Below are 48,351 nucleotides of genomic sequence, written 5' to 3'. Positions count from 1 at the left end.
CTCGACTTGCATGTATTAGGCACGCCGCCAGCGTTCGTCCTGAGCCAGGATCAAACTCTCCATAAAAGAAATTTGATTAGCTCAAATTGTTTTGCTGGCATCAATTTTGATGTCCAAAATTTTGTTTTGTTCACTAGCTAGGCTAGCTACTAAAAACTTTATTGATTACGTTTTGCTTGTTCAGTTTTCAAGGTTCATGTTGTTTATTTCAGCGTCACCTCTTGGCGACTCACTAATAATATCAAGATTCGACAACTATGTCAACATATTATCTAAAAATATTTCAATAGATTAAATTTATCAATTCAAACACTTGATACTAAGCAAAAATAGTATATTGCCTAGTAGAAGAGAAAGTTGGAAATTGAAGGTACTATACTTTATATAACCGTATACCTCTCCACATTATGATCCTTACTATAAATGAAAAAAGGCAGCCATAATTATGGCTTGCCTTTCTACAAATTAGTAATGATTCGAGAAATATAAAAACTGCGGTTTTTTCCTAAATCAAAAATTTCGCCTGTATGAACTAATTTAATGAGAGGACGTGTGGGTGCAAACTTATTTACAAACATGACTTCTCCACGCTCTAGGTTAGAAAGTTCAACAATCGTACCTATAGGGAGATCCGCAACAATATCGATTAATGCACGTACCACTTTAATATCAAACTTACCGAACTCAGATTCATTAATCATTTCTATTACTTTAAACGACGATTGCTTTGACCTATATACACGTTCACAAGTCATGGCATGGAATACATCTGCCACGGCAATGATTTGCGCAAAGATAGAAATATTAGCGATCTTTTCGCCTTTCGGATACCCGCTTCCATTTAAACGTTCATGGTGTTGAAATATTGCCTCTTTCATAGTTTCTTTTAAAATGGTTAAATCCTTCACCATGTTATAGCTATAAATTGGATGTTTATAAATTTCATCAAACTCCTGCTCAGTAAGAGGTGTCTTTTTATCTCGAATACGGGGGTGTACTTTAGCCATTCCACAATCAGCTAATAGGCCACCTATGGCAATTTGAATTGTTGTCCCTCTATCATAGCCTAACTTTTGAGCAACGACAGAGGAAATCAAAGCTGTTGCTACACTATGGTGATATAAATAGTCTTTAGGGTTAGAAAACTCATTTAAATCAAAAATAATTGTTCGATCTTCCAAGACCATTTCTACCAAAGGCAATATAATGGTTCTTGCTTTGGCGATATCTACTTTAGCACCCGCTTCCCAATTTTTAAATTCCTTTTTAAATTGTTCAATAGAATGATTATAAGACTTCCTAAAAGTCGGAATGTCCTCTACTACTACTTCTACATCAATTTCTTTCTTTTCCGACCGAATATCGTTTTGATTTTTATAAACAGGGACGTTAAAAATATTAAATGCCTGGAAAACTTGTAAATGTACATGGGAAATCATTGTATCTTTAAAGATGATAGGATACTGTGTATTAGCAAAAATATCTTCAGAAATTACTCTACCAACGCCTAACTCTGAAATTGGAACATGTATTGTTTCCATGAAATGAACACCTCTCCACTTTAACTTGCTTCAAATAAGGGTACTTTTATTTTATCATGTAATTCAAAATAATTACTTATTTTTCATTATTTATAATAAAAAACCGATGATCGACATGAACGCTGTCGTCATCGGTTTAAATTATTCCTCTATTTCCTCTTCGTCTTCAGGCAATTCTTCTGCTTTTTCAACCTTAGCCACAGTTGCAACCAATTCTTCATCACCTAAGCGAATTAAACGAACACCCTGTGTGCTGCGCCCAATTAATGAAATATCATTAACATCCATACGAATAAGCATACCGTTAATAGTTATAAGCATAAGATCCTCTGAACCATCAACTGTTTTCACAGCCACCATCGGACCATTTTTATCAGTAATTTGCATTGTTTTTAATCCAACGCCACCACGGCTTTGTAAACGATAATCATCTTCAGAAGTACGTTTACCATAACCTTTTTCAGTAACTACTAAAATTTCTTGTCCTGGTTCAACAATCTCCATACCTACTACTTCGTCACCATCACGAAGTTTAATACCTCGTACACCACCAGCTGTACGTCCCATAGAACGAATATCATCTTCCTGGAAACGAACAAGCATACCATCACGTGTACCGATGATAATTTGCTTATCCCCATCTGTTAAACGAACAGAAATAAGATCATCATCTTCTCGTAAACTGATAGCTATTAAACCATTCGTACGAATGTTGGCAAATTGTGATACAGGTGTACGTTTCGTAATACCCGTTTTAGTTGTAAAGATAAAGTACGCATCTTCATCAAATGATCCAACACGAATCATCGCTGTTACTTTCTCACCTTTATCGATATTGAGCAAGTTAACAATCGGTAGCCCTTTAGCTGTACGACCATACTCTGGAATTTCGTAACCTTTCGCTCTAAATACTTTACCTTTGGAAGTAAAGAATAGAATTGTATCATGCGTAGAGGTATTCATAAGATGCTCTACAAAGTCATCTTCATTTGTACCCATTCCCTGAACTCCACGACCACCGCGTTTCTGACTACGATATGTATTCGCAGCTAAACGTTTAATATAGCCGTTATGCGTTAAAGTAACGACTGAATTTTCAACAGGAATTAGATCCTCATCTTCAATCATTTCAATACCGCCAGAAGTAATTTCAGTACGGCGTATATCACTATAGCGGTCTTTCAGCTCTAAAATTTCAGTACGAATGATATCAACAATTTTAGCTTCGTCCGCTAAAATTGCCTTTAATTCAGCTATTAGAACCTGAAGCTCTTGATATTCAGCTTCTATTTTTTCACGCTCTAAGCCACTTAAACGAACTAAACGCATATCTAAAATTGCTTGAGCTTGTCGTTCTGATAAATTAAAACGCTCCATTAATTGAGGCTTCGCTTCTTCACCACTACGTGAACCACGAATAATCGCAATTATTTCATCAATATGATCTAATGCAATTCGTAAGCCTTCTAAAATATGTGCACGGTCTTCTGCTTTTCGAAGATCGAATTCAGTACGACGACGAATAATAACTTTTTGGTGCTCTAAATAATGGTATAGCATTTCTTTTAAGCCCAATACCTTTGGCTGACCATTTACTAATGACAGCATATTGATACCAAAGCTTGATTGCATAGCTGTTTGTTTGTATAGATTATTTAACACTACATTTGCATTTGCATCTTTTCGTACCTCGATAACTACCCGCATACCACGACGGTCTGACTCATCACGTAAATTCGTAATACCATCGATTTTTTTATCACGCACAAGCTCTGCTATTTTTTCAATCAGCTTAGCCTTATTTACTTGGTATGGTAATTCATGAACAAGGATAGTTTCCTTACCATTCGCCTTTTGCTCAATTTCCACCTTCGCACGAATAATAATAGAACCACGGCCAGATTCATAGGCTCTACGAATCCCACTACGGCCTAAAATTAATCCGCCAGTAGGGAAATCTGGGCCAGGGATGATTTCCATCAATTCTTCTGTAGTAATGGCTGGGTTTTCAGAAAGTGCTATAACCGCATCAATCGTTTCTCCCAAATGGTGAGGAGGAATATTTGTGGCCATACCAACGGCAATCCCTGCAGCACCGTTTACTAATAAGTTTGGATAACGACTTGGTAAAACAATCGGTTCTTTTTCGGAGCCATCATAGTTATCTGTATAATCAATTGTGTCTTTATTGATATCACGTAGCATTTCCATCGCAATTTTAGACATACGTGATTCTGTATAACGCATAGCTGCCGCTCCATCACCATCAACAGAACCAAAGTTCCCATGACCGTCAACAAGCATATAACGATAGCTAAAATCTTGTGCCATACGTACCATAGCATCATAAATGGAAGAGTCACCATGTGGATGGTACTTACCCATAACATCCCCAACAATACGTGCTGATTTTTTGTAAGGTTTATCTGCTGTATTTCCTAACTCCTGCATCCCATATAAAATACGACGATGTACTGGTTTTAATCCATCACGTACATCAGGTAATGCACGTGAAACAATTACACTCATTGCATAATCAAGAAAGGATGTTTCAATTTCTTCTGTAATATTAATTCCTTTAACACCGGAGCGTTCTTGTTCTGACAAAGTGTAGACCTCCTCTCAAGAAAAATTAGATATCTAAATTAGCGTAAACGGCATTTTCCTCAATAAATTGACGACGAGGTTCAACTTCATCGCCCATTAAACGCTCAAATGCTTGGTTAGCCTTAATTGCATCATCTAATTCTACTTGTAATAATGTACGGTGCTCTGGATCCATTGTAGTATCCCAAAGTTGTTCAGCATTCATTTCACCAAGACCTTTATAACGTTGTACATTCGGTTTTGGCATTTTTGGTAGTCGTTCTAAAATTTCTTTTAATGTTTCATCATCATAGCAATATTCAACATGCTTACCTTGTTTCACTTGATAAAGTGGTGGCTGCGCAATGTAAATATAGCCTGCCTCTATAAGTGGACGAAGGAAACGGAAGAAGAATGTTAAAAGCAATGTACGAATATGTGCACCATCAACATCGGCATCTGTCATAATAATAATTTTATGATAACGGGCCTTTTCTAAATTGAACTCTTCTCCAATACCAGTACCGAATGCTGTAATCATGGCACGGATTTCTGCGTTCGATAAAATCTTATCTAAGCGTGCCTTTTCAACATTGAGAATTTTCCCACGTAAAGGCAATATTGCTTGGAAGTGACGATCACGTCCTGATTTAGCTGATCCTCCCGCAGAATCACCCTCAACAATATAGATTTCACAATCAGCTGGATTTGTTGAAGAACAGTCAGCCAATTTACCAGGCAAACTTGACACTTCAAGTGCATTTTTACGACGAGTAAATTCACGGGCCTTTTTGGCTGCGACACGAGCACGAGCTGCCATTAAACCTTTTTCCACAACTTTGCGAGCAACAGTTGGATTTTCCAACATAAAACGTTCAAAGCCATCCGAGAATAAAGCGTTAGTAATTTGACTTACTTCCGAGTTCCCTAACTTTGTTTTTGTTTGCCCCTCAAATTGAGGATCTGGATGTTTAATAGAAACAATAGCTGTTAAGCCTTCGCGCACATCCTCACCTGTCAAATTGGCATCAGCTTCTTTCAATAATCCACCTTTTCGTGCGTAATCATTAATGACGCGTGTAAGAGCTGTTTTAAAACCAGACTCATGTGTACCACCTTCATACGTATTAATGTTATTAGCAAATGAAAATATATTAGAAGAGAATCCGGCATTATATTGCATAGCAATCTCAACCGAGATACCATCTTTTTCTCCAAGTACATCAATCGGATCATGAATCGGCTCTTTAGATTGATTTAGGTGCTCAACATATGAACGAATACCACCTTCATAGTGATATGTAGTTGAACGCTCCTCACCTTCACGTTCATCGGCAATGGTAATCTTGATTCCACGATTTAAATAAGCCAATTCACGAATACGATGAGCTAAAATATCATACTCATAAACAGTAGTTTCTTTAAAAATTTCTGGGTCCGCTTTAAAACGTGTTGTTGTTCCATTACGGTCTGTATCACCAATAATTTTTAGCTCTTGTATCGTTTTTCCACGTTGGAATTTGATTTCATGAATATGACCTTCGCGGTGAACTTGCACAATTGTTTCAGCAGAAAGAGCATTAACAACGGATGCCCCTACTCCATGTAGACCACCTGAAACTTTGTAGCCTCCACCGCCAAATTTACCACCAGCATGTAAAACTGTCATGATAACTTCAACAGCAGGCTTACCCATCTTTTCTTGAATGCTGACCGGAATACCACGACCGTTATCTTCTACGCGAATCCAGTTTTCTTTTTCAATTGTTACTTGTATATCAGTACAAAATCCTGCTAGAGCTTCATCGATACTATTATCAACGATTTCCCATACTAAGTGGTGTAACCCTTTTGAGCTTGTTGAACCGATATACATCCCTGGTCTTTTACGTACTGCCTCTAAACCTTCTAATACCTGTATCTGATCGGCCTCATAAGCTTGGTTTTGTAAACCTTCGTTCTCTATAGCCACGGCTTTCATCTACTCCTTCATAACATCATTGTGTGTAAATGAATGAACAGTCAACCGAGCTGACTATTACCATTCTTTTGTAATCTAAAAAACTACCCTGGCTAACTTTTTTCTATCGCACCTTGTTTCACGTGGAACAGTTGAGCCTGCTCCATTGTTTCATGATGAATTCCTTCAACACTTGTAGTTGTGACAAAGGTTTGCACTTCACCTTGAATGGTATTTAATAAATGCGATTGACGATAATCATCAAGTTCCGACAAGACATCATCTAAAAGTAGTATGGGTGTTTCATTTGTTTCTTGTTTAATTAATTCAATTTCAGCAAGTTTTAAAGACAATGCGGTTGTACGCTGCTGTCCTTGCGAGCCATATGTTTGCACATCATAGCCATTTACTAAAAACTGCAAATCATCACGATGTGGACCTACTAACGTCACACCTCTGTCAAATTCGCGTTCTCTTGCTTCCATCAATTTTTGATGTAAAGTATTTTCAATTTCGCTAGAAGAATGTTCTTTTTCTATTCCAGCTACCGTACGATATTTTATAACGAGCGTTTCCTTCCCTTGTGATATACCTGCATGTATAGGTTCAGCCCACTCCTGCAATAAATCCATAAATTGAAATCTTTTACGAATAATTTGGGTAGCTGCATGAATATATTGTTCATTATAAACCTCATACATCACATCATTTGACATGGACTTGCCCTGGTTCATCTTTAAGAAATGGTTACGTTGTTTTAAAACTTTTTGAAAGGTTAATAAATCATGTAAATAGACAGGCGAAATTTGCCCAATCTCCATATCAATAAAACGTCGGCGTATTTGCGGACTACCCTTTACAACGTTTAAATCCTCTGGTGCAAACATTACGACGTTCATTTGGCCAATATAATGACTAAGGCGACTTTGCTCTATATGATTTATCTTGCCCTTTTTACCCTTCTTTGTAATCGTAAGCTCAATCGGTAAAATACCATGTCTTTTTTGAACGGCCCCTTCTATTTTACCATAGTCTGAATCCCAACGTATCAATTCTTTATCGTTCGTTGTTCGATGGGATTTAGCCATTGCTAATACGTAAATAGACTCCATAACATTTGTTTTTCCTTGAGCATTTTCACCAATGAAAACATTAATTTTTGGAGAGAAGTTTAAAGCTAAGGCATCATAATTACGGTAATTTGTAAGTTTTATTTGTTCAATATGCATAGTTTATTGCCCAGTTGGTCCTACGATCTGAAAACGACCACATCCTGGTATATTTATAACATCTCCGTTACGTAATTTTCGACCTCGACGATCGTCTACTTCTCCATTGACATATACAGCATTTTCCTGTAAAAACCACTTCGCCATTCCACCTGAACTAATGGCATCAGATATTTTTAATAGCTGCCCTAACGTGATGAACTCCTCATCGATTTTAATGTCCTGCATAGTGTGTTCCCCTCCAAATACAGACTGACTATCTCTCTATCATACCTAAAATTTCCCCATAAGTAAAAAAGATAGCCGCAAATTGCGACTATCCTAACAGATCTTAAATTTTTAGTAAGTACGTACAGGTAAAATTAATTGTAAAATTGCATCGTCATGAACCGAGCGTAAAATAAACGGTCTCATTGCGCCTGTAAATTGAATAACTACATCTTGGCCGTCGATTGCCTTCAATGCCTCCATCATATATTTGGCACTAAAAGAAATTTTCAGACCTTCCCCTTCTAATGACTCAACAGGAATTTCCTCTTGTACTTTACCGATTTCAGGTGAATTAGAAGAAACTTCAACTGCTTGGTGGCCTAATATTTCAAAACGGACAACATTATTACGGTCTCCTCTTGCTACTAGTGAGGCACGGTCAATAGCTTGCAATAAAGATTTGCCGTTAATCGTTACATTAGTTTGATATTCTTCCGGAATTAAGCGAGTAGTGTCTGGGTAATTTCCTTCTAACAAACGAGAGAAGAATAAAACATCTCCTGTTTTAAATAATACTTGCTGACTTGTAATAACAATTTGGACAAGATTTGTAGAATCCTCTAGTACTTTATTTAACTCATTTAAACTTTTTCCTGGGATAACAACACTATGCTCAACTTCTGGTAAATTTTCCAGTTGTACCTTACGTCTAGCTAAACGGTGACTATCTGTTGCAACACAGATTAATGTTTCGTTTTTAATCTGCCAGTTTACACCTGTCAACACCGGTCTACTTTCTGAAGTGGCAACTGCAAACACTGTTTCACGAATAATTGTTTTTAGAAGATCAGCAGGAATAGTAAATTTTTGATCTTCCGTTAATTCTGGTAATAATGGGTATTCAGCTGCATCAGAGCCAATTAAATGGAACTCAGATTTACCAGAGCGAATATGAGTTTGGAAACCAGGTGTTACATGGATTTCAACATCATTTGTTGGTAATTTACGTACAATTTCATTAAACATACGAGCTTGTACAACTATTGATCCTGTTTCTGCAATGTGAATAATCTGTTGTCCATCTTCCTCAACAGGGATAAATGTTTGGATTGTAATATCTGCATCACTACCTGTTAAGCGAATACCTTCTTCTGTTACATCAATTTTAATCCCTGTTAAAATCGGGATAGTTGTTTTAGAACTTACTGCTTTCATGACATCATTTAAACCCTCTAATAAACGGTCACGTAAAATATCAAATTTCATTCGTTTTCCCTCACATATTTATATTATTTATTTATATAAAATAAAAAAGATATAGTAATAGGCTCTGTGGATTTGTGGATAAGTGCCTTTTTATGAATAAAATCAGTCTATCCACATGTAGATAGACTGTGTATAAGTTTGTGTTTAAATAGTAGGATTGTCCACAGTAATTACTTCCCCAGCATGCTACGAATTTGTTTAACATCTTGTTGAAGCTGGACGTCATTTTTCAACAAAGAAGATATTTTTTCGTGAGCATGAATCACAGTTGTATGATCACGTCCCCCAAATTCTTCGCCAATTTTCGGCAGCGAAAAATCTGTTAATTCGCGTGATAAATACATGGCAATTTGGCGAGGAAAAGCAATTAGCTTTGTACGCTTTTTCGCCACAAAATCTTCTAAACGTATACTAAAATGCTCACCAACAGCATTTTGAATGTCTAATATTGTCACAGTTCGTGGCTTTGAATTAGGAATGATATCCTTTAGTGCCTCTGCAGCAAGTGTGGCATTAATATCTTTGTTTACGAGTGATGAATAGGCAACGACGCGAATAAGCGCACCTTCAAGCTCCCTAATATTGGAGTCAATCTGGTTCGCAATATAGAGCATCACCTCATTGGGTACCTCTAAACCATCTGCTTTTGCTTTTTTACGCAGAATAGCAATACGTGTTTCCAAATCAGGAGGTGCAATATCCGTTATTAATCCCCATTCAAAACGTGAACGTAGCCGATCCTCTAATGTTGGAATTTCCTTTGGAGGTCGGTCACTTGATATAACAATTTGCTTGGATTCTTCATGTAAAGTATTAAACGTGTGGAAAAATTCTTCTTGAGTTGATTCTTTTCCAGCAAGGAATTGAATATCATCAATTAGCAGTACATCCACATTGCGGTACTTATTGCGAAAATCAAGTGCTTTGTTATCACGAATAGAGTTAATAAATTCATTTGTAAATTTCTCAGATGATAAATAGACTACTTTTGCATTCGGATTATGCTCTAAAACATAATGACCAATGGCATGCATTAAGTGCGTCTTACCAAGCCCAACTCCCCCATAAATGAAGAAAGGGTTATAAGCCTTTGCAGGTGCTTCAGCAACTGCTAGAGAGGCAGCATGTGCAAAGCGGTTACCAGAGCCAATAACAAACGTATCAAAAGTATACTTCGGGTTTAGCATCCCCGGTGAAATATCATGGTGATCGTTATTCTTTGCTTGGATAATCGGCGCCGGCAAATCAAAATCGTCCGAATCCTGGTTTTTTTGAACAACAAATTTAATAAGCAAGTCTTCGCCTGTAAGCTCCGTTAATATACCTGTAATCAAATGAATATAATGATTCTCAAGCCAATCTCGAGCAAACGAATTTGGCGCAGCAATTGTCACAGTTGAACCACTGCCATTGTAGGACAGTAATTTGGTAGACTTTAGCCACGTTTCGAAGCTTGGTTTAGAAATTTTTTGTTCAACTTGAGCCAGGACATTATTCCATAATTCTTCTAAATGTTCCAAGCTACTAATCTCCTTTACAGTGTTCAATACATAAAAAAAAATTGCATTTATAGAAATGGCAAATACGTTCATTTTACAACTCGTCCACATAATCACAAGTTGTGGATAAAAGTTAACCAAAGGCTGTGATAAAAATTATCCACAGCATATTAACAGTTGTGGATAATTAAAATGTTCATTTCAGTTTTCAACAAAGTGAAGCACAGTAATCGTATCAGAAAAACAAAGCTATTTCAATAGTTTATGAAACTTATCCACATAGCTTGTAGTTATGCACTTTAGAGTTGTCCACAAGCACTGCGTATGTGAAAAAGCTGTAGATAAATGTTGTGGATAAAAAAATATGCAAAAAACACTATACACAACTCTGTGCAAAAAAAACAAGTATTCTGTGGATAAATATTTTAAAAAAAAGTTAGTAATATTGTTTTTTTCGGAGTATTGGAATGGTCATTGGGGGAAGATGAAGTAGATTCATTTAGATACATAGAATGACTACCTAAAAGAAATTTGTGAAATACATTGACAAAATAACTAGTTACTTTATATAATATTCGAGTCTGTATGTTGAAAAATTCAACTCATATATCAGGAGGTGTCTATATAAATGAAACGTACTTACCAACCAAAGAAACGTAAACACAGTAAAGTTCACGGTTTCCGCGCACGTATGAGCACGAAAAACGGTCGCAAAGTTCTTGCTGCTCGTCGTCGTAAAGGAAGAAAAGTTTTATCAGCATAAAATAAGTCCACTGAGCCACATCAGTGGTCTTTTTTTTCTTTATTTTTGGTAAACCTAGAAATGAGGATCAAAAGATATTATCTATTAGCAGGTGAAAGAAATGAAAAAACGCCAAAGAGTGAAGAAGAATGATGATTTCCAAAAGGTGTTTAAAAAAGGTAAATCTTTCGCTAATCGTCAGTTTGTTGTTTACTTTTTATCAAAAGAGGAACAAACAGAATTTCGTGTAGGTTTATCGGTTAGTAAAAAGCTTGGGAATGCGGTAAAACGCAACCAAATAAAACGCTATATTCGACATAGTATTCTTGACTTAAAGGATGATCTAAAGACGAATATGGATTATGTTATTATCGCCAGACAACCGGCGGCCACTATGGATTTTCATGAAGTGAAACAAAGTTTGCAACATGTACTAAAAATCGCAAAGGTATTGAAGAAAGTGTAATGTATGCAACCGAGTGGTAAAATGCGCCTGTATTATTAGCTTTAAGAATGAGAGTGAGATTGCATACCATAACCTAGGGAAGTATACGTATAGGGGTATTTTTAACGTTAGATTTCACTTAAAAATATGTTAAATTCGCCACAAAACTCAGGAATAAGTGTATATTGTGAGAATATTTAGTAGAGTGAAACGTTATAGGCATGATAAAATAGCTGATAACTTTATCTTTGTTTAAGCTGAGATAAAGCTGCTGTCAGATGTCACAGATTTTAGGGCAGGAAACTGTCAGTCAGTGAATAAAGAAGATGCATATAGATTTAGAAAAAGTGAATAGTAATTGTAGGGGGAAGAAGGTTGAAAAAACAACATTGGGTAATTTTGTCACTAGTATCAGTAGCTCTACTACTATCTGGTTGTACAGAATTCAATGAACCAATTTCCAAAGACAGCACTGGCTTCTGGAATGAATTCATTGTTTGGCCGTTGGTATCAGCGATAAAATACTTTGCTGAGCTACTTGGCACGTACGCATGGGGGATCATTGCCGTAACGATTATTATTCGTTTAGCAATTTTGCCACTAATGATTAAACAAACAAAGAGTTCTAAAAAGATGCAAGAAATTCAGCCAAAATTGAAGGAACTGCAAAAGAAGTATGCTTCTAAGGATGCTCAGACACAACAACAATATCAGCAAGAAATGATGAAGCTGATGAGTGAATCAGGTGTAAACCCACTTGCAGGGTGTTTACCAGTAATCATTCAAATGCCAATTTTAATTGGTTTCTATCATGCAATTAGCCGTATGAATGCTACATCTACATTTGATTTAGGGAATTTCTTTATCTTCCCTCTAGCGGATCCTGCACCTGCATTAGCAATTACAGCAGGTTTAATGCAATTTATCGTATTACGTACAGGACCAGCAATGGATAATCCTCAAATGAAAATTATGATGTATATTATGCCATTCATGATAATTGCTTTTGGTATGGCCTTACCAGCTGCATTATCACTATATTGGGTAATCGGGAACATTATTTCGATTTTCCAAAACCTGTATATTTATAAGCCTTGGAATAAAGATAAAACACAACCTGCTCAAAATGGAGGGGCTAAAAAGTGAAACAACTTACGCAAATAGGCGCAACAACAAAAGAAGCGATCTCATTGGCGTTACAGAAACTTGGCAAAACCCGTGAACAAGTAGATGTTGAAGTTTTACAAGAAGGTAAAAAAGGATTTTTAGGTTTTGGTGCACGTTCCGCAGAAGTTCGTGTAACTGTAAAGGAAGTTCAGATTCCGGTAATTGAAAGTGAAGAAGCCGAATCGCAAATAACGACTCAATTAGACAAACAATTAGCAGTAGATGATGTTGAAACAATCAGTTCACAAGTTTCTGATCAACCAAATGAAATCGAAGCTGTTCAAAAAGTTGTAAACGAACAAAATGAGGAAGAAGATTCAGCAAACCCAATTGAGGAGGCAAAAGCTTATTTAGTAACGATTGCTGAGCAATTGGATATTGATGATCTTGAAATAACTACGACACGTGAAGGGAAATACGTTTATTTTCAGCTGAAAAGTGAGAAAGCTGCTCTACTTATCGGGAAACGTGGTCAAACATTAAATTCCTTACAGCAATTAACGCAGCTAGTGCTCAATAAAAGCGCTAAGCAGTTCTTAATGGTGAAATTAGATGTGGAAAACTATCGCGAACGTCGACAAGTAGCTTTAGAGTTACTTGCTGATCGAATGGCGGATAAAGCATTACGTTCAAATCAACGTGTGGCATTTGAACCAATGCCGTCATACGAAAGAAAAATAATTCATAATCAATTAGCTAATCGTCTTGATCTTGAGACGTATTCAGAAGGCTCAGAACCTAATCGTTATTTAGTCATTGAGCCTGTCAAAAACAATTAGATTATTTTCAAAAACATACAGACACTATAGTTTTAAAGGTCATTTTATCCCTCGCGATAAAGTGACCTTTTTTTATGAGACAAAGAATAAGTATTTTTGTCGAAATTCAGTCCTATAAAAAAATGGTTGTTATCCACATTTGGAAATGATCCTTACTTTAGATTTTGTTGAAAATATGTTAGTCTAAGGTGTTAGTAAGTATTGGTCGGTTTCGATTATCCACATGTGGATAACGTTAAGGAGGTCATTAAATGGAGTTTGATACAATTGCTGCGATATCCACACCTATGGGTGAAGGTGCCATAGCCATCGTTCGTTTAAGTGGGGACGAAGCAGTGGCGATTGCAGATAAAATATTTAAATCACCAGGTGGAAAAAGTTTAACGACAAAGGATTCGCACACTATTCATTATGGTCATTTAGTGGATCCTAAAACAAAAGAGGTAGTAGAGGAAGTAATGCTATCATTAATGCGTGGTCCAAAAACTTTCACACGCGAGGACGTAGTTGAAATAAATTGTCACGGTGGATTAGTTTCAGTTAATCGTGTTTTACAACTAGCATTAACGAATGGAGCAAGACTAGCAGAGCCAGGTGAATTTACTAAACGTGCGTTTTTAAATGGGCGTATTGATTTATCTCAGGCTGAAGCAGTAATGGATTTGATAAGAGCCAAAACAGACCGAGCAATGAATGTTGCCTTAGGTCAGATGGATGGAAAATTATCAAGACTTATTGGTGACTTGCGCCAAGCTTTACTAGAGACATTAGCGCAAGTAGAGGTTAATATAGATTATCCAGAGTATGATGATGTAGAAGAGATGACTGTACCTGTTTTAGTAGAAAAATGTACATGGGTACGAGATGAAATTATTAAACTTCTTCAAACATCTTCTCAAGGGAAAATATTACGAGAGGGTTTATCGACTGTTATTTTGGGGCGTCCAAATGTAGGGAAATCTTCTCTTTTAAATAGCTTGGTACAGGAAAATAAGGCCATAGTGACAGATATTGCTGGTACTACTCGTGATATTATAGAAGAGTACGTCAATGTACGCGGTGTTCCACTTCGTTTAGTGGATACAGCGGGTATTCGTGAGACAGAAGACATTGTTGAACGAATTGGCGTAGAACGTTCGAGAGAAGCGCTTCGAGGTGCAGACTTAATATTATTTGTATTAAACTATGCAGATGAGTTAACTGCTGAGGACGAGCGTTTATTCGAAACTATTGAGGCGATGGACTACATCGTTATTATCAATAAAACAGATCTACCGCAAAAAATTAATTTAGCGCGTGTCAAAGAGCTAGCAGGTAAACATCGCATTGTAACAACTTCTCTCTTACAGGAGGAGGGTGTTACAGAGCTAGAAGAAGCGATAGCTGCATTGTTCTTTGAAGGGCAACTTGAAGCGGGCGATTTAACATATGTTTCAAATGCAAGACATATTGCACTATTGCATCAAGCACAGGCAACAGTTGAGGATGCAATAGCGGCTGCTCAAGCTGGAGTTCCAGTTGATATGGTACAAATTGATGTCACAAGAACTTGGGAATTACTTGGTGAGATTATAGGTGACACTGTGCAAGAAAGCCTAATCAACCAGCTATTTTCTCAGTTTTGTTTAGGAAAATAACTTTAAGAAAGAAAGGAAGATACGAGCATGCCAACAAAATATGAGGCAGGCACGTTTGATGTGATCGTCATTGGCGCAGGTCATGCAGGTTCAGAAGCTGCACATGCTGCGGCTAAAATGGGTGCTAACACACTGATGTTAACGATCAACTTAGATATGATTGCATTTATGCCATGTAATCCATCCATTGGTGGTCCTGCCAAAGGAATCGTCGTACGTGAAATAGACGCTTTAGGTGGCGTCATGGGGAAAGTTATAGATAAAACACATATTCAAATGCGAATGTTAAATACAGGAAAAGGCCCAGCTGTACGTGCATTACGTGCGCAAGCTGACAAAGTTTTGTATCAACAAGAGATGAAACGCATATTAGAGGAAACCGAAAACTTAACAATCCATCAAGGAATGGTAGAAGAACTTATCATTGAGGATGGAGAAGTAGCAGGGGTTATTACACAAATCGGTGCTATTTATCGTGCCAAAACAGTAGTTGTCACAACAGGTACCTTCCTACGCGGTGAAATTATTATTGGGGATATAAAATATTCAAGTGGTCCTAATAACCAACAACCGTCAATTCGCTTAGCTGATAATTTAAAAGAGCTTGGTTTTGACCTTGTTCGATTTAAAACAGGTACACCACCACGTGTTAATAATCGTACAATTGATTATGATAAAACTGAAATTCAACCAGGAGATGAAGTTCCTCGTGCATTTAGTTTTGAAACAACGGAATTCATTATGGACCAACTACCTTGCTGGTTAACGTATACAAGCCCTGAAACACATGAAATAATTGAGGCGAATTTACATCTTTCACCGATGTATTCTGGGATGATTAAAGGGACAGGTCCACGCTACTGCCCTTCAATTGAAGATAAAGTAGTACGCTTCAACGATAAGCCGAGACATCAAATTTTCTTAGAGCCAGAAGGACGTAATACACGTGAGGTTTATGTTCAAGGTTTATCAACAAGCCTACCAGAGCATGTTCAAACACGTTTACTAAAATCAATCCCAGGCTTAGAGAACGCAGAAATGATGCGTGCTGGCTATGCCATTGAATATGATTCAATTGTACCTACACAATTGTGGCCAACACTAGAAACAAAGCGCATTAAAGGCTTATATACAGCTGGCCAAATTAATGGTACATCGGGCTATGAGGAAGCGGCTGCCCAAGGATTAATGGCAGGAATGAATGCTGCAGCTAATGTACTTGGTAAAGAGGAATTAATCCTTAGTCGTTCGGATGCCTATATTGGGGTACTCATCGATGATCTTGTGACAAAAGGAACAAACGAGCCTTATCGTTTACTAACATCTCGTGCAGAGTATCGCTTATTGTTACGTCATGATAACGCTGATTTACGATTATTAGAGTTAGCCTATAAAATCGGCATGGTTCCACAAGAACGATATGAAAAATTCGTTGAGAAAAAAGCATTGATTGACAATGAAATTGCACGTCTTCGTGAAATAATTATTAAACCGAATGAAGCTACACAAGTTGTTATTCGTTCTGCTGGAGGTAGTGAATTAAAAGATGGAATTCGGGGCGCTGATTTACTAAAACGCCCAGAAATGCATTATGAGATGATTTCCTCATTAATCCCGGCAGATATTGAATTTACAGAAGAAATAAAAGAGCAAATTGAAATTCAGCTTAAATATGAAGGCTATATCGAAAAGGCATTGCTACAAGTAGAGAAGCTGCATAAAATGGAAAATAAAAAAATCCCTGAAAACATTGATTATGATGCGATTTCTGGTTTAGCGACAGAAGCGCGTCAAAAATTAAAACAAGTTACACCGCTTTCCATTGCACAAGCCTCTCGTATTTCTGGTGTGAACCCAGCAGATATTTCTATTCTGCTTGTTTACATTGAACAAGGTAAAATCGCGAAAATAAGCGGTTAATAAGAACAGTAAAGTGAATAAGGGGCGGGCATACCATTGTGCCCGCTTCCTATTTTTAAAGCAATACTTTTGTTAAGATATACTAGTATGGCTAGATTAATAAAGGAGACTTTACATGAACGAACAACAATTTATTGAGGCACTTAAAAAAAAGGGCATCGAGCTTTCCGAAAAGCAAATTGCTCAATTTAAAAAATACTTTGAATTACTAGTCGAGTGGAATGAAAAGATGAACCTGACTGCTATTACAGATTTAGAAGGTGTTTATTTAAAACATTTCTTTGACTCAATCAGTGCCTCATTTTATTTTGATTTTTCAAAAGTAATAACTGTTTGTGATGTAGGAGCAGGTGCTGGTTTCCCCAGTATCCCAATAAAAATCTGTTTCCCACATTTATATGTCACAATTGTCGACTCCTTAAATAAAAGAATTACATTTTTAAACCATTTAAGTGATGAGTTACAATTAGAAAATATGAATTTTGTGCATGCCCGCGCAGAAGAGTTTGGTCAAAATTTAAAATATCGTGAACAATATGATGTGGTGACAGCACGTGCAGTAGCTCGTTTATCTGTTTTATCGGAGCTATGTGTGCCATTAGCAAAACAAGATGGCTATTTTGTTGCCTTAAAAGCAGCTGCAGGTGCAGAAGAATTAAAAGATGCTAAAAAAGCATTAACAACATTAGGTGTTAAACTGAAAGAAGAATATTCTTTCAAGCTACCTGTGGAAGAAAGTGACCGCACTTTATATATATTTGATAAAATAAAAGGAACACCGAAAAAATACCCGCGTAAGCCAGGTGTACCAAATAAAACACCAATTCAATAATTAGTGTTTCATGTGAAACTTTCTCAAAGTAGAATATATTTTTTCTATTTTGAGCATACATACTAGTTATGGATGGTTCACGCAAAAGTCATCTATGAACTATATACATTTGAGGAAATATAATAAATAATAATAGAATGAGACAGAGCAAGATAGTTACTTAAAGGTGGTGCCACTTGGATGAAAAGTCCTTTTTCACGTTTTTTTGGAGGCGGAAGTAAAACAGAGCCTATTGTGAAAAATGAAGTAGAACAAGCAGAGGCGGTTCAAACAGCAGAAGAAGTCATAAAATTGCCTATTGATGAAATTGTACCTAACCGTTTTCAGCCACGTACTATTTTTGATGATGAAAAAATTGAAGAATTATCAAGAACCATTCATACGCATGGTGTGATTCAGCCAATTGTTGTACGTAAAACATCAGAAAATCAATATGAAATCATTGCCGGTGAGCGTCGTTATCGAGCTATGAAAAAGCTACAATGGACAGAGGTTCCTGCTATTGTACGTAATTTAACCGATAAGGAGACAGCTTCTATTGCGTTAATAGAGAACTTACAGCGTGAGGAATTAACTGCAATTGAAGAAGCGGTAGCCTATCAAAAATTGTTGGAGCTACATGAGCTCACACAAGAAGCTCTTGCCCAAAGACTTGGAAAAGGACAATCCACTGTAGCCAATAAATTACGTTTATTAAGGCTTCCAGATGAAGTGCAACAAGCCATATTACAGCGCAAGATCTCTGAGCGACATGCACGTGCATTAATTGCTATTAAAGATCAACCATTACAACTAGAAATTTTACAACAAACAGTTGATAATGATTGGAATGTTCGCCAGTTAGAGGAACAGATACAGGTCATCTTGCATCCGGTAACAGACGAGCAGGAGGAGTCGGTACCAAAGAAAGCAAGGCCGAAGCGCAAAGCCATTAGTAAAGATGTCCGTATAGCCTTAAATACTATTAAGCAATCATTAACGATGGTAACGAAAAGTGGTATTACGGTAAATACGGAAGAAGAAGATACAGAAGAATATTATCAAATTACGGTGAAGATACCTAAAAAGAAAAAGGTGTAATAAATTATCTCGGAATAATTTATTAGTAACTTTTCTCTCACTGTAAAAAGGAGATATCTCAGAAAGTTGAATGAGGTGTCTCCTTTTTTGTATATATTCTTAATATTTTATACAACTTCTAACTGTTTTTTTGATAGAATGAAAGTTAGATAGCGGGTTAAATACATTGATTTTACAAATGATTTGTCAAAGTAAACGTTGATAAATGAAAGCAGGTGCTTTTAAATGGGTAGAATTATAGCAATCGCCAATCAAAAGGGTGGCGTAGGAAAAACAACAACTTCAGTCAATTTGAGCGCTTGCCTAGCCTATTTAGGTAAGAAAGTGCTACTTATTGATACTGATCCGCAAGGGAATACAACAAGTGGCCTTGGTATTAATAAAGGAGACATTCAAAGTTGTATTTATGATGTGCTCATTGATGATGAAGATGTTGAAAATGTCATTCAAAAAACAAATGTAGATAATTTATCAATTGTACCAGCCACAATTTCGCTTGCAGGCGCTGAAATTGAATTGGTGTCGACTATTTCAAGGGAAGTACGTTTGAAACATGCATTACAAAATGTAAAAGAAGATTTCGATTATATAATTATTGACTGTCCACCATCTTTAGGACTTTTAACAATTAATGCTTTAACAGCTTCAGATGCATTGATTATTCCAGTACAATGCGAATATTACGCATTGGAAGGTCTAAGCCAATTGCTATCTACTGTTCGTCTTGTACAAAAGCATTTGAACCAACAGTTATATATTGATGGTGTTTTACTAACAATGCTAGATGCAAGAACAAACCTTGGCTTACAAGTTATAGATGAAGTGAAAAAATATTTCCAAGATAAAGTATATAAAACAATAATTCCTCGTAACGTGCGTTTAAGTGAAGCACCTAGTCATGGGCAACCAATCATCACTTATGACGCAAGATCTAGAGGTGCAGAAGTTTATTTGGAGATGGCGAGGGAAGTGATTAAAAATGGCTAAAGGTTTAGGAAAGGGCATTGGTGCACTATTTCCAGGAGAGTCATTAGAACAAAGTGGGCTAGTGGAAGAAATTCAATTAGATTTAATTGTTGCGAACCCATTTCAGCCTCGTAAAATTTTTGATGAAGAAGCTTTACAAGAATTAGCAGATTCGATTAATGAGCATGGCATTTTGCAACCAATTGCTGTACGGAAAAAGGGGCGTAAATTTGAAATCGTTGCAGGGGAACGTCGTTATCGAGCGTGTTTACTAGCTGGTTTAGATGTAATTCCTGTAATCATTAAAGAATTATCAGACGCACAAATGATGGAACTAGCTATTCTAGAGAACCTTCAGCGTGAGGATCTAACAGTCATTGAAGAAGCAGAGGCCTACCAAAGCTTAATGGAAAACTTACATTTAACACAGGAAGAGCTATCAAAGCGTTTAGGAAAAAGTAGACCACATATAGCTAACCATGTTCGTCTCCTTGCTTTACCAGAAGATGTCCGAAATTTTATGAATGATGGGACACTATCTATGGGACAAGGCAGGGCATTACTCGGCTTAAAAAATAAAAGACGAATCTCTGAAGTAGCTATGAAGGTAATGAAGCAAGGTTTAAATGTTCGCCAAGTTGAAATGTTAGTACAATCCTTAAATGAGGAAGTTTCACGTGAAACAATTCCGCCCAAGAAAAAAGATATATTTGTGGCGGCGAAAGAATCTCAATTAAGAGATTATTTTGGAACAAATGTTCAAATTAGAAAGAATAATAATAAAGGGAAAATTGAAATAGAATTTTACTCTGAAGATGATTTAGAGCGCATCTTAGAAATCCTAAATGTACAAGAAGAATAAATGATATTTATATAATTTAATCAGAGCGCCAAGCAAACAGGCGCTCTCTATTTTTTAGAGAGAAGGAAGGCAAAAGGGTGGTAATACTAGGGGCATTGATTAATGCTGTGCTAATTATAGCAGGTGCATTAGTGGGGCGGATTTTCAAAAATATTCCTGAATCTATGAAGTCTACTGTCCTATCCATAATTGGTTTAGCAGTCGCACTATTAGGGATAAAAATGGGATTTGAAAGTGATAATTTTATTATCTTAATCGTAAGTTTAGTGGTGGGTACTGTAGTAGGTGAGTGGTTAGATTTAGATAAGCAAATGAATCGCCTTGGCAAATGGGTAGAGTCATTATTTCGTACAAAACGAAATGATCAAAATCAAATTAGCATTGCAGAAGGGTTTGTCACAGCTTCATTAATCTTTGTTGTTGGCTCCATGGCTGTTATTGGTGCACTTGATAGCGGTCTTCGTAATGATCATAATGTATTGATTACTAAAGGATTAATTGATGGTTTTACATCCATTATTCTAGCATCCACATTAGGTATAGGTGTATTGCTTTCGGCGATACCTGTTTTTATTTATCAAGGATTAATTGCAGTTTTTGCAGGGGTCATTAGTTCTTTTATACCTGATGCTGCGCTACAAATGTATATTACCGAAATGACAGCCGTTGGTGGCGTTATGATTATGGCAATAGGGTTAAATATAGCTGGTTTAACTAAGATCAAGGCTGCTAACTTGCTGCCAGGTATCGTCATTGTTGGTATTATGGTTGCTTTCTTCTACATTTTTCAATGAATAACGGTGGGCAGCCAGTAATAATGCTCTTGAAAGCTTTTCAGCCATAGCATAAGAAATATGAAGCCTTGTATTTTGTAAAACAAGCATTTCCATAAAACCTCCAATATTGACGATTCCTTTAATGGAAATGTCACCGATTGGGGGTAATTCTTTTTTTACAGCCTTCCCAGGAAAAATAGGACCGCTTTGAACGGAAATATGACCGACATTTTGTTCACTACCAAGACAGGCATCAATCGCAATAATGAATGGTTTTGTAGTATGATTGTGTAGCTGTTGAATAGTAGAATCTAGATTTAGAGCATGTAGCGGATCTTCTAAAGAACCGACAATTTCATAGGGGAAGCTAACTGACTTATTTAAAAAGCTACCCGTTAACGGTCCAAGCGTATCACCTGTACAACGGTCGCTGCCAATGCAGCAAAAAATTAGTCGTTCATGATGAAACGGTATATATTCTAAAAATAATGTACTTAATTGCCAAACAGCATTTTTACTTTCGTGATGAAGGGAATAAGGTAGTAACAAATTTGGTATAGTATTCATAAAAAAACTCACTTTCTTTTTATTTTTAGAAGTGCTCAATTTTTATGCAGTATACGCAAATTTTTAGCAAGTTATTCAAGAGGTGGAAACGATGGAATGGAATAAGAAATTAATGGAGAGATACTGGGAAAAGCTCACATCTGACAAACTTTGGGAAGGTGTCATAGATTCTTCTATTGAGATTATGCTAATTTTACTAGTATCCTGGATAGCTGTAAGAATGGGTAAAAAATTGATTAAAAAATTATTTTTAATCCGTATGCGATCCCCATTAAATCATTCAGAGCGACGTCAACGTACGATTTCGAGATTATTACAAAGTGTGATTTCCTATGTTGTTTATTTCTCTGCAATCATTGGCATTCTATCTTCTTTAAATATAAAGGTAGCGGGTCTTTTAGCAGGGGCAGGGATTGTAGGATTAGCTGTCGGTTTTGGTGCCCAAAGTTTAGTGAAGGATGTTATCACGGGCTTCTTTATTATTTTTGAAGATCAGTTTGGTGTAGGGGATTATATAAAAATTAATGGAGCAGAAGGTACAGTTGTAGAAATTGGTTTACGTACTACGAAAATTAATGGGGGGACTGGAGAGCAATTTATCATTCCTAATGGTGCAATTGGTGAGGTCGTCAATTACTCTGTTAACAACTCCAAAATTTTTATAGATTTACAAATGACCGCGGATGCTGACTTTGAAAAAGCTGAGATGGTTATTAATCAATATCTAGAATCATTACCAGAAAAACATAAAGAATTAATAGCGGCACCGGTGTTTTTAGGTGTACAAAATGTCAAAGGTACAGAGGTAACGATCCGTATTGCTGCTGAAACATTACCACAGCAACAATATGGAGTGGCTCGTAGTATACGCCGAGATGTGACAAAGCTTTTTGAGGAGCATCGTATACCAATGGCCCATCCAAAAATGATGTTCTATGACAAAGGTGAGGGGAGAAGTGAGTAAGGTGGAAGAAAAGAAATATGGTTTAAATGATATTGTTGAAATGAAAAAGCAACATCCTTGTGGTACGAATAAATGGAAGATTATTCGTATGGGTGCCGATGTTCGAATTAAATGTGAAGGTTGCCAACATAGCGTAATGATTCCACGTCGAGAATTTGAGAAAAAAATGAAAAAGGTTTTACTTTCTGCTAGTGAGGCATAACTTCAGGCATATTAGACTTTTTGTAAGTGAATCAATATAATAGAAAAGGTTATATGAGAGAAAATTTGAACTGATTATAGAAAGGTTGTGTCCATTCATGGCATTAACAGCTGGAATCGTTGGTTTACCTAACGTTGGAAAATCAACATTATTTAACGCAATTACAAAAGCGGGCGCATTGGCTGCAAACTATCCATTCGCAACGATTGATCCGAATGTCGGTATCGTTGAAGTACCAGACGCACGTTTAGATAAATTAACAGAATTAGTTGTACCTAAAAAAACAGTACCAACAGCATTTGAATTTACAGATATTGCAGGGATTGTAAAAGGTGCTTCCAAAGGTGAAGGTCTAGGGAATAAATTTTTAGCGCATATCCGTGAAGTAGATGCCATTTGCCAAGTTGTACGTTGTTTTGTAGACGAAAATATTACACACGTATCGGGTGCAGTGGATCCAATTGATGATATCGAGGTTATTAACCTAGAGCTAGCACTAGCCGATTTAGAATCAGTAGATAAACGTATCCAACGTGTTAGCAAAATGGCCAAGCAAAAAGACAAAGAGGCTATGATTGAAGAGCCAGTACTTTTAAAAATTAAAGAGCAGTTAGAGAACGGTAAACCAGCGCGTGCTGCAGAGCTTTCAGATGATGAACTAAAGGTAATTAAAGGTCTTCATTTGCTAACAATTAAACCAATGCTGTATGTTGCCAACGTTTCAGAAGATGAAGTGGCGGATGCTGACAATAATGAATATGTCAAAAAGGTCCGTGAATATGCATCAGCTGAAGGTGCTCAAGTCATTACAATTTGTGCAAAAATCGAGGAAGAAATCTCAGAGCTAGACGATGAGGAAAAGGCTATGTTCTTAGAAGAATTAGGAATTAAAGAGTCTGGTTTAGATCAGCTCATCCGTACTTCTTATGACTTATTAGGCTTAGCTACGTATTTCACTGCTGGTGTACAAGAAGTTCGTGCATGGACGTTCCGTAAAGGGATGAAGGCACCGCAATGTGCAGGAATCATCCATACAGACTTTGAACGAGGCTTCATTCGTGCTGAAACAGTTGCTTATGATGATCTTTTAGAGGCAGGTTCTCAAGCAGCGGCTAAGGAAGCTGGTAAGGTACGTCTTGAAGGTAAAGAGTATGAAGTTCAAGATGGCGATATTATGTTATTCCGCTTTAATGTATAAGACAAACAGAGGGCAATCTTAGTGATTGCCTTTTTTCAATTATTATTTTATCTGAATTTTTAGTGTATGGGAGTGACATCAAATGAACGTAATGGAACTAAAAGAACGTGGTCTAGAGTTTGAGCAGCTAGAAAGATTACCCCAGGATGTCCTAGAGTTTATGTATGAACAGAAATTGTTCAAATTGTTCACTGCAAATGAACTAGGAGGTCAGAATCTAGATTTAGTAGAGGGAATAAAAGTGTTTCAACAAATAGCTGCCCTCGATGGGAATGTTGGTTGGCTTGTGACAATCGGGACTGGAGGTAATGCATTTATTCCAGCATTTAGCCAAGAAATGTGCGAAAAAATCTTTACCCCTAAAAATGCAGTTATCGCCGGTAGTGGTTATCCAACGGGTGTAGCTGTAAAAGTAGAAGATGGTTATGTAGTAACAGGGCAATGGAAATATTGTAGTGGATCGGACTATGCTACAACCTTTACAATGAATTGTTTGATAGAGCAAGATGGCGTGAAAACAGAAAAAATCATTAGTTGTTGCTTAGACCGTCAAGATGTTGAAGTTTTAAATGATTGGCGCGCAATGGGCTTGAAGGCGACGGCAAGCCATACTATTCGCGTAAACAACGTATGGGTACCTCAGGAGGCTACTTTCCAAATAGGTAAGATCAGAAATAGCTATGGGAATGCTGTACATACCTTTCCATTTACAACCTTTGCAGAGGCTTCCTTTTTAAGCGTTTGTCTAGGGATAACTGAAAATTTTTTAGAAGAAGCATTTATTTTAATCAAGCAACGCAATCATGATGCCCATCGAGCTGAGCGTATGGGAGCATTACAATTTTTACTCATGCAGCAACAAAAGCATTTTAAACAATTTGAAAAGCAGTTCTATACAACCTTGTCGGTATATTGGCAAAAGCATCAGCGAGATGAATCATTGACAGAGGAAGAACTAACACAATTTACACAAATGAGTAAAGAGATTGCTGCTGCTTGTATAGAGATTGCCAATAAATTAATACGTAATCTTGGCATGGATGCTATTACAGAGACTGCCCCAATAAACCGCATTTGGAGAAATTTATATACAGCTGCACAGCATGGCTTTTTAACTCCTTAAGAGTTATGACTAGGCTCTGTCATTTTTACGAACGACAGAGTCTAATTTTCGTATGTATCTTGCCTTGGTGAACGGTCATTTTCTATATAAACATAAAGCTTCGGTAATTTAGGGTCATCTTGCACTAAGGCGTTATTAGGATATTTTCGTAATTCCTTATACATAGCAAAGTCACCTACTGCACCTGCTATTAAAAAGGCTCCTACCAGTATTAAAATGGTATTATTAAAATAAAACCCTGCAATAGTAGGAAGAACGCCAGTCGTCCAAAATGGCAGCAATAATGCCCGTTTCATGGCGTGATTATATAGAGGCTTTGTAGTAGTTGCATAGGCAACACCTAGCTCTAAGTTTATGCCATATTGTAAAGACTTCAAAGGTACTTTGCCAAAGAGCATAAAGCCAAGTAAATGAAAAGCTTCATGCAAAATAATAAAAATTACATACAGAATTACAAACAGTACTGTACCACCAATGATAGCCCAAAAAGAAAAGTGAAAATCTTTAAAGCAAATATATTGAATGGCTATAAATAATATGACAAGACCAACTGTGATCACAATATTGTCGATCATTAATTTTTTTATATTTAATTCAATAACAATAGGTTCTTTATTCGGTAGCACAAAAGTTCTCCTTTCAAGAATTAAACAGGTTACGTTCATTATATAAAATGAATTGTAAGTTTGCGACTTGAAAGAAAAGTACCTATATGTTACAATTCATTGATGTGAGTAATAATTTATTACTTGCTCCTTGCTCCCTTAATATAGGAGAGCCTAGTCCATAAGGAGGTGTAAACAGATGAGAAAATACGAATTAATGTACATCGTACGTCCGAACATTGAAGACGAAGCGAAGAAAGCTCTAGTTGAACGTTTCAACGAAGCTTTAACTTCTAACGGTGCAGAAGTCATCGAATCAAAAGAGTGGGGCAAACGCCGCTTAGCTTATGAAATTCAAGACTTCCGCGAAGGTTACTACCAAATCGTAAAAGTAAACGCTACTTCAGATGCAATCAACGAGTATACACGTCTAGCTAACATCAGCGAAGACATCATTCGTCACATTGCAGTTCGCCAAGAAGCTTAATATTGAATAATTTTTTAACAAAACGCTGAAAAGGAGGTTGCATTCTGATGATAAACCGTGTCGTATTAGTTGGAAGACTAACAAAAGATCCTGAGCTACGTTATACACCAAATGGAATTGCGTCTACAAGATTTACAGTTGCTGTGAATCGTGCATTCTCAAATCAACAAGGTGAACGTGAAGCTGATTTCATTAACTGTGTTGCATGGCGAAAACAGGCTGAAAACCTAGCGAACTTCATGCGAAAAGGAAGTTTAATTGGGGTAGAAGGTCGTATCCAAACAGGCAGTTATGAAGGACAAGACGGTAAGCGAGTATATACAACAGACGTTGTGGCGGATAGCGTACAGTTTTTAGAACCACGTAATGGTAGCGGTGCTCCTGCTCCTCAATACGGTGGTGGACAAACTTACGGTAATAACCAACCGTCATATGGCGGCGGTCAACCACAACAGCAGTTTGGTGGCGCTATGCCAGGACAGGGTTCCTATGGCGGCGATGCTTATCAGCAAAATCAACCACCTATGAATCAGCCAAACTATACACGTGTAGATGAGGATCCATTTGCTAATAGCAAAGGACCGATAGAAGTATCTGAGGATGATCTTCCATTCTAATGCTTCTACAATAAAAAAAGATAAGGAGGAGACACACTATGGCACCACGTCGCGGAGGCCGCAAACGCCGTAAAGTTTGCTACTTCACTTCAAACAATATTACGCACATCGACTACAAAGATGTAGATTTATTAAAAAAATTCATCTCTGAGCGCGGTAAAATTTTACCACGTCGCGTAACTGGCACAAGTGCAAAGTACCAACGTAAATTAACTTCAGCTATTAAAGTATCTCGTATCATGGGATTACTTCCATTCGTAGCAGAAGACAAATAAGATTGATCGTTAAGGAATTGACCTTACATCAATTTTGAATACCAGCATATTACGATATTCGTATCGGGTATGCTGGTTTTTTTTATCGAAAATTGAAGTAGACGTTTTTTAGATAAAATTCATAATAAAGCATATAGTGATCTAAGCGATTTTTGTTCAATACTATGAAAAAATGGTACAATAAAGGGTAGTAAGTTTGACTGAAAAAAAGGAAGGTTTTCAATGCCGAATAATCAAACAAAAGCGCTTGTCCAAGGCTCAATGGTGGTTGCAATTTTTACAGTATTAATGCTGATTTCCGCATATGTACCATTTGTTTTTATAGTAGCTTTAATATTCGCTCCACTACCGATTGCTTGGTATAGTGCAAATTACAAACGTTCCTCATCAATACTCGTAGCAATAGTAGGCTGTATTTTAACTAGTATAGCGAGTGGACTATCGATGCTACCATTTGCCTTTGTTTTGGGGTTACTGGGTGTCGTAATGGGTAACGCTATTTATCAGAAGAAGAGTAAGCTTTATTTATTTATGTCAACGGGGATTGCCAATCTAATCTCGATGGCGCTTGTTTATGTCGCCTATGTAAGATTTGCAGGAATTGACTTCATCAGCATGAGCTTAGAGTTGGCTCGCAAAAATTATGAGCAATCAAATGAATTTGCGAAAAACGTTACAGGGCAAGTGGCGATAAAGCCGGAACAGCTAGAGGCTATGTTTAACACGATCGAGCTGACAATGCCTGCCACAATAACAATATCAGCATTTTTTGCTGCATTTATTATCATAGCGCTAAATTTGCCAGCTTTAAAACGACTTGGCGTGGATGTTCCAAAGTTTGCACCATTCCAAAATATGCGCTTACCACGATCTATTTTATGGTACTACATGATCGTTTTATGCATTAATTTATTTATGCGTCCAGAGGCTGGTTCTACACTAGATATAATCGTATTGAATGTTTCTTATATTTTATGGGTGCTACTCATTCTACAAGGGATATCATTTATCCATTATTTCATTTCTAGAAAAGGGATGCCAAATGGGGTTAAATGGGTTGCTACCGTGTTAGCTATTCCATTATCATCCTTCATGATCTTACTAGGTATCGTTGATTTAGGTTTTGACGTACGTTCACTTGTAAAGGGGAAGACTAAAGAATAAGGGGCTGATTGTAATGGGGACTTTTAGAAAACGACCAATTCGCTATCCGCTTTTTGTTCTTTCCATTTTTGGAATTGTGACGTTCGTACTTCTATGTATTTGGAATATCGGGATAGGTATCGGTTATGGAATAGGTTTTGCTTTACTGATGGTCTACACATGGAAGGTGGAAAAGATTGCTTTTGAAGAAACTGAAAAGCATATAGAATCCATTTCATTCCGTATGAAAAAAGTAGGGGAAGAAGCATTGCTTGAAATGCCAATTGGGATACTGTTGGTGAACGAGCAATATGAAATAGAATGGTCGAATCCATATATGCAAGGAATCTTAAATATGGAATCATTAGTCGGAGAAGGAATTGTTAATATTTCTGATGACATCTACGTACTAATGAAGACTGAAGAAACAAATGAGGCTACAATTACATTACGTGATCGTAAATATCGTGTTTATTATAAAAAAGAGGAACGATTACTATACTTCTTTGATATTACTGAGCAGATTGCTATTGAGAAGCAATACTTTGCAGATCGTACAGTTATCGCTATTTTATTTGTTGATAATTACGATGAAATCACACAGGCCATGGATGACCAACCACGTAGTTTAACAAATACAATGGTTACTTCAATCGTCAATGAATGGGCTGCTGAGCATGGTGTATTTGTAAAAAGAATATCATCAGATCGTTTTTTAGCAGTATTAAATGAATCAATTTTAACAGAGCTTGAAAAGAAAAAATTTGCTATTTTAGATGTTATCCGAGAAAAAACAGCGCAAAAGAATTTATCTTTAACATTAAGTATTGGTGTAGGAGCGGGTTCATCCTCCCTAGTGGAGCTTGGTGAATTGGCACAATCAAGTCTGGATCTCGTATTAGGACGTGGTGGTGACCAAGTTGCCATTAAGCAACCTACAGGAAAGCTAAAATTCTATGGCGGGAAAACTAATCCAGTTGAAAAACGCACACGTGTTAGAGCTCGTGTCATCTCACATGCATTACGTGATTTAATTCAAGATAGTGATCAAGTATTTGTTATGGGACATAAAAGCCCTGATATGGACTCGATTGGTGCATCTGTCGGTGTTCGGAAAATGGCACAAATGAATGATGTGAAGGGCTATGTCATCATAAATTTTGATGAGTTAAATGGTAGCGTTACACGTTTAATGAATGAAATAGAGAGTAAATCAGATTTCTATGAAAACTTCCTAACACCAGAGGAAGCAGCAGGGAAAATGACTGAAAAATCCTTGCTTGTTATTGTGGATACACATAAACCCAATTTAGTTATTGATGCACACCTATTAAAGCTAGCTGAAAAGGTTGTTGTAATCGACCATCATCGACGAAGTGAGGATTTTATTGAAAATCCAACACTTGTTTATATGGAACCGTATGCCTCATCAACTGCTGAGCTGGTAACTGAGTTATTAGAATATCAGCCGAAGCGAGCAAAGATTAATATGCTAGAGGCTACTGCACTACTAGCGGGTATTATTGTCGATACGAAGAGCTTTACACTTCGAACGGGAGCACGTACGTTTGAAGCTGCCTCGTATCTACGGACGAATGGTGCCGATACAGTATTAGTGCAACGTCTTTTAAAAGAAGATGTAGACACCTATATTGAACGATCAAAAATAGTGCAAACGGTTAAATTCGTAAAGCCAGGAATTGCTGTAGCTGTAGGTGAGGAATCGAAAGTGTATGACTCTGTCTTAATTGCACAAACAGCAGATATTTTACTAACTATGAAGGATGTTGGTGCATCCTTTGTTATTGCACATCGGGCAGATGGAAAAATAGGAATTAGTGCCCGATCACTAGGCGAAGTCAATGTCCAGCTTATTATGGAAAGACTTGGCGGTGGTGGTCATTTAACGAACGCCGCCTGCCAAGTAGAAGCCAAAACCATTGATAACGTGAAAACACAATTAGAAGAGGCCATAGAAGAGGTCTTTGAAGGGAGTTCTGACTAATGAAAGTAGTATTTTTAAAAGACGTTAAAGGAAAAGGAAAAAAAGGTGAAATTAAAAACGTAGCAGATGGTTACGCACAAAATTTCTTAATTAAAAATGGCTATGCAGCAGAAGCAAACGCTCAAGCACTAAGTCAATTAGATGGTCAGAAAAAATTAGAAGCAAAAAATGCTGCAGCTGAACTAGCAGAAGCACAAGCGTTAAAGGAAAAAGTAGAAACATTAACAGTTGAGCTAAAAGCAAAGTCTGGTGAAGGCGGTCGTCTATTTGGTTCAGTGTCTACCAAGCAAATTGCTGATGCCCTACAAAAAGTGCATGGCATTAAAATTGATAAACGTAAAATGACTTTAAATGATGGAATTCGTGCACTAGGCTTTACAAATGTTCCTGTAAAACTACATCATGAAGTAACAGCTACATTAAAAGTACATGTAACGGAAGAATAAGGAGCGACGATCCATGAACGAACCGATGATGGACCGCGTTCCACCGCATAACCGGGAGGCGGAGCAATCGGTTATCGGTGCAATTTTCCTTGAGCCACAATCTTTAATCACAGCATCGGAAATTTTATTGGCAGATGATTTTTATTTAAACGCCCACAAGAAGATTTTTGAAACAATGCTGCGGTTAAGCGATCAAGGAAAAGCGATAGATGTTGTTACAGTTACAGAAGAATTATCAGCTAAAAAAGAGATTGAAGACGTTGGCGGGCTATCCTATTTACTAGAGCTCGCCAATGCTGTCCCTACAGCTGCCAACGTCGCTCACTATGCTAAGATCGTTGAGGAAAAGGCACTATTACGTCGCTTAATTCGTGTTGCTACTAAAATTGTTGAGGATGGCTACACACGAGAAGACGAAGTAGAGGCATTACTAGGCGAAGCAGAGAAAAAAATGATGGAGGTTGCCAATAGGAAGAATGCGGGGGACTTTAAGCATGTGAAAGACGTGCTAGTGGAAACCTTCGATAACATTGAGCAGCTTCAATCACAAAAGGGAGATGTAACGGGGATACCGACAGGCTTCCGTGATTTGGATAACATTACTGCTGGCTTCCAACGCAATGATTTAATTATTGTAGCTGCCCGTCCATCCGTAGGGAAAACTGCCTTTGCCTTGAATGTTGCGCAAAGTGTTGCCGTACAGGCACGAGAGAATGTTGCAATCTTCTCTTTAGAGATGGGTGCAGAGCAACTTGTGATGCGTATGCTATGTGCAGAAGGAAATATTGATGCACAAGTTTTACGTACAGGTGCTTTAACTACGGAAGATTGGGGTAAACTAACTATGGCAATGGGGAGTTTATCGAATTCAGGGATCTTTATTGATGATACACCGGGTGTACGTATTAATGAGATTCGTGCAAAATGTCGACGTTTAGCTCAAGAAAATGGGCTTGGAATGATCCTGATTGATTATTTACAGCTTATTCAAGGTAGTGGGAAGCCAGGCGAGAACCGTCAACAAGAGGTATCGGAGATTTCACGATCTCTAAAAGGACTAGCACGTGAATTAAAGGTGCCTGTTATTGCCTTATCGCAGCTATCTCGTGGAGTGGAGCAAAGACAAGATAAACGTCCGATGATGAGTGACTTACGTGAATCGGGAAGTATTGAGCAAGATGCTGATATTGTAGCCTTTTTATACCGTGATGACTATTACGATAAAGAGTCTGAAAGTAAAAATATGATTGAAATTATTATTGCAAAGCAACGTAATGGTCCGACGGGGACAGTTACACTTGCCTTTAAAAAAGAGTTCAATAAATTCATTAATGTGGATTGGTCACAAATGCCACCGCCACCGTCACGTGATTAATCATGTGCGTCATTCAGATAAATTGCCTCTACAAATTAACCTTAGACTGAATTAATCTGAATGTTCGATAATATTCATACCATTCTGTTATTAAACACGAACGTTGAATCAGATTTTTTGATTTTATGTTCGTGTTTTTTACACTTTTTTTATTGACGAGGTGTTTCTATCATTGTTACAATGATTGAGGCTAAAAAATTGAGATACACAGGTATCTAACGGAGGTGCTGATTATGACATCAGTAGTAGTTGTAGGAACACAGTGGGGAGACGAAGGAAAAGGTAAAATTACGGATTTCCTTTCGCAAAAAGCCGATGCAATCGCTCGTTTTGCAGGTGGAGATAATGCAGGACATACCATTAAAATAGATGGTGAAACATATAAACTACATTTAATTCCATCAGGTATCTTCTATAAAGAAAAAACTTCAGTTATTGGCAATGGATTAGTTGTCAATCCAAAATCAATAGTAACAGAACTAAAAGGCTTACAAGAGCGTGGCATTAATACAGATAATTTACGTATTTCTAATCGTGCACATGTTATTCTGCCGTATCATATAAAGCAAGATATTGCGGATGAAGAAAGCCGCGGAGATAATAAAATTGGGACAACTTGTAAAGGGATTGGACCATGCTATCAAGATAAAGTAGCTCGTATTGGTATCCGTATGGCTGATTTACTTGATAAGGATATTTTTGAAGAAAAACTACGTCATAATTTAGCCATTAAAAATAAATTATTCGAGAAATTCTATGAAGTCGAAGGTGTTACTTTCGAAGAGATTTTTGAGGAATACTATGGTTATGGCCAAGAAATCGCAAAATATGTGACAGATACATCTAAAATTTTGAATGATGTACTTGATGAAGGCGGTAAAGTATTATTTGAAGGCGCTCAAGGTATTTTGCTTGATGTCGATCAAGGTACGTATCCATATGTTACATCTTCAAATCCTGTTGCAGGCGGTGTAGCAATTGGTGCTGGTGTTGGTCCTTCACTTGTAACAAGCGTTATTGGAGTATCTAAAGCTTATACATCTCGTGTAGGTGATGGTCCATTCCCTACAGAATTATTTGATGAAGTAGGTCAGCAAATTCGTGAAGTTGGTCGTGAATATGGTACAACAACAGGCCGTCCACGTCGTGTAGGTTGGTTCGATACGGTAGTTGTTCGTCACTCACGTCGCGTAAGTGGTATTACGCATCTAGCACTTAACTCAATTGATGTTTTATCTGGTTTAGAGACAGTAAAAATCTGTACAGCCTATAACTATAAAGGTGAAACAATTACAGAATACCCAGCAAATCTTCATATTATTGAACAATGTGAACCAATCTATGAAGAGCTTCCAGGCTGGTCTGAGGACGTTACAGCATGCCGTACTTTAGAAGAGCTACCTGAAAATGCACGACGCTATGTAGAGCGTGTTAGTGAATTAACAGGTATTCAAATTGCTACTTTCTCAGTTGGTCCTGCTCGTGAGCAAACAAACGTATTAGTAGATGTTTGGGAAGCCTAATAAAATAAATACAATAAAAAGGGCGTGCCATAGATGGTACGCCCTTTTCTTAGTGAATATCCTTCTTCTTGAAACGACCACCTTTTACCTCTGCTATATTACCAATGGCTAAAAATGCATTGTCATCGATATCCGCAACAATGGTTTTCAGCTTCGATTCTTCCAAGCGAGTAATGACAGTAAAGATGACCTTTTTATCATTTCCTGTATAAGCCCCTTCACCATGAAGGAAAGTGACACCACGACCAAGTCGATCCATAATGGTTTGTCCAATTTCATCAATAGCATCACTTATGATATAAACTGATTTTGATTCTTCCAACCCTTGAATTACAATATCAATCATTTTATAAGCAATATAATATGCAATGATGGAGTACATAGCTTGTTCCCAGTTAAATACAAATCCTGCTACTGCAAAAATAATAATGTTGAAGAACATAATGATTTCTCCAACTGAAAAAGGAGTTTTACTATTAAATAAAATTGCCAATATTTCAGTTCCGTCTAAAGAACCGCCATAACGAATGACAATACCGACACCAACTCCTAAAATCATCCCACCAAAAACTGTGGCCAATAATGTATCTTCCGTAAATGGATGTAGGTTATGTAAAGCAAGAGTTGCAGTAGAGAGTACAGTAATACCTAGCCCTGTGGACAGCGCGAAGGTTTTACCAATTTGTTTGTAGCCTAAAAAAATAAAAGGTAAGTTTAAAATGAAGATGAAGATACCAAGGGGTAAATTTAATAAATGAGATGTAATAATGGAAACACCTACGATGCCTCCATCCATAATGTGGTTGGGTACTAAAAATAACTCTAAGCCCAAAGCCATAATGATTGCACCTAACGGCACCATAATAATCCTTAGAAATGTTTTACGCATGTTACTTTTCTGATGCCGCAACATTTTTGCTGCCATATCAGAGGTCTGTGAATCACTCAATTTAATCGCTCCAATCCATAATGTGCCTTCCTTTATATTTTATCGGAATATTAAAAAAGTAAAAAGTATTATGCCTAAATTCACTTGAAAAAAATAATAGAATACTATACCAATGGCTAAGTATATGGTTTTTAATACGGTAAATAACGTTGTTCCATACCCATTTTATGAATAAAAATACAGTATTTATCAACTATATAAAATATATTCTATGTAACAATTAGTAGATAAATAATACATTTACATTACAAAAGAGTGAAATCATTCAAACGCTATTTTCTTTATGATACATTATAAGGGTGCAAAAATTCCTTGTGGGTAAATCATCCTATTACAAGGGAAAGTTGGAAGGGGCTTTATTGATGAATTCGTTTTGGAATAAAAAAGAAGAAAACAATAGATTCACCTACAATTTTTCTTCTTTTAAAAAGGTTTCGATCATGGCAGTTTTAATGACGAGCCTAACGATAAATATGGGTTTTGCTAAAGAACATACGAAAGAAAATTTAAATAAAATATACCATGTCTATGTGGGAAATGATTATATTGGTGCAGTATCTGACGAGAAAGCTATTCAAGAAGTTATTACATCAAAAGAAAAAGAAGCAAGTCAGCAATTCAAAGAGTTATCTATGGATGCTAGCTCATCTGTTAAAATAATCCCAGAACAAGTTTTTACGAATGAAACAAAAGATGCAGAAACATTATCCAAACTTAAGCAATCTTTAGTAGCGAAATCGGATGCTTTTACATTACTAGTAAATCATAAGCCAGTCGTATCATTAAAAAATACGGAAGCCTATGAAAAAACGGTTCAACTGTTGAAGCTACAATATATTTCTCAGCCAGAGTTAGATAAATTAGCGAAAAACCAACAATCTACAATTAATTTACCAGAATTACAAGCAGGCGAATCACGACTTTTAGATATTTCATTTAAACAGGATGTTTCAGGAATATCTCAAAAAGTTACACCAACTCAAATCTTAACACCTGAGCAAGCCGTAAACTATTTAATGACAGGCTACCTTGAACAAGATAGCTATAAAATTCAATCAGGTGATGTATTAGGTTCTGTCGCAAAAAAACATAATTTAACAACGAGTGAGCTGCTAGATTTAAACCCTGATGTAACAGTTGATACTGTTTTACAAGTTGGACAGGAATTGAATGTAACGGTTGCAAAGCCATTTGTAAATCTTGAGGTTAAAAAGAAAAAGAAAGTAGCAGATGTGATTCCATTCAAAAAAGTAGTGGAAGAAGATCCTACTATGTATAAAGGTGAAAAGGTCATCAAGCAAGAAGGCGCTAATGGTAAAAAAGAAACAACATACGCCCTAACGTCTGAAAATGGTAAACAAACAGCAAAAGTTGCATTAGAAGAAAAAGTTACCCAAGAACCAGTGGAACAAATTGAAGTAGTTGGGACAAAGGTAATCTCTTCACGTGGCACAGGTGAATTTTCATGGCCAGCTGTAGGAGGCTATATCTCAAGCGGTATGGGCGAACGTTGGGGCGCCTTCCACCGTGGAATCGACATTGCTCGTCCAAGTAATTATAATATTTTGGCGGCCGATAATGGTGTAGTTAGTGCAGCTGGTACGTCTGGTACTTATGGTAATCGCATTGTAATTAATCACAATAATGGTTATACAACGCTTTATGGACATCTATCTTCTATTAATGTTGAAGTAGGACAAGTAGTGGAAAAGGGCTCTGTTATCGGTATTATGGGTTCTACTGGAAATTCGACAGGCACACATTTACACTTTGAAGTTGAAAAGAACGGTTCATTAGTTAATCCGTTATCATATGTAGGCCGATAAACATTTTGAATAGTAGACAGTCCAAATAGTGGGCTGTCTTTTCTATTATTTCCCGAGAAATACTTGTTGAAATATAGCCCATTTTGTCAAAGTATTTAAAGTGATTGATGAACGATTAATGCAAGGAAACTGAAAGCATGATAGAGTTAAGAGTAGTGAACTTACAAATACAACATGTTTAAGAATAGATAAAAAACGAAAGGGAGAGAATGAATGAACAAAACAATTTTAGTTGTTGATGATGAAAAACCAATCGCAGATATTCTGCAATTTAATTTAATAAAAGAAGGATATAAAGTGATATGTGCGTATGATGGTGATGAGGCACTAAAGAAGGTTGAGGAAGAGCAACCAGATTTAATGCTACTAGATATCATGCTACCAAAGCGCGATGGTATGGAAGTATGTAGAGAGATACGGAAAAAATATGATTTCCCTATTATAATGCTGACGGCTAAAGGCTCTGAGATTGATAAAGTATTAGGCTTAGAAATGGGCGCAGATGATTATGTCACTAAGCCATTCAGTACACGAGAGCTTATTGCTCGTGTAAAGGCAAATATGCGACGTTTACAGGTTGCTGCACCTGCAGCAGAAGAAGCAGAAGAGGAATCAAACGAAATTGTTGTAGGTTCCCTTGTTATCCAGCCAGATGCTTATTTAGTAATGAAGCGTGATGAGGCTATTGAGCTTACTCATCGAGAATTTGAGCTACTACATTATTTAGGTAAACATATTGGACAAGTAATGACACGTGAACATCTTTTACAAACGGTATGGGGCTATGACTACTTTGGAGATGTTCGTACTGTTGACGTAACAATTCGTCGTTTACGTGAAAAAATCGAGGATAATCCTAGTCACCCTGCTTGGATTGTCACAAGACGTGGTGTAGGTTATTATTTACGAAATCCTGAACAGGAGTAATAGGAATGCAGAAAGTGAGCTTCTTTAAATCTATTCATGTCAAACTAGTGCTGATTTATATTTTATTAATATTGCTTGCTTTACAAATTATCGGTATTTATTTTGCCCGCCAGTTAGAACAAAATTTGAAGAGCAACTTCCAAGATTCTATTTTTCAGCGAGTTGACCTGATGCAATATAGTCTTCGTGAGGAAATTTTAAAGGAACGTGACGAAAGCATGCCTAAACTAGAGGAAAGCTTGAAGTCAATCGTTACGGAGTTTTCAACTGGTTTAAGAGACGTTTCCAATGGTGATATTTTAGAAATTCGTGTCATTGATGATAGACAAAGAATACTTGCGACATCTGAGCTCGAGAATCAAAATTTAATAGGACAACGCTCTAACACAGACCTTGTGCGTCGTGCGATATCTGCTGAAACGCTCTTTGATATTATAAAACTCGATAACAAAACGAGGAATCGAGTATGGGTATTAGCGAACCCGATTCGAGCTGGTGCAGGGCCGGATGATGAAATTATAGGCGTTCTATATATTGAAGCGAATATTGAGTCCGTTTTTGAACAAATGAACGAAATTAACCGTATTTTCCTTGGCGGCACAGCTATGTCGTTAGTCTTTACTATCTTTTTAGGTATTCTCGTCGCTCGAACAATTACACAACCAATTGCTGATATGCGAAAGCAAGCTCAAGCGATGGCAAAGGGCAACTATTCTCGCAAGGTAAGGGTATACGGTACAGATGAAATAGGTCAGCTTGCCGTTACCTTTAATCATTTAACCAATCGTTTGCAAGAGGCACAATCCACTACTGATGCGGAGCGGCGAAAGCTAGATTCAGTCCTTAGTAATATGACAGATGGCGTTATTGCGACAGATCGTAAGGGACGTATTATATTAATTAATGACCCTGCGTTGGAGTTACTGCATATTTCAAGGGATATTACACTAGGTCGTCCCATTGCCTCGGTATTGGGGATTGATCAGGAATATAGCTTTGAAGATTTAATTCATATGAGTGATGCTATTAATTTAAATTTCAGTACATCAGATGCACCTTATATATTACGTGCCAATTTCTCGGTTATTCAAAAAGAGACAGGCTTTATTAATGGTCTTATTACTGTATTACACGATATAACAGAGCAGGAAAAGATAGAAATGGATCGTCGCGAGTTTGTATCGAATGTATCCCATGAATTAAGAACGCCATTAACAACTATGCGTAGTTATTTAGAGGCACTAGCGGATGGGGCATGGAAGGATGAAAATATTGCTCCTACATTTTTAAACGTAACGCAAACTGAAACAGAACGTATGATTCGACTAGTCAATGATTTATTGCAATTATCACGAATGGATAGTTCAGACTATGAGTTAAACAAAGATATTGTCTTATTTAATTCATTCTTTAACCGAATTATCGATCGATTTGAAATGTCTAAGTCTGATAAAGTACAGTTTGCACGATTATTCCCTGAAACCTCCTTTTATGTAGAAATTGATACGGATAAGGTGACACAGGTCATTGATAATATCATTTCGAATGCCATCAAATATTCTCCAGATGGCGGAAATATTCGCTTTGGCTTCACAGGGCAAGGTGACATGCTAAAAGTCATGATTTCAGATGATGGCATGGGGATTCCTAAAGAAAATGTAGGCCGCATTTTTGATCGCTTCTATCGTGTCGATCGGGCCCGTGCTCGTTCCATGGGAGGAACAGGCTTGGGGCTTGCTATTGCGCGGGAAATGATTGAAGCGCATGGCGGAAAGATTTGGGCAGAGAGTGAGGAAGGGCAAGGCACGACAATTTTCTTCACATTACCATATGATGCAGATGAATTTGGTGAGGCAGGTGAGTGGGAATGAAATATATAGAGCCAGTTAAATCTGTTGTTTTATTTCTACTTGTCATGCTAAGTGTGATTCTAACTTTTTTGATTTGGACTTACACACCAGATTATAAATATATTGAAAATACGGAGCGGAAGGAAATTTTAATTAAGCCGCAAAAGGAAATGGAGGATATTATTCGTCCATACAAGGCTATTTTCCGTTTTGATGAGGGTTTTACAGGCACAGTATCTAATAATGCCATGAAGAGTTTGATGAAAACATTTAAAGGCTGGAACGTTCTAGATTTAGAGCCTGTTAACAACAATCTTTCGCCAAACTATGTAAATCAAATTATTGGCGCAGACCATCGAATGACGATTTTTTTCACTGGTGAGGTTCCATTTTCATCCTTTAACACCATTTTTCAATTTGCTGATAAAGAGTTACCAGAAACAACCTTCAATCGTATGATTATTGACTGGAGTAATTCAAGCACCAAAGAGTTAATGGTTTATTACATTAGTAGTAATAATCAATCATTATTCCGCTCACATGTAAGCGTGCCAAACATGAACCAATTTATACAGGAAGTCATAGAGCCTGCAAAAAAATATGGCACGTTTAAAGAAATTGAGCGAGAAAATCAGACATCGCTTTATGTAGATAACAATAAAATGGAATCTGTAAAATTTACGTACTATATTGAAGAAATCACACCAGAATTATTTAAAAATGTGTTATTTACAGATCCAAATATAGTGCGACGCAATGTTGAAAGTGCATCTTCTGAAAAATATACAGATGGTATGTCATTAATGACATTAGATACAAATCTAAAATCATTAAACTATGTTTATCCAGCTGCAGAAAGCAGTATTAGAATTGAGCCTTCAAAATTGCTAAAAGATAGCTTTGAATTTATCAACGAGCATGGTGGATATACTGCCGATTTCCGTTATGCTTCAACGAATACAAATAAAAATCAAATGGATTATCAATTATATTTGCAAGGTTTACCTGTCTATAGCAATCATGTCATTACCCGAATGACGACAATTTGGGGAGATAGCCGGATTTTCCATTATAAGCGTCCATACTTCTCATTAGATATGGATATTGAAGCAGAAAAGGAAATCAAAGAATTATCATCGGGAGCAGATATTGCTGAGAGATTAAAAGTTGGGAATAATATTGCCCTAGCAGATATCGATGAAATTGTTTTAGGTTATTATTTAACACAAAATCAAGAACTAAATATATTTACATTTGAACCTTGTTGGTTTGTCATCCGTAATGGATCTTGGATTAAACTAACTCCTGAAGTTTTAGGAGGTGTTAAAAATGGATTGGAATAGAACGAAATCTATTTTTATATTCGTTTTTTTAATTCTAAACATCTTCTTATATTCCCTTTATGTAAATCGCTATAATGAGGCGAAAGATATTGAGGTTCCGGGTGAAAAAACAATTGAAGCTCGTTTAAAAGATGATAATATAACGTATGGCTCCTTACCAAATAATATTGAGTTTGCTTCGTATATGACAGCTCAAGTGCATAAATTCACCACAGATGAATTTAGTAATAGTAACCAACAAATTACATTTAGGGATAATACGAATACTAAAGTTCGTGCTATTTTCTTAAAGCCTGTTAAATTACGGAATGTGAGTGATGATGCAAGCTTTACGGATTTTGCTGTTGCAAACGTAAATGAAGGAGCATCGTATGCCTTATGGAAAGTAGATCGCGAAGAACGAATCGCAATTTTTTTCCAGAAGACTAATAACCGGATGTTCTATTACAATGGTTCATTAAAAATTAAATGGAATACCAATAATGAAGTAACTATGTATGAGCAAACAATGATTGATAATATTGAAGAAATGGAACAACAGGAAACTGTCATTCCTCCCCTTCAAATTATTCAAACTTTATATGCAAAAGGACCGCTCAAGCCAGACTCACGTATTACGCAAATGAAGTTAGGTTACTCAACACTTGTTAAATTGACTCGTACTCAGGTATTAGTGCCAACATGGGAAGTACGAGTGAAATTATCGGATGGAGAAACTGAAGAGTATTTTGTCAATGCAGTAGAAGGCAAAGTCATTGAAATCCAGGAGGACAAGCAAGAGGGCGAAGAAGAAGACTGGGGAGTTGAATAATGCGATTTAGTGTTTTAGCAAGTGGCAGTACAGGGAATTCGATTTATGTAGAGAATGACGATTATGCCTTTATCGTTGATGCTGGTCTTAGTGGGAAAAAGATGGAGCAGCTATTTACAAAAATCGATCGTAATATGAAGAAGCTTAGTGGAATTTTCGTCACACACGAGCATAGTGATCATATTAAAGGGATAGGTGTACTGGCACGAAAATATAATGTACCGATTTATGCAAACGCCAAAACATGGCAGGCAATGGACGGGCTAGTTGGTGATATTCCTGTGGAGCAACGTTTTGAATTTGACATGGATACAGTGAAGCATTTTGGTTCTTTAGCCGTTGAATCTTTTGCTGTTTCACATGATGCAGCAGATCCAATGTTCTATACATTCCATGAGGGTAGTCGCAAGCTTGTTATTATTACAGATACAGGGTATGTCAGTGATCGTATGAAGGGTATTATACGTGGAGCAGATTCCTTCGTTTTTGAAAGTAATCATGATGTTAATATGCTTCAAATGGGACGTTATCCCTGGTCCATTAAACGCCGTATTTTAAGCGATGTAGGACATGTGTCCAATGAGGATGCAGCGATTGCAATGAGTGAGGTTGTATTTGATAAGACGACCAATATCTATCTTTCGCATTTAAGTAAGGATAATAATATGAAAGAGCTGGCGCGTATGAGCGTGTCACAAACCTTACAGTCCTGTGGCATTATGGTTGGTGAGCATGTTCATCTTTTTGATACCGATGCAGAGGAGCCAACAAAATTAGTAACGGTTTAACGACTCGTTATTTAGGTAAAACTTAAAGCTGTTCGACGCATTTTAATAAATGCGTTGGGCAGCTATTTTTATGTCCATTTTATTTGTTTTTCATCTGATTTTAATGTTTGAATCGTAAGATTAGGGTAACAATTAACAAAAGCAGTAAAGGAAAGGATGAGGAACATGAGTTACTTTCAAGATGATGATAAAAACAGTGATTTCCTAAAAAATGATGAAATACCGAAATCACCTCTTCAAGAAAGACTAGAGCGCGAGGAGCAAGAAATGCAGGCCAAGCGTCATAAAAAGAAAGGTGGAGGCGGAGGAAAAGGTGGCTATTTCTTTAGTGGCTTGGTCGGCGTCATTATTGGTGCCTTACTTGTTTGGCTGATGTTGCCTGGTCTGGTTAATCAAATGCCTGGTACAACATCAAGTAATACAGGGAAAAATGATACGACCATTGATCAAGTTGCCACGGAGGTAACGACGGATGTTACAAAAGCAGTTGATAAAGCTTCTCCAGCCGTTGTAGGTATTACTAACATTCAGGAAGTAACAAGCGGAGGATTTTGGAGTCAGCAATCAACAACAACAAAAGAAGCGGGAAGCGGTTCAGGTGTTGTATATAAAATTGAAGGTGACAAAGCCTTTATCGTAACAAATAATCACGTTATTGAAGGGGCTAAACAATTAGAGGTCACAATGCCTGATGGAACAAAAGAGCAAGCCGAACTAGTGGGCCATGATGTTTGGACAGATCTTGCCGTTATTTCAATTAGCTCAAAAAATGTCAAAACAGTAGCGACATTTGGTAACTCCGATGTGTTAAAACAAGGTGAAACAGTTATAGCAATAGGTAATCCACTTGGCTTAGATTTCTATGGCTCTGTGACAACAGGGGTTGTTTCAGGTAAGGATCGTTCTGTACCCGTAGACTTAAACGGTGATGGAACAGAAGACTGGCAGCAAGAAGTATTACAAACGGATGCAGCCATTAATCCAGGGAATAGCGGAGGGGCACTTGTCAATTTAGCTGGAGAGTTAATAGGGATTAACTCCATGAAAATTGCAGAATCCTCAGTGGAAGGTTTAGGATTCTCTATTCCAATTAATTCAGCCATTCCAATTATTGAGGAGCTAGAGAAAAATGGTGAAATGAAACGTCCAACAATGGGAATTTCATTAGCTGACTTAACAGATGTTCCAGCCTTCTACCAACAACAAACATTAAAATTACCAGCTGAGGTGACAACAGGAGTTGTGATTACAGATGTAATGAATAACTCACCAGCATCAAAAGCAGGAGTCCAACAATATGATGTTATTGTGGAAATGGATGGTCAAAAAATAGAAACAGCCATTGATTTACGTAAACATCTATATAATGAGAAAAAAATCGGTGATCAATTAACATTAAAAGTTTATCGCCAAGGTAAATTGGTAGAACTTACACTTACATTAACAAACGGTAATTCATTGTAAAAAGAGTGAATAGCAGTGGGGATTGTAAAATCTCCGCTGCTTTTTTGTGGAGATGGAGAGTCCTTTAATAAAATATTGTGGATAACTAGAAAATTATGAATACTGACTTTATACAATAAACAGTGAGGAAAAGGTACTTCTTCCATACATGCTATTCCTTTGATACAATAGGTTGTGGATAACATACACCGAAATGTGAATAAGTTTGTGGAAATTTCGGAAAATAAGGAGACATCAAAAAATGGAAAAATACAGCTGTGAAAGCCATATAGAACACGCTTTAGACATGTTTGTAGCTGAGCAAAAAGTGTTCCCAATTATGGATAATATCGAAGAGGAAAAAAAGTTATCCACAAAGTGTAGCTACTGTGAACAGCCAGCAGAATATATTGTATCAAGTAAATAACTTTACACAATATATAGCAATGACATGTGGATATGTTGATAACTTTTGTGGATAACTTGTTTGTAAATGAATTGTAAAGGTGGATAACGTGTGAATATAACGATTGTATCAGTCGGCAAGTTAAAAGAAAAGTACTTAAAAATGGGGATTGATGAGTACGTAAAACGACTAGGCGGCTATGCAAAAATGGATTTGATTGAGGTACCTGACGAAAAAGCACCCGAACAACTTAGTGATGCTGAAATGGATATTGTGAAGAAAAAAGAGGGAGAACGGATACTAGCCAAAATTAGTGCAGACACGTATGTAATTGCCCTCGCTATCAATGGAAAAATGAAAACCTCTGAACAAATGGCTGCTGATCTTGAATCTCTCATGACCTACGGCAAAAGCAAAATTGCCTTCGTCATCGGCGGCTCCCTAGGCCTACACGAAGACGTCCTAAAAAGAGCCGACGAGCAACAATCCTTCGGCAAAATGACCTTACCGCACCAGCTCATGAAGCTCGTACTCGTAGAGCAGGTTTATCGAAGCTTTAGAATTATGAAGGGTGAACCGTATCATAAGTAAGTGCGGTTTCGAAAAGACCACCTAGAGAGTTGGGATGTCAGCATTTTAGGTGGTTTAATTTTATTTATCATTGTTTTTTGCATTTATGTCCTTTTTCTTGTGTTGGTGGTGGAAGTGGATCTCCTTATCAGTTTCATAATACGAGGTTTAGATACTTTTCCACCTGACATGTTGAAATCAATATAGCAAATTTTCTTCAATGATTGCTATAACTACTGAATGAACCCCAATTCTCTTGCCTAGCAAATTGAGGATAAGTAGATAGAAAGTTAACGATAATATTAGCCCGATCAAGTTTAGGGTATTGATCAAATAATGATCTATCGCCATATCGAATGGCTGTTAGTGCAAGTGGTAACTCACGCCTAAATATTTCATTGCGTTTTGCAGATGCATTTTGATTGTATTCTCCTTTTTCTATATATAAATATAAATAGAAATAAAAGCATTCCCCATTAGTAATCCATTCACCTAAGACCTCATCTCTCATCTTAGTATTCACTTTATCCCAAGCGAACTCATTTCCTATCGTTAAAAATAGATCGCCAGTATCATCTGAGTGAGTAAGTGTGTAACGTCTTGGAATGACAGGTTTCATTGTAGTCATACCATTCCTGAATTGAACGAATAGTTTTTCTGGGTAAAACTTTCCCAAGCTATCAACTCCATTCATTTTTTTAACAATATGCAGATATAAACCTATTAAATAGTTAAAAGTCATATGTATTAAGTTTTTATAGAGAGGCTTATGTTTTAAGGGAAATGTATTAAACATTTTTTATTTGATGTAATGTATAAATGAACGAAATATAGACCCTATAGAACAATACTTCAGGGTCCATTTCTCTAGTGGTTTAATGTTTCAATTAGTTAATTCCATATTTTTACGATTAATCTGTAAGTTAATGGATAACTTATACCCATTTTTCTCATCTTCTGACAATTTAACATTCACTGTGACTTGTGACTCGGTAGCCATATTAATTACACCGTCGTTTATTAGGATGGTTAAGTTAGTCTAATATTGTGACCTTTAATTGTTTTACTCCAAAATTAATGGCATCTTGTTGAGAAGGGAAAAAAACATCAATTCGTTTTCCTTTAATGGCACCACCGGTATCCCCTGCAATTGCTTCACCATAGCCTTCCACATAAACTTTACTACCCAATGGAATTACAGCTGGGTCAACTGAGATGACCTTCGCATTTGGGTTGGCTTTAAGGTTCATTCCAGTAGCGGAAATACCGGAACATCCCTCACATGAAGCCGTATAGGCTGAAGCTTCCACTATAATTTCCTTTGAGGCAGTTTTATTGGCTTCAGGTGCATTCTCCTTTGAAGCGGTAGTACTTGTTGATGAAGCATTTGCTTCAGGTGCACTATCCTTTGAAGCAGTAGTACTTGTTGATGGAGCGGTCGCTTCAGGTGCACTATCCTTTGGAGCTGTATTACTTGTTGATGAAACAGTTTCTTCAGGTTTACTTTCTACTGCAGTTGTATTATTTGTTATTGAAGTTGTTGTTTCCTTTGCTGCATTAGCTGCAGGCTTTATTGGTTTGTCAGTTACAGCCTTACTCGTTTTCGTACCATCGATAATGGATAGATGTAAACCGGGATGAATAAGGTCCGTCTGTAATTGGTTCCATTCTTTAATTTGTGAAACAGAGACTTGATGATCTAGGGCTATGTCCCATAGTGTATCTCCTTGCTTAACGGTATATTGTTGTGCAATGGTAAGGACATCACCAGGGTGAATAAGGTTAGTAGTCATATGATTCAATGTTTTAATATTTTCTACAGAAGTATGGTGTGTACGAGATAAATCCCAAAGAGTATCACCTTTTTGTACGTTAATTGTTGCAGCTTGAGCATTAGCACCTAAAGTTGCCGAAAGCATTGCAACTGGTACAATTGAAATTATTTTTTTAAGCATGTATTAATCCTCCGTGTGCGTTCTTAGTTGTTAATGTAGAATCATCGTAACATAGATTTTTTTGAGAAAAAGAACAAGGAGATGTTAATTTGATTTCGTCCATGGCATTTATATTGCAATAATATTTCTACTATTAAATGAGACGATTTCCGTAATGAAGATAGCTGATTTGTTAAGAGCTAAATGTGATAATGTTTCTACATTAAATAAATTTCGTAAGTGGGGGATAATCATGTCAGTTGTGGATCTGTTAGCTTCTCAACTAGGTCGAAACGATGAAGAGCCAAATATAGAGCTGGCACATAAATTGATTCATGAAGAAAATGATGCGGGTATAGAAGAAAATAATTGAAAATTTAACGTGCCAAGATAAAAAAATTCAATACGATTGTATGAAAGTAGCGTACGAAATTGGGCAAGTTAAACCAGAACTAATCAGTAAGTATGTCCTGACTTTTATAGAGTTGCTAAAAAGCCCTAATAATCGTTTGGTCTGGGGCGGGATGATGGCATTGGCAACGATTGCCGAGGTAGCATCAGAAACCATTATGGCTCATCTAGCTATATTAAAAAGTGCGATGAAAGTGGGTTCAGTTATTACAATTGATAAAGGTGTCCTCACTCTTGCGAAGCTAGCAGCTGTCAGTAAAGAAAACAATGATGTGATTTTTCCAATATTACTTCATCACCTTGAGAATTGCAGACCAAAGGAAATTCCTCAGCACTCGGAAAGTACGCTGTTAGCCGTAACAGATGAAAATAAAAATGAATTATTGAAAGTGTTACGAAAAAGAGAAAGATACCTAACAGCACCACAATTAAAAAGAGTCAAAAAGATTTATAAATCATTAGAAGCTTAATAAAAGTAAAAATTTTTCTTTATGTGCCGTACCTTTAATATAAATTTTAGCATCAGTGATGTTATTAGGTATTATTGAGTAATGTTCATAAATAAAAGCCACACTTGGCAGCGTTACGAAGATCCTCATCATATGTAAATGATGTTATTTATGATAGATAAAGAGGTACAGATTTTTTATCAAAAATGGCGAGAATATCAATGACCTTATAACAACAGCCAAAAAGAGAAATTGCACAGAGCAATTTCTCTTTTTGCTTGAATTGAGGTAAATTATGCCTTAAGCATGATAACTTCAGTATTATTTTTATTACCATTACCATTACCATTGCCGTTACCATTACCATTGCCGTTACCATTACCATTACCATTGCCATTGCCATTGCCATTGCCATTGCCATTGCCATTGCCATTGCCATTGCCATTACCATTGCCATTACCATTGCCATTGCCATTGCCATTGCCGTTACCATTGCCGTTACCATTACCATTGCCATTGCCATTGCCATTGCCGTTACCATTACCATTGCCATTACCATTACCATTGCCATTACCATTACCATTACCATTACCGTTACCATTACCATTACCATTACC

The 48,351-nt window shown here is 36.9% G+C and carries 46 protein-coding genes and 1 rRNA gene; 33 read left to right on the top strand and 14 right to left on the bottom strand.

Annotation, left to right across the window (positions count from 1 at the left end; genetic code table 11):
• The 8 genes from C9J29_RS23130 to dnaA form a co-directional block, all read right to left on the bottom strand.
• Positions 1-66 (bottom strand): 16S ribosomal RNA (locus C9J29_RS23130); the annotation flags it as partial.
• A gap of 392 nt (positions 67-458) precedes the next feature.
• Positions 459-1,541 carry an HD-GYP domain-containing protein gene (locus tag C9J29_RS23125; RefSeq protein WP_008177998.1) on the bottom strand — a complete coding sequence of 361 codons (1,083 nt, stop codon included), beginning with the start codon at positions 1,539-1,541 and terminating at the stop codon, positions 459-461.
• Positions 1,542-1,682: 141 nt separating this feature from the next.
• Entirely contained in the window at positions 1,683-4,148 is a 2,466-nt protein-coding gene (gyrA, locus tag C9J29_RS23120; protein WP_008177996.1) for a DNA gyrase subunit A, read from the bottom strand.
• 25 nt (positions 4,149-4,173) lie between these two features.
• On the bottom strand, positions 4,174-6,108 hold the full coding sequence (gene gyrB / locus C9J29_RS23115) for a DNA topoisomerase (ATP-hydrolyzing) subunit B (RefSeq protein ID WP_089986465.1): 1,935 nt from the start codon (positions 6,106-6,108) through the stop codon (positions 4,174-4,176).
• A gap of 92 nt (positions 6,109-6,200) precedes the next feature.
• Positions 6,201-7,316 carry a DNA replication/repair protein RecF gene (gene recF / locus C9J29_RS23110; protein WP_008177992.1) on the bottom strand — a complete coding sequence of 372 codons (1,116 nt, stop codon included), beginning with the start codon at positions 7,314-7,316 and terminating at the stop codon, positions 6,201-6,203.
• A gap of 3 nt (positions 7,317-7,319) precedes the next feature.
• Entirely contained in the window at positions 7,320-7,544 is a 225-nt protein-coding gene (gene yaaA, locus C9J29_RS23105) for a S4 domain-containing protein YaaA (protein WP_008177990.1), read from the bottom strand.
• 111 nt (positions 7,545-7,655) lie between these two features.
• A complete protein-coding gene (gene dnaN / locus C9J29_RS23100) occupies positions 7,656-8,792 on the bottom strand; it encodes a DNA polymerase III subunit beta (protein ID WP_089986464.1) in 1,137 nt (378 codons plus the stop codon).
• 170 nt (positions 8,793-8,962) lie between these two features.
• Complete coding sequence (dnaA, locus tag C9J29_RS23095) at positions 8,963-10,312, bottom strand: chromosomal replication initiator protein DnaA (RefSeq protein WP_008177987.1); 1,350 nt, start codon at positions 10,310-10,312, stop codon at positions 8,963-8,965.
• 607 nt (positions 10,313-10,919) lie between these two features.
• On the opposite strand from dnaA, the gene rpmH reads away from it, so the two are divergent.
• From rpmH to C9J29_RS23040, 11 genes are all read left to right on the top strand, one after another.
• Positions 10,920-11,054 carry a 50S ribosomal protein L34 gene (gene rpmH / locus C9J29_RS23090; protein WP_004233310.1) on the top strand — a complete coding sequence of 45 codons (135 nt, stop codon included), beginning with the start codon at positions 10,920-10,922 and terminating at the stop codon, positions 11,052-11,054.
• 100 nt (positions 11,055-11,154) lie between these two features.
• Complete coding sequence (gene rnpA, locus C9J29_RS23085; RefSeq protein ID WP_043990425.1) at positions 11,155-11,499, top strand: ribonuclease P protein component; 345 nt, start codon at positions 11,155-11,157, stop codon at positions 11,497-11,499.
• Positions 11,500-11,853: 354 nt separating this feature from the next.
• A complete protein-coding gene (yidC, locus tag C9J29_RS23080; RefSeq protein WP_008177983.1) occupies positions 11,854-12,624 on the top strand; it encodes a membrane protein insertase YidC in 771 nt (256 codons plus the stop codon).
• Positions 12,621-13,424, top strand: coding sequence for an RNA-binding cell elongation regulator Jag/EloR (jag, locus tag C9J29_RS23075; protein ID WP_008177981.1), 804 nt, complete (start codon positions 12,621-12,623; stop codon positions 13,422-13,424). The genes yidC and jag overlap by 4 nt, the downstream gene beginning before the upstream one ends.
• Positions 13,425-13,675: 251 nt before the next feature.
• A complete protein-coding gene (mnmE, locus tag C9J29_RS23070) occupies positions 13,676-15,061 on the top strand; it encodes a tRNA uridine-5-carboxymethylaminomethyl(34) synthesis GTPase MnmE (RefSeq protein WP_008177979.1) in 1,386 nt (461 codons plus the stop codon).
• Between the two features lie 27 nt (positions 15,062-15,088).
• Entirely contained in the window at positions 15,089-16,981 is a 1,893-nt protein-coding gene (gene mnmG / locus C9J29_RS23065) for a tRNA uridine-5-carboxymethylaminomethyl(34) synthesis enzyme MnmG (protein WP_089986463.1), read from the top strand.
• Positions 16,982-17,096: 115 nt separating this feature from the next.
• Positions 17,097-17,813: a 16S rRNA (guanine(527)-N(7))-methyltransferase RsmG gene (gene rsmG / locus C9J29_RS23060; RefSeq protein WP_107922862.1), complete on the top strand. Its 717-nt coding sequence runs from the start codon at positions 17,097-17,099 to the stop codon at positions 17,811-17,813.
• A gap of 180 nt (positions 17,814-17,993) precedes the next feature.
• Positions 17,994-18,893, top strand: coding sequence for a nucleoid occlusion protein (gene noc, locus C9J29_RS23055; RefSeq protein WP_008177973.1), 900 nt, complete (start codon positions 17,994-17,996; stop codon positions 18,891-18,893).
• Between the two features lie 225 nt (positions 18,894-19,118).
• A complete protein-coding gene (locus C9J29_RS23050) occupies positions 19,119-19,880 on the top strand; it encodes a ParA family protein (RefSeq protein ID WP_008177971.1) in 762 nt (253 codons plus the stop codon).
• Positions 19,873-20,721, top strand: coding sequence for a ParB/RepB/Spo0J family partition protein (locus C9J29_RS23045; protein ID WP_008177969.1), 849 nt, complete (start codon positions 19,873-19,875; stop codon positions 20,719-20,721). Before C9J29_RS23050 ends, C9J29_RS23045 begins: the two co-directional genes overlap by 8 nt.
• 77 nt (positions 20,722-20,798) lie before the next feature.
• Complete coding sequence (locus C9J29_RS23040; RefSeq protein WP_008177967.1) at positions 20,799-21,515, top strand: DUF554 domain-containing protein; 717 nt, start codon at positions 20,799-20,801, stop codon at positions 21,513-21,515.
• Here C9J29_RS23040 and yyaC read toward each other — a convergent pair.
• A complete protein-coding gene (gene yyaC / locus C9J29_RS23035) occupies positions 21,432-22,064 on the bottom strand; it encodes a spore protease YyaC (protein ID WP_036121907.1) in 633 nt (210 codons plus the stop codon). The two genes, C9J29_RS23040 and yyaC, sit on opposite strands and share 84 nt — an antisense overlap.
• Positions 22,065-22,155: 91 nt before the next feature.
• On the opposite strand from yyaC, the gene C9J29_RS23030 reads away from it, so the two are divergent.
• The 4 genes from C9J29_RS23030 (at position 22,156) to C9J29_RS23015 (ending at position 25,551) form a co-directional block, all read left to right on the top strand.
• Positions 22,156-23,028: a mechanosensitive ion channel family protein gene (locus C9J29_RS23030; RefSeq protein WP_043990424.1), complete on the top strand. Its 873-nt coding sequence runs from the start codon at positions 22,156-22,158 to the stop codon at positions 23,026-23,028.
• Position 23,029: 1 nt separating this feature from the next.
• On the top strand, positions 23,030-23,230 hold the full coding sequence (locus tag C9J29_RS23025) for a DUF951 domain-containing protein (protein WP_008177961.1): 201 nt from the start codon (positions 23,030-23,032) through the stop codon (positions 23,228-23,230).
• A 97-nt stretch (positions 23,231-23,327) separates the two neighbouring features.
• Positions 23,328-24,428, top strand: coding sequence for a redox-regulated ATPase YchF (gene ychF, locus C9J29_RS23020; protein WP_008177960.1), 1,101 nt, complete (start codon positions 23,328-23,330; stop codon positions 24,426-24,428).
• 82 nt (positions 24,429-24,510) lie between these two features.
• Positions 24,511-25,551 carry an acyl-CoA dehydrogenase family protein gene (locus tag C9J29_RS23015; RefSeq protein ID WP_107922861.1) on the top strand — a complete coding sequence of 347 codons (1,041 nt, stop codon included), beginning with the start codon at positions 24,511-24,513 and terminating at the stop codon, positions 25,549-25,551.
• Positions 25,552-25,592: 41 nt separating this feature from the next.
• On the opposite strand, the gene C9J29_RS23010 is transcribed toward C9J29_RS23015, so the two are convergent.
• Complete coding sequence (locus C9J29_RS23010; protein WP_008177957.1) at positions 25,593-26,177, bottom strand: DUF3267 domain-containing protein; 585 nt, start codon at positions 26,175-26,177, stop codon at positions 25,593-25,595.
• A 178-nt stretch (positions 26,178-26,355) separates the two neighbouring features.
• Between C9J29_RS23010 and rpsF the strand changes: the two genes are divergently transcribed.
• The 8 genes from rpsF to C9J29_RS22970 all read left to right on the top strand — a co-directional run bounded on the left by rpsF (position 26,356) and on the right by C9J29_RS22970 (position 34,027).
• The gene (gene rpsF, locus C9J29_RS23005) at positions 26,356-26,643 is read left to right on the top strand and encodes a 30S ribosomal protein S6 (RefSeq protein WP_008177955.1); all 288 of its coding nucleotides are present in this window, start codon (positions 26,356-26,358) and stop codon (positions 26,641-26,643) included.
• Between the two features lie 47 nt (positions 26,644-26,690).
• A complete protein-coding gene (ssb, locus tag C9J29_RS23000) occupies positions 26,691-27,260 on the top strand; it encodes a single-stranded DNA-binding protein (RefSeq protein WP_008177953.1) in 570 nt (189 codons plus the stop codon).
• Between the two features lie 38 nt (positions 27,261-27,298).
• A complete protein-coding gene (rpsR, locus tag C9J29_RS22995) occupies positions 27,299-27,535 on the top strand; it encodes a 30S ribosomal protein S18 (protein ID WP_004233359.1) in 237 nt (78 codons plus the stop codon).
• A gap of 222 nt (positions 27,536-27,757) precedes the next feature.
• Entirely contained in the window at positions 27,758-28,699 is a 942-nt protein-coding gene (locus tag C9J29_RS22990) for a YybS family protein (protein WP_089986460.1), read from the top strand.
• Between the two features lie 13 nt (positions 28,700-28,712).
• Positions 28,713-30,683, top strand: a complete 1,971-nt coding sequence (locus C9J29_RS22985; protein WP_008177945.1) for a DHH family phosphoesterase — start codon at positions 28,713-28,715, stop codon at positions 30,681-30,683.
• Positions 30,683-31,129, top strand: coding sequence for a 50S ribosomal protein L9 (rplI, locus tag C9J29_RS22980; RefSeq protein WP_008177943.1), 447 nt, complete (start codon positions 30,683-30,685; stop codon positions 31,127-31,129). The genes C9J29_RS22985 and rplI overlap by 1 nt, the downstream gene beginning before the upstream one ends.
• Before the next feature lie 13 nt (positions 31,130-31,142).
• On the top strand, positions 31,143-32,504 hold the full coding sequence (dnaB, locus tag C9J29_RS22975; protein ID WP_008177941.1) for a replicative DNA helicase: 1,362 nt from the start codon (positions 31,143-31,145) through the stop codon (positions 32,502-32,504).
• 233 nt (positions 32,505-32,737) lie between these two features.
• Positions 32,738-34,027: an adenylosuccinate synthase gene (locus C9J29_RS22970; RefSeq protein ID WP_008177939.1), complete on the top strand. Its 1,290-nt coding sequence runs from the start codon at positions 32,738-32,740 to the stop codon at positions 34,025-34,027.
• Positions 34,028-34,076: 49 nt separating this feature from the next.
• Here C9J29_RS22970 and C9J29_RS22965 read toward each other — a convergent pair whose 3' ends face one another.
• Positions 34,077-34,940: a YitT family protein gene (locus C9J29_RS22965; RefSeq protein WP_164908776.1), complete on the bottom strand. Its 864-nt coding sequence runs from the start codon at positions 34,938-34,940 to the stop codon at positions 34,077-34,079.
• Positions 34,941-35,338: 398 nt separating this feature from the next.
• Here C9J29_RS22965 and C9J29_RS22960 point away from each other — a divergent pair, with 398 nt between their 5' ends.
• The 9 genes from C9J29_RS22960 (at position 35,339) to rlmH (ending at position 44,961) form a co-directional block, all read left to right on the top strand.
• Entirely contained in the window at positions 35,339-36,802 is a 1,464-nt protein-coding gene (locus C9J29_RS22960) for a M23 family metallopeptidase (RefSeq protein ID WP_043990419.1), read from the top strand.
• A gap of 213 nt (positions 36,803-37,015) precedes the next feature.
• Positions 37,016-37,729 carry a response regulator YycF gene (gene yycF / locus C9J29_RS22955; protein WP_008177934.1) on the top strand — a complete coding sequence of 238 codons (714 nt, stop codon included), beginning with the start codon at positions 37,016-37,018 and terminating at the stop codon, positions 37,727-37,729.
• A 5-nt stretch (positions 37,730-37,734) separates the two neighbouring features.
• Positions 37,735-39,600: a cell wall metabolism sensor histidine kinase WalK gene (gene walK, locus C9J29_RS22950; protein WP_008177932.1), complete on the top strand. Its 1,866-nt coding sequence runs from the start codon at positions 37,735-37,737 to the stop codon at positions 39,598-39,600.
• On the top strand, positions 39,597-40,922 hold the full coding sequence (locus tag C9J29_RS22945) for a YycH family regulatory protein (RefSeq protein WP_008177930.1): 1,326 nt from the start codon (positions 39,597-39,599) through the stop codon (positions 40,920-40,922). Before walK ends, C9J29_RS22945 begins: the two co-directional genes overlap by 4 nt.
• The gene (locus tag C9J29_RS22940) at positions 40,909-41,733 is read left to right on the top strand and encodes a two-component system regulatory protein YycI (RefSeq protein WP_008177929.1); all 825 of its coding nucleotides are present in this window, start codon (positions 40,909-40,911) and stop codon (positions 41,731-41,733) included. The genes C9J29_RS22945 and C9J29_RS22940 overlap by 14 nt, the downstream gene beginning before the upstream one ends.
• Positions 41,733-42,521 (top strand): MBL fold metallo-hydrolase, encoded by a 789-nt coding sequence (locus tag C9J29_RS22935; RefSeq protein WP_008177927.1) that lies wholly within the window; start codon positions 41,733-41,735, stop codon positions 42,519-42,521. Before C9J29_RS22940 ends, C9J29_RS22935 begins: the two co-directional genes overlap by 1 nt.
• Before the next feature lie 165 nt (positions 42,522-42,686).
• A complete protein-coding gene (locus C9J29_RS22930; RefSeq protein ID WP_008177925.1) occupies positions 42,687-43,985 on the top strand; it encodes a S1C family serine protease in 1,299 nt (432 codons plus the stop codon).
• Between the two features lie 241 nt (positions 43,986-44,226).
• On the top strand, positions 44,227-44,391 hold the full coding sequence (locus C9J29_RS22925) for a CxxH/CxxC protein (RefSeq protein WP_107922860.1): 165 nt from the start codon (positions 44,227-44,229) through the stop codon (positions 44,389-44,391).
• A 90-nt stretch (positions 44,392-44,481) separates the two neighbouring features.
• On the top strand, positions 44,482-44,961 hold the full coding sequence (gene rlmH, locus C9J29_RS22920) for a 23S rRNA (pseudouridine(1915)-N(3))-methyltransferase RlmH (protein ID WP_008177921.1): 480 nt from the start codon (positions 44,482-44,484) through the stop codon (positions 44,959-44,961).
• Between the two features lie 196 nt (positions 44,962-45,157).
• On the opposite strand, the gene C9J29_RS22915 is transcribed toward rlmH, so the two are convergent.
• A complete protein-coding gene (locus C9J29_RS22915; protein ID WP_107922859.1) occupies positions 45,158-45,616 on the bottom strand; it encodes a staygreen family protein in 459 nt (152 codons plus the stop codon).
• Positions 45,617-45,974: 358 nt separating this feature from the next.
• Positions 45,975-46,895, bottom strand: a complete 921-nt coding sequence (locus tag C9J29_RS22910) for a LysM peptidoglycan-binding and 3D domain-containing protein (protein ID WP_107922858.1) — start codon at positions 46,893-46,895, stop codon at positions 45,975-45,977.
• A gap of 506 nt (positions 46,896-47,401) precedes the next feature.
• Between C9J29_RS22910 and C9J29_RS24845 the strand changes: the two genes are divergently transcribed.
• A complete protein-coding gene (locus tag C9J29_RS24845) occupies positions 47,402-47,755 on the top strand; it encodes a hypothetical protein (protein WP_237068912.1) in 354 nt (117 codons plus the stop codon).
• Positions 47,756-47,903: 148 nt separating this feature from the next.
• On the opposite strand, the gene C9J29_RS22900 is transcribed toward C9J29_RS24845, so the two are convergent.
• Positions 47,904-48,351, bottom strand: a 448-nt coding sequence (locus C9J29_RS22900; RefSeq protein WP_170110043.1) for a hypothetical protein, incomplete at its 5' end; no start/stop codon positions are given.

The sequence above is a fragment of the Lysinibacillus fusiformis genome (assembly GCF_003049525.1).
GTDB classification, from domain to species: domain Bacteria; phylum Bacillota; class Bacilli; order Bacillales_A; family Planococcaceae; genus Lysinibacillus; species Lysinibacillus fusiformis.
This window is presented reverse-complemented; position numbering and strand designations above follow the sequence as displayed.

Coding starts and splice junctions, on each gene's coding strand:
- C9J29_RS22935 (WP_008177927.1), top strand. CDS start 41,733: ATGCGATTTAGTGTTTTAGCAAGTGGCAGTACAGGGAATTCGATTTAT.
- C9J29_RS22910 (WP_107922858.1), bottom strand. CDS start 46,895: ATGCTTAAAAAAATAATTTCAATTGTACCAGTTGCAATGCTTTCGGCA.
- C9J29_RS23030 (WP_043990424.1), top strand. CDS start 22,156: ATGGAATGGAATAAGAAATTAATGGAGAGATACTGGGAAAAGCTCACA.
- rnpA (WP_043990425.1), top strand. CDS start 11,155: ATGAAAAAACGCCAAAGAGTGAAGAAGAATGATGATTTCCAAAAGGTG.
- C9J29_RS23050 (WP_008177971.1), top strand. CDS start 19,119: ATGGGTAGAATTATAGCAATCGCCAATCAAAAGGGTGGCGTAGGAAAA.
- rpmH (WP_004233310.1), top strand. CDS start 10,920: ATGAAACGTACTTACCAACCAAAGAAACGTAAACACAGTAAAGTTCAC.
- dnaB (WP_008177941.1), top strand. CDS start 31,143: ATGAACGAACCGATGATGGACCGCGTTCCACCGCATAACCGGGAGGCG.
- C9J29_RS22940 (WP_008177929.1), top strand. CDS start 40,909: ATGGATTGGAATAGAACGAAATCTATTTTTATATTCGTTTTTTTAATT.
- recF (WP_008177992.1), bottom strand. CDS start 7,316: ATGCATATTGAACAAATAAAACTTACAAATTACCGTAATTATGATGCC.
- C9J29_RS22965 (WP_164908776.1), bottom strand. CDS start 34,940: ATGTTGCGGCATCAGAAAAGTAACATGCGTAAAACATTTCTAAGGATT.
- rplI (WP_008177943.1), top strand. CDS start 30,683: ATGAAAGTAGTATTTTTAAAAGACGTTAAAGGAAAAGGAAAAAAAGGT.
- C9J29_RS22985 (WP_008177945.1), top strand. CDS start 28,713: ATGGGGACTTTTAGAAAACGACCAATTCGCTATCCGCTTTTTGTTCTT.
- C9J29_RS22930 (WP_008177925.1), top strand. CDS start 42,687: ATGAGTTACTTTCAAGATGATGATAAAAACAGTGATTTCCTAAAAAAT.
- C9J29_RS22990 (WP_089986460.1), top strand. CDS start 27,758: ATGCCGAATAATCAAACAAAAGCGCTTGTCCAAGGCTCAATGGTGGTT.
- gyrB (WP_089986465.1), bottom strand. CDS start 6,108: ATGAAAGCCGTGGCTATAGAGAACGAAGGTTTACAAAACCAAGCTTAT.
- ychF (WP_008177960.1), top strand. CDS start 23,328: ATGGCATTAACAGCTGGAATCGTTGGTTTACCTAACGTTGGAAAATCA.
- mnmG (WP_089986463.1), top strand. CDS start 15,089: ATGCCAACAAAATATGAGGCAGGCACGTTTGATGTGATCGTCATTGGC.
- rsmG (WP_107922862.1), top strand. CDS start 17,097: ATGAACGAACAACAATTTATTGAGGCACTTAAAAAAAAGGGCATCGAG.
- C9J29_RS22925 (WP_107922860.1), top strand. CDS start 44,227: ATGGAAAAATACAGCTGTGAAAGCCATATAGAACACGCTTTAGACATG.
- yaaA (WP_008177990.1), bottom strand. CDS start 7,544: ATGCAGGACATTAAAATCGATGAGGAGTTCATCACGTTAGGGCAGCTA.
- C9J29_RS22945 (WP_008177930.1), top strand. CDS start 39,597: ATGAAATATATAGAGCCAGTTAAATCTGTTGTTTTATTTCTACTTGTC.
- C9J29_RS23015 (WP_107922861.1), top strand. CDS start 24,511: ATGAACGTAATGGAACTAAAAGAACGTGGTCTAGAGTTTGAGCAGCTA.
- mnmE (WP_008177979.1), top strand. CDS start 13,676: ATGGAGTTTGATACAATTGCTGCGATATCCACACCTATGGGTGAAGGT.
- C9J29_RS23125 (WP_008177998.1), bottom strand. CDS start 1,541: ATGGAAACAATACATGTTCCAATTTCAGAGTTAGGCGTTGGTAGAGTA.
- yyaC (WP_036121907.1), bottom strand. CDS start 22,064: ATGAATACTATACCAAATTTGTTACTACCTTATTCCCTTCATCACGAA.
- C9J29_RS24845 (WP_237068912.1), top strand. CDS start 47,402: ATGGCATTGGCAACGATTGCCGAGGTAGCATCAGAAACCATTATGGCT.
- C9J29_RS22960 (WP_043990419.1), top strand. CDS start 35,339: ATGAATTCGTTTTGGAATAAAAAAGAAGAAAACAATAGATTCACCTAC.
- C9J29_RS23045 (WP_008177969.1), top strand. CDS start 19,873: ATGGCTAAAGGTTTAGGAAAGGGCATTGGTGCACTATTTCCAGGAGAG.
- rpsF (WP_008177955.1), top strand. CDS start 26,356: ATGAGAAAATACGAATTAATGTACATCGTACGTCCGAACATTGAAGAC.
- rpsR (WP_004233359.1), top strand. CDS start 27,299: ATGGCACCACGTCGCGGAGGCCGCAAACGCCGTAAAGTTTGCTACTTC.
- dnaN (WP_089986464.1), bottom strand. CDS start 8,792: ATGAAATTTGATATTTTACGTGACCGTTTATTAGAGGGTTTAAATGAT.
- ssb (WP_008177953.1), top strand. CDS start 26,691: ATGATAAACCGTGTCGTATTAGTTGGAAGACTAACAAAAGATCCTGAG.
- yycF (WP_008177934.1), top strand. CDS start 37,016: ATGAACAAAACAATTTTAGTTGTTGATGATGAAAAACCAATCGCAGAT.
- C9J29_RS22970 (WP_008177939.1), top strand. CDS start 32,738: ATGACATCAGTAGTAGTTGTAGGAACACAGTGGGGAGACGAAGGAAAA.
- noc (WP_008177973.1), top strand. CDS start 17,994: ATGAAAAGTCCTTTTTCACGTTTTTTTGGAGGCGGAAGTAAAACAGAG.
- walK (WP_008177932.1), top strand. CDS start 37,735: ATGCAGAAAGTGAGCTTCTTTAAATCTATTCATGTCAAACTAGTGCTG.